Below are 57301 nucleotides of genomic sequence, written 5' to 3'. Positions count from 1 at the left end.
CCGAGGCGGACATGGTGCTGTGGTCCGGGCGCACGTCCACCTGGCCCATGGACCGAGGGCAGCTGGAGCGCTACCTGCAAAATGAGCAGCGGCGGTACCGGACCGGACCCGGATTCGGGGCCCCGGTCGGTCACGCCTCCCTGCTCGTGGATCCCGACACGTGCCTGATGCGGCTGGGCTGCGTCCTCCTCGACCCGGCGGCTCGAGGGCGCGGTCCGGGGCGGGAGCTGATCAGCACGGCGGTGCGCACGGGCTTCGCGATCACGGACCTGCCGGCCATGAGGCTGGGGGTGTATGCGCACAACGTCTCGACTCGCCGGGTGTACGAGAGCCTGAGGTTCCGACAGACCGGTCGGGTGCGCAGCACCGAGGTGGATGACCGGCCGTGGCATGCCGTGGGAATGGAGCGAGAACGTCCCCGCTGAGTTGGGCACTTCGCGGTGTCAGGATGTACCAAGCAGTAAGAACGGGTCAGGCCCTCGAAATGCTCTGAGAGCAATGAAGGAGTACCCATGGCACTCCTGGACATTGGCCTGGTCGCCATCATCGCCGTGTTTGTGCTGACCATCATCGTGAAGAGCTGGGCCAGGCCGGCACCACCGCGCGCTGGCCACAGCCGGGACCCTGAGGTGCCGGTGGAGCGGCCGGTCGAAGGTGCCCGGGTGATGATCTGGGGCCCGTCCCTGTTCGTGGCGGTCTTCGCCGTCATCATGCCGCCCCGGATGATGTATGACCGGGTGCAGGAGTTCCCCGACTTTCTCGCCTACGGTCTCCTGCTGGGCGCAGCGATGGAGCTCGTCCTGTATCTCTGCGTCACCCGTGTCTTCGTGGGCCCGGTCTTGGAGACGTTCGTTCTGCGCAACGAGGGCAGGTACAGCGAGGAGCTGGAGGACTTCTACGCCCGGGAGTACCGGAGGTTCTCCCGGATTCCCCTTGTTCTGGCCGGCATCCTGGCTGCGGCCGGTGCTCTGGCGCTGCTCTTCGGCCTGATCTGGTGAGTTCGCCCGGCGATGCCCGGAAACGAGAACTCCGTCGGCATGCTCGGACCCTACTCATCGCAATGCTGCAGGGGTTCCTGTGGCGCACACTCGCCGGTGCTCGAAAGGGCGCTACCGAGCGTGGAGATATCGGTGGGTGTATCGCGGCTGCATTAGATGGCTGATCGGCGCAAGGATGCGGGACCACCATGTGCCCGGCCGGGAGAAGGCGGTGAAGGTGAACACGACGGCGTCATCCTCCCGCCATTCCACGCAGAACCTCTCCTCACCCTGCTCCGGGTGGCCCTGCAGGGTCCCGTAGGCGAAGCCTCGCCGGCGTTCTTCCTCCACGACGTAGATAACTTGGCATCCGAAGGAGATCCGCAGCAGATGCCACCCCAGGCGCAGGCGAACACGGCTGTCCTGCTCGACGCGGGGTGTGGTGGCCTCGACGGTCAGGCCGGCTGCTCGGTGCATCTGCCAGCTCATCAGGCGTTCCGCGGCGCGGCGGAACGTCGACTCACCGTGGCCGATGACTCGATGGACCCTCATTCGGTTGTACTCGTCGGGCAACTGCCCGGCGGTCGCGCCGACCTGCGGGTACGACAGGGGACGGTCGAGCAGAGTCATGCGCTCACTATGCCGAGGGACGGCATCGGATATGGCCGGACAAGGGACAGGACGAGCAGACACAGAGGGGAGAACTCGTCCCACGCTGCCTACGGGCATCCACCCCGGCCACGACAGGGTGCACAGTGGATCAGGAACGAGATCCGGTCTTACTGGGCGTCACCCATGCCGCGGGGCTGGTGCCCGACCACCTCCCACTGGCCGTGGTGCTCCTCGAGATAAAGGGTGATCCGCCGACGGCAGGGGCCGTGAACGGTGGCCTCGTCGCGGGCCGCCCAGGTCCATTCCACGGTGAAGGCGCGGATGGCCTTGTCATGAGCGATGTCCAGATCGACGTCTCCATGGACCGGGGGGATGGTGGGGCGCTGCAACCCTGGTGCCGGGCGGTCGTGAGCCGCTGGGCGCCTGCCGCGTTGCGGTCGGTCGCGGTGTCACATTAGTCGAGTATTCCGGCGGTGACGTCGGCGGTGGCGTCGACATCGGTGCGGTTGGCGTCGTCCGGGGCGGCGACAGTGCTCTGGCCCGGCTGCGGCGGCTCGGCAGAGACGGTGGCTCCTGGGGCCTGCGCTGGGCCTCGCCGGGCGAGCCGCAGGCGGCGAGCGGCAACACGCACAGCAGGAGGGCTGCGGCGAGGTGGAGCGGGTGGCGCATCATCTCGGCCACGCACCCTTGTCCGTGAGGATGGGGTCGGGGCCGAGGTCGTGCCACTGGTGGGGGAGGACGGGGTCGGGGCGTCGGGCTCGTGGATCTCCCGGTGCAGATGGGGGGCCAGCGTGAGGCGACCGCGGTTGCCCTCGACGCCGAGGACGTCCAGGGCCTCGGTCACCGGATCATGGGCCCCGGCACCGGCGGGCAGGGATACCACGGCTGGTCCCAGCCCGTGGATGCGCAGCCGGGCCATGCATCCCTCGGAGCCGGCCGGGTCCGTCCCCGGGAGCGCTCGAAGCGGGGTGTTCCGCCGAGAACCACCACCAACCGTTCCCGGCACAGATCCGTGGGCCCGGTCCCCACCGCGGGGCCGAGCTAGCGAAAGCGGCGCCGGGTGCGGCGCTCGTGCACCCCGCCGGCGACCGCCAGCAGCTCCCGCGCCGAGTCCTCCCACGAGTGGGCCCGGGCGCGGTCGAGGCCGGCCAGCACCCGGGCACGGGCCCGGGCCGGGTCCTCGAGGGCGCGCACGGCGGCGGCGAACCCGGTGTCGTCGTCGGGCGCGGCGTAGGCGGCGGCCTCCCCGGCGACCTCCCGGAAGATCGGCAGGTCGCTGCACACCACGGGGGTGCCCGCTGCGAGCGCCTCCACGATCGGCAGCCCGTAGCCCTCGGCCCGTGAGGCGTGCACCAGGGCGGCGGCCTCGGCCAGCAGGGCGCTGTACTCGGCCTCGTCCACCCCGTCGTGGAAGATGACCCGCGCCCCGTCAGGGACGAGGGCCTCCAGCTGGGCCCGGCGGGCAGGGGAGATCCGGGAGAGCAGGTGCAGCTCGTGATCCGGGAGCCGCCCGGCCGCGCGCAGCAGGGTCTCCACGTTCTTGTAGGGCAGGAAGGAGCCCATGTAGAGCAGCTTCCGCCCGCGCCGGGGCAGCCGCTCCAGCGCCGCCCCGGCGGGGAGCACGGAGCCGGGCTGGGGGGCGTTGGGCACCACGTGCACGGGACGGCGGGTGAGCCGGTGGGCGGCGATGAGTTCTCGGGTGGTGTTCGAGACGGTCACCACGGCGTCGGCGCGGTCCAGCAGGACCCGCTGGGGCCACCAGGCCCGGTGGTAGAGCCGCCAGCCCGCGCGCACGGCGGCGGGCAGGTCCGCGGGCGGCTGCGGGTGGTCGTAGTAGATGAGGTCGTGCAGGGTGAGGATCAGCCCGTGCCGGCGGCCCGCGGAGCCCATGGTCTGCATGGGGGAGAACACGACGTCCGGCGCGTACCGGTTGAGCACGAGCGCCGTGGCGGCCTCGGCGGCGGACACGGGGGAGGGGCCGGTGACGTGCGGGACGTCCGGCAGCATGGTGAGCTGGCGGGGATCGCTGACGAGCACGGCCACGTCCAGCCCGGCGGTCCCGCCGGCGAGACCGGCCACGGCCTCGACCAGGCTTGCCCCGTAGCGGCTGATCCCGTCGTGGCGGCCCAGGCGGGTGTAGCGGGCGTCCAGGAGCAGTCTCACCGGCGGCGCCCTCGGTGCTCCCGGCGCTCGCGGTGTCCTCGGCGCACGACGCGCTGCAGCCCGGTGAACGGCGCGGTGTCGGGCGCCGCGTCGCCGGCGGGGGGCGCCTGGGCGTGCAGCGCGGGCGGCTCGCCGTCCGGGGCGGGGGACGGCTCGGGAGCGGGCGAGGACAGGAAGTCGTGGACCAGCTCGGCGGTGCGCCCGGGGGCCTCGTAGTGGACGAGGTGGCCCACTCCGTCGAGGACCTCGAGGCGGTGGCGGGGGATCCAGGACGCCATCGTCCGCTGCGCGGCGACCGAGCCCAGCTCGTCCTGCGCGCCCACGACCAGCAGGGTCGGCATGGACAGCTGCATCGCGACCTCCGCGACCGTGTGCGAGACCGAGGCCTCGTAGGCCTCCAGCAGCACGTCCCGGTCCGCGAAGGCCGAGAAGTACGCCCGGTGCTGGTGGCGCACGTAGCCGCGGACCCGGGGGTCCTGCGACTTGGTCATCACCGCGCTCATCGCGTCCGTGACGAGCCAGCTGGAGAGCAGTCGGCGGCCGAGCCGCCGGGGCAGGGCCCGCCCCAGCCGGTAGTAGCTCACCGTCAGACGGCTCAGCAGCGCCTGCCCGCCCTCCAGGGCTGGTTCGCAGATCGGGTTGACGAGCACCAGCCGCTCGACCATCGCGGGGTGGGCGGCGGCGAAGTGCGCGGCGACCACGGAGCCGAAGGAGTGGCCCAGGACGGCGACGCCGTGCGCGGCGCCGTCGTCCACTGCGCCGTCGGTGAGGGCCTCGACGAAGGCGCGCAGGAAGTCCGCGTACCCGGCGATGTCGTGGGGGCGGTCGGGGAAGGGCTCCGAGCGGCCGAAACCGGGCAGGTCGGGGACGACGACGTGGTAGCGCTCGCGCAGCCGGTCGGCGATCAGCTGCAGGCCGTGGTGGTCGCCGCGGAACCCGTGGACCAGCACGAGCAGCGGCTTGGGGGCCCGGTCGACGTCGTAGAACCAGTAGCGCACCTTGTGCCCGTCCAGGACCACGCTGCGCCGCTCGGCCCAGGGGTTCTGCACCGTGCTGCCCGGCACGTCGGCGCCGATCCCCGTGCCGGTGCGCTCGCCGCCCTCCGGTGCGCCGTGCCGCGCGCCGGTCGCTGCCGCCATGGTTCCTCCCTGCGGGCCCGCCGGACGCCCGGTGCGTCCCGGCCCGCTGTCGATGCTAGCGGCTGCGGGCCCGGACGCCGGGCGGCCCTGGGCTAGGATGGGACGGATTCCACCACCGTCGGCGCACCGCCGGGCATCCGTGATGCCCGGGTGCCGGCCACGCGACCGCGCGCCGCCCGTTCCGAAGGCCGGCGGCGGTCCACGACCGCGAAGGCGAGGACCGTGACCGAACAGCAGCACACGACCGAGAGCACCGGGTACGACTTCCGCGCCATCGAGGCGGCGTGGCCGTCGTTCTGGGCGGAGCAGCAGGTCTACGCGCCCGTCGACGACGGCTCGCGGGAGCGCCGCTACGTCCTGGACATGTTCCCGTACCCCTCGGGCGACCTGCACATGGGCCACGCCGAAGCCTTCGCGATGGGCGACGTGGTGGCCCGGTACTGGCGCCAGCGCGGCTACGACGTGCTGCACCCGATCGGCTGGGACTCCTTCGGGCTGCCCGCGGAGAACGCGGCGATCAAGCGCGACGCCCACCCGGCGGAGTGGACCTACGCCAACATCGCGACGCAGAAGGCCTCCTTCCAGCGCTACGCGATCAGCGCGGACTGGTCCCGGGAGATCCACACCTCCGACCCCGAGTACTACCGGTGGACGCAGTGGCTGTTCCTGCAGTTCCACGCCAAGGGCCTGGCCTACCGGAAGAACTCGCCGGTCAACTGGTGCCCCAAGGACCAGACGGTGCTCGCCAACGAGCAGGTCGTCAACGGGGCGTGCGAGCGCTGCCACACGCCGGTGACCAAGAAGGCCCTGAACCAGTGGTACTTCAAGATCACCGACTACGCCGACCGGCTGCTCGAGGACATGACCGCCCTCGAGGGGCACTGGCCCGAGCGCGTGCTGGCCATGCAGCGCAACTGGATCGGGCGCTCCGAGGGCGCCCACGTGCGCTTCGCCATCGAGGGCGCCGGCGCGGGCGGGACCGACCGCGAGGTCACCGTGTTCACGACCCGCCCCGACACCCTCTACGGCGCCACGTTCTTCGTGGTCGCCGCGGACGCGGAGCTGGCCGGGGAGATCGTCGCCCCCGAGCACGCCGAGGAGCTCGCCGCCTACCGCGAGCAGGTCAAGGCGCTGTCCGACATCGAGCGCCAGGCCACCGACAGGCAGAAGACCGGGGTGTTCCTGGGCCGTCACGCCGTCAACCCGCTCAACGGCGAGAAGCTGCCCGTGTGGGCCGCGGACTACGTGCTGGCCGACTACGGCACCGGCGCGATCATGGCGGTGCCCGCCCACGACCAGCGCGACCTCGACTTCGCCCGCACCTTCGGCCTGGACGTGCGCGCGGTCCTGGACACCGGCGAGGAGGACCCCGCCGCGACCGGGACCGCCACCACGGGCGAGGGCACCCTGATCAACTCGGGCGAGCTCTCCGGGCTGGACAAGGACGAGGCCATCGAGCGCGCCATCGGGCTGGTCGAGGTCGCCGGGACGGGCAACCGCCAGGTCAACTTCCGGCTGCGCGACTGGCTGCTGTCCCGCCAGCGCTTCTGGGGGGCGCCCATCCCGATCGTGCACTGCCCCGCGTGCGGCGAGGTGCCGGTGCCCGAGGAGCAGCTGCCCGTGCGGCTGCCCGACGACCTTCGCGGCGAGCAGCTCGCGCCCAAGGGCCGGTCCCCGCTCGCGGCGGCCGAGGACTGGGTCAACGTCGAGTGCCCCGCCTGCGGCGGCGCCGCCCAGCGCGACACCGACACCATGGACACCTTCGTGGACTCCTCCTGGTACTACCTGCGCTTCGCCTCCCCGAACGACGAGAACGCCGCGTTCGACCTCGAGGAGACCCGCAAGTGGCTGCCCGTGGACCAGTACGTGGGCGGCGTGGAGCACGCGATCCTGCACCTGCTCTACTCCCGTTTCTTCACCAAGGTGCTCTTCGACCTGGGTCTGGTGGACTTCACCGAGCCGTTCAAGGCGCTGCTGAACCAGGGCCAGGTGCTCAACGGCGGCCGGGCGATGTCCAAGTCCCTGGGCAACGGCGTGGACCTGGGCGAGCAGCTCGACCGGTTCGGCGTGGACGCCGTGCGCCTGACCATGGTCTTCGCCTCCCCGCCGGAGGACGACGTGGACTGGGCCGACGTCTCCCCGCAGGGCTCGCAGAAGTTCCTGGCCCGGGCCTGGCGCCTGGCCCAGGACGTGGCCTCCGCCCCGGGGGCCGACCCGGCCGCCGGGGACGTCTCCGTGCGGCGGGCGACCCACCGGGCCGTCGACGACGCCGCCCAGCTGCTGGACGCGGCGAAGTTCAACGTGGTGATCGCCAAGACCATGGAGCTCGTCAACGTGGTCCGCAAGGCCATCGACTCCGGCTGCGGGCCCGCCGACCCGGCCGTGCGCGAGGCCGCGGAAGCCGTCGCGGTCCTGCTGTCGCTGGTCGCCCCGTACACGGCCGAGGACATGTGGCACGCGCTGGGCCACGAGGGGTCCGTCGTCGTCGCCGGCTGGCCCGAGGTCGACCCGCAGCTGCTGGTGGACGACACCGTCACCGCCGTGGTGCAGATCAAGGGCAAGGTCCGGGACCGGCTCGAGGTGCCCGCCGACATCGGCGAGGACGCCCTGCGCGACCTGGCCCTGGGCTCGGAGACGATCCGCCGCCAGCTGGGCGACGCCGAGATCCGCAAGGTGATCGTGCGCGCGCCCAAGCTCGTCAACATCGTGGCCTGAGCCGGGGCTCCCGCGGCAGGGAGCACGACGACGGATCCCCTCGCCTCCGCGTGCGGGTGCTCCCGGTCGTGGCAGCGCCCCGGGCGACGAGGAGCGGCAGCGGCCGTGCCGCTGATGGGTCACGTCTCGCCGGGGCGGCCCGGCGTCCGGGCTGCACAGGCGCCCACCCGCCCCGCACGCGTCCCCAGCGGGGCCTAGACCGGGACGGGCACCCGCCCGGGCGGGGTGAGCTGGGGGGCATGACCGCTTCCGTGCCGCACGCCCGACGGCGGGCGACCACCTCCCCGCCCGCACCCGCCACGGCGCCCGGCACCGGGGGCCCGGCCGCGCCCGGTGCCGCCCCGGGCGCCGAACGGCTGGCGGCGCTGCTGGCCGAGACCGGTCCCGCGGCGCCCGGGCAGATCCGAGCGCCCGGAACCGCGCCGTCCGGGACGCCCCCCGCCCACCGCCGGCAGGTCGCCGCCCGGACCCGGGTCCCGGGAACGCTGCTGCTGATCGCCCTGGCCGCGCTCGCCTGGCTCGCCTGGACGGTGCTGGCGCCCGGCCGGGACGGCGGCGGCACCCCGGACACCGCCGGGCGGCCCGTCCTCGCCGAGGCGCAGCTGGGCGGCGGCACCGGGGAGGGCACCGAGCACAGCGGCGCAACCGGTGCGGACATCGCTGCCGGTGCCGAGCCCGGAACCGGCACGGTCCTGCCGGGACCGTCCGCCGCGCCGACGCCCTCGGCGGGGTCGACGCTGTACGTGCACGTGACCGGGGAGGTGGCCCGCCCCGGCGTCGTGACCCTCGAGGCCGGGGCCCGGGTCGTCGACGCGGTCGAGGCCGCCGGAGGACTCACGGACGCCGCTGTGACGGACACCGTGAACCTGGCCGCCCCCGTGACGGACGGCCAGCAGGTTCTCGTCCCCGACACGGACGCGGCCCCGGGAGTCCCACCCGCGCCCGGGGCCCCGGGGGCGCCGCCCGGGCCCGCGCCGCCGGACGGCGCGGCCCCGGCCGCGCCGCTGAACCTCAACACGGCCACCGCCGCGGAACTGGAGGCCCTCCCGCGGGTCGGCCCGGTGCTGGCCGGACGGATCGTGGAGTTCCGGCAGCAGCACGGCGGCTTCGCCGCCGTCGCCGACCTCGACGCCGTGCCGGGGATCGGCCCCACCCTGATGGAGGCGCTCGTCCCGCTGGTGACGGTGTGAGGCATCCCGTCGCCTGGTGGGCCCGCGCCCTGGAGCACCAGGAGCACCGCGACGCCCGCGCCCCGGGACGCACGTGGGACCTGCGGCTCGTCCCCGCCGCCCTGGGCGCCTGGCTCACGGGACTGCTCGCCGTCCGCCTGCCGCCGGAACGGGCCGCGGCCGGCGGGGTGCTCTACCTGGCGGCGCTGGTGCTCGGTACCGTCCTGGTCCTCGCCGCGGCCCGCGTCCTCCGGCGGGGGAGGTCCCATCCCGGTCGGTCCGGCGCTCCCGGGGCGTGGCGGGCCGTGCCGTGGTCGGCCGTGGCCCTGAGCGCCCTCGCCGTCACGGCCGTGCTGCTGAGCAGCACCGCCGCCCGGCACGAGACCACCCACGGCCCGCTCGGGGAGGCCCTCGCCGCGGGCGGGACGCTGGCCGTCACGGCCGAGGTGGCCGAGCCGCCCCGGCGGTGGGCGGCCCCCGCCCCCGGCACCGCCCACGAGGACCGCACCGGCGTGGTCCTCGAACTGCGCCTCGAACGGGTCACCCACCGGGGCCGCGGCGGACCCGTCGACGTCACGGCCACGGTCTTCGCCGACGGGCCCGGGTGGGCCGCACTGGTCCCCGGCCGGCGGATCACCGCGGTGCTCACTGCCGGCCCGCCGGCCCCCGGCCCTCCGGTGCTGCGCGCCGCCGCCCCGCCGGCGGACCTCCCGGCGGAGGAGCCCCGCCCGCGGGAGCAGGTCCGGGAGCGCTTCGTGCTCGCCACGGCCGGGCTCGGCCCCGACGCCGCCGGGCTGCTGCCCGGAATGACCTTCGGCGAGCGCGCCGGGATCGGCCCGGAGCTCGAGCAGGCCATGCGGGACACCGGCCTGACCCACCTGACGGCCGTCTCCGGCGCCAACTGCGCGCTCGTCACGGCCCTCGCCGGGCACGCGGCCCTGTCCCTCGGCGCCGGACGGCGCACCTGCCTGGCCGTCGGCCTCGGCGCCCTGGCGGCGTTCGTGCTCCTCGTCGGTCCCGACCCCTCGGTGCTGCGCGCCGCGGTGATGGGAGGACTCGCCGCCCTCAGTCTTCTCACCGGGCGCACGGCCGTGTCCCTGGCGACCCTCTCGGGCGCCGTGATCGCCCTCGTCGTCGTCCGGCCCGCGCTCGCCGCCGAGTACGGCTTCGTCCTGTCGGTGCTGGCGACCGCGGGGATCGTGGTCAGCGGCCGGCCCTTCACCCGGTGGCTGGGCACCCGGGTCCCGGACGTGCTCGCCGTGGCGGTCGCGATCCCGGCGACCGCCCAGCTGTGGTGCGCCCCGGTGCTCGTGCTGCTCCAGCCCGCCGTGCCCGTGTACGCCCTGCCGGCCAACGTGCTCGCCGCCCCGCTGGTGCCGGTGGTGACCGTGTGCGGCCTCGCGGGGCTGCTGCTGCTGAACCTCCCCGACGGGACGGGTGCCGCGGCGGCCGTGCTGCCCCTGGGCGTGGGCGCGGTGGGCGCGCGGCTGGTCGCGGGGACCGCCCGGGCACTCGCCGGGGCCCCCGGGGCGCTGGCCCCGTGGCCCGAGGGCCTGCCGGGCGTGCTCCTGATGACCCTGGCGAGCGCGGCGGCCCTGCTCGCCGTGCACGCCCTCGACGTGCGCCGCCGGCGCCCCGCACCGTCTGCCGGGACCCTGCGCGAGGGCCCCGCCCCGGCCCCGGTCCCGGAGGAGCACTGGCGGGTGCAGGCCCGCCGGCGCCGGAACCGACGCACGGCGGCCGCCGCGGCCGTGCTGCTCGTCGTCGTGCTGCTCGCCGTGCGCGCCGCCGTGGACGCCCACCGCCCGCCCCCGGCGTGGGAGGCCGTGCTGTGCGACGTGGGCCAGGGCGACGCCGTGCTCCTGCGCACCGCGCCCGGGCGGGCCGTCCTCGTGGACACCGGCCCCGACCCGCACGCCCTGGCACAGTGCCTCCGGCGCAGCGGGGTCGAGCACCTGGACCTCGTGGTCCTCAGCCACGCCCACGCCGACCACACCGGCGGCCTGCCCGCCCTCGCCCGGCACGGGCGGATCGGCGAGGTCTGGTACGCCACGGCGGCCGCCGCCCCGCCGGACGAGCTGACCCGTGCCCTGCCCGGTACCCCGGCCCGCCGCCCGTCCCCGGGCGAGACCCGGACGCTGGGCGGGCTGCGCCTGACCGTTCTCGCCCCCGAGCCGACCGCACCGGGGCGCTGGAGCGACCCGTCGTCCTCCGACGAGAACAACGCCTCCCTCGTGCTGCGCGCCGAGCTCACCGGGGCGGACGGCGGGACCACCTCCTGGCTGCTCGCCGGGGACCTCGAGGAGGAGGGTGCCCGAGCCCTCGTGCGCACCGCGGGCCCGCTCGTGGACGTCGACGTCCTCAAGGTCTCCCACCACGGCGCCCGCAACGGGGGCACCGGCATCATCGACGCCGCCGACCCGCGGCTGGCCGTCGTCTCCGTGGGCCGCGGCAACGACTACGGTCACCCGCACCCGTCCATCCTCGCCCACCTCGAGCGCAGCGGCGTTCCGTTGCTGCGCACCGACGAGCACGGCGGTGTGGCGCTCGTGCGCCGGGAGCAGCGCCTTCTCGCCGTGCCCCTGCGCTAGCCGCGTCCCGCCTGTCGGCGCCGGTGATCAGCGCCGTGCCCTCCTGATGAGCTTGCGCAGCTCCTCGGCCCACAGGACCGTCGAGCCGATCGTCACGGCCACGAGCCACTGGGCGCCGCTCAGGGCGGTGGTGTCGAACAGGTCCTGCAGGAACGGGGTCTGCACCACCGCGGCCTGGAGGACCACGACCGCGAACAGGGCCACCCAGACGGCCCGGTTGGTGAACGTGCGCCGGCTGAACACGGTGCGGGTCTCGGAGCGGACGTTGAGCAGGTTGAAGACCTGGAAGAAGACGAAGGTGGTGAACGCCAGTGCCGTGGCGCCGGCCGCGGAGATGCCGGGGAACCACGTGTCCACCAGCAGCAGCACCGACAGGGTGCCCGCGGTCATCACGGTGGCGGCCAGGAGGATGCGCCCCACCCGTCCCCTGCTCAGCAGTGCCTCCCCGGGCGGGTGCGGGGGCCGGCGCATCACCTCGGGATCGGTGGGGTCCACCCCCAGGGCCAGGGCGGGGGGACCGTCCATGATGATGTTCACCCACAGGATCTGCAGGGCCGTGAACGGCGCCCCGCCGGCGATCCCGGTCACCCCGCAGATCAGGAAGATCATGACGAACCCCCAGGTCGTGGAGAGCTGGAAGCGCACGAACTTGAGGATGTTGTCGTAGATGCCGCGTCCCCCCTCGACAGCGGCCACGATGGTGGCGAAGTTGTCGTCGGTGAGGATCATCCGGGCCGCGCCCTTGGCCACGTCGGTGCCGGTGATGCCCATCGCGATGCCGATGTCGGCCTGCTTCAGGGCCGGGGCGTCGTTGACCCCGTCACCGGTCATCGCCACCACCTCCCCGCCCGCCTGCAGGGCCTTCACGAAGCGGATCTTGTGCTCGGGGGCGACCCGGGCCAGCACCCCGTACCCCGAGGCACGGTCGGCCAGTTCGGTGTCGTCCATCGCGTCGAGGTCCGCTCCCGAGACGGCCTGTGCGGGGATCCCGAGGGACCGGGCGACGGCCGAGGCGGTGCGCAGGTGGTCCCCGGTGATCATGTGCACGGCGATGCCCGCGCCGTGGGCCGCGGCGATGGCATCGGCAGCCTCCGGCCGCGGGGGGTCCATGATGCCCACGAGGCCGTACAGGGTCAGGCTCGTCACGAGGCCCCGCAGCTGCGCTCCGTCCTCGGGCAGCGAACCCGCGCCCGGTCCACCGCTGTCGAGGCGGCCGCCGGCGATCAACAGGGTGCGCAGTCCCTGCCCGGCCAGCTCGTCGACGCCGGCGAGGATGCGGGCGGGGTCCTGGGCCGTGAGGGGCCGGGGGCCCTCGGCCGTGAGGACGGAGTCGGCCAGATCCAGCAGCACGCCCGGGGCGCCCTTGACGAACATCTGATAGCCGGCCGTCGCGGCGGACCCGGGGCCGGAGGTCTGTTCGTGGAAGGTGGCGTGGAACTTGTAGTCGGAGTCGAAGGGCACCTCCGCCACGCGCGGACGCTCCTGGCGTACCCCCTCCACGTCCACGCCGCCCTTGTGGGCCAGCACGACCAGCGCGCCCTCCGTGGGGTCGCCCATCATCCGCCCGTCGCGCACGGTGGCGTTGTTGCACAGCGCCATCGCGAGGTAGAGATCGGGAGACGGCCGGGCCCGGGCGTCGTCGGGACCGACGATGCGCCCCTCCGTGGAATACCCCTCACCGGTGACGCGGTACGCCGTGCCGTTCACCAGCAGCCTCCGCACCGTCATCTCGTTGAGGGTGAGGGTGCCGGTCTTGTCCGTGGCGATGTGCGTGGTGGACCCCAGGGTCTCCACCGCCGCCAGCTGCTTGATGATCACCCCGCGCCGGGCCAGACGGTGGGCACCCATCGCCAGGGTGAAGGCGACGACCGCGGGCAGTCCTTCGGGCATGGTGGCCACGGCCAGGGACACGGCCGTCAGCATCAGCTCGGTCCAGGGCCGCCCGCGCACCAGACCGAGGACGACGACGATGCCCACGACCACGAAGGCGATGAGCGTCAGCAGACGGGCCAGGCGGTCGATCCGGTGCTGCAGCGGGGTCCGTGTCTCGCCGGCGGTCTCGAGCATCCCGGCGATGGATCCCATCTGCGTGCCCGCTCCGGTGCCGGTGACCACGGCTTCGCCGCGCCCGCGGGTGACCTCGGTGCCCATGAAGACGAGGTTGGACCGGTCACCGAGAGGCACGTCCGGGTCAGGGACCACCGCGGAGTTCTTGTCCACCGGTTGGGACTCCCCGGTCAGCGCCGCCTCGGCGACCTGCAGCTGCGCCGCCTCGAGCACCCGGGCGTCGGCGGGGACGAGGTCCCCGGCTTCCAGCAGCACGATGTCCCCGGGCACCAGCTCGGCCTGGTCCACCTCCAGGTCGTGCCCGTCCCGGCGCACCCGCGCGGTGATCACGGACATCGTGCGCAACGCAGCCAGGGAGGACTCGGCCCGCGCCTGCTGGACGTAGTTGAGCACCGTGTTGAAGCCGACCACGAGCAGGATCACCACCGGTGTCTTCAACTCCTGGGACACGAGCGCGGAGACGAGCGCCGCGACCAGCAGCACGATCGTCATCCGGTCCGAGAGGAGGCTCAGGACCTTGCGCCAGACCGGCACCCCGGCGGCCTCGGCCAGCACGTTGGGGCCGTGGCGCCGGGCACGCTCGGCGACCTGCTCGCTCGACAGCCCCTGGACCGGATCCACGTCGAGATCTCCGGTGACGGCTGCGGCAGGGCGGGTGTGCCACGAAGAACTCACGGAGGCCTCGCTTGCTCGACAGTGCTCCCAGACTAGCGCCGTCGAACTCGACCGGTCGGAGTGCGTCAGCACTGCGCGGACGCCTGTGGCGACCGGCTCCCCGGCCCGTCCCGGCCCGGAAGCGGCCGGCACCGGCGGTGCTGCGGTACTGCGGCTCCGCGGCGCCGGAGACGGCGGTCCGCGCGCCCCGGCGTCGTGACCGGCCCGTCGACCGGCCTGCACGTCACCGGCGGCCGAGCCACGAGGACCCGCCGGTGCGGGGCGTCAGGGGATGCCGCCGCTGCGGCGCCGTGCCACGACGGCGGAGCCGACCACGGCCAGCACGCCCGCTCCGGCCACGGCGTAGCCCGGGGCGCTGGACGTGGCGGCGGGGGCGGTCTCGGTGACGGACACGGCGTCGGGGGCGGTTCCGCCGGCCGCCGCGGGGGAGGCGGCCATGCCCAGGACGCCCAGGGCGAGCGCCGGGACGGCGAGGCGGGGAAAAACGGTCATGGGTCGTCCTTCGAGGGGGTGACGGGGATCACACATGCCGCTCCCGACCGTACAGGAGCCCGGCGGTCGGTTCCACCGTCCGCCGGGCCCGCGCGCCCCGGCGCCGTCCCGCCGAGTCCACCGCGCCACCACATGTCGCCCGGACGTGGGAAGCTGGAGCCCACCCCAGTCCGCGGCCCGCACCGGCCGCCACCACAGGAGGACGCGGCCATGACCCCACCGAAGCGCCCCGCACCCACCGCCGGCCCCACCTGGCGCGACGTCGAGCCCACCCCGCTCATCCTGCTCACCGGTCCCGAGGACTACCTCGCCGCCCGCGCCCGCGACCGCGTCCGCACCGCCCTCAAGGACCAGCGCGGCCCCGTCGAGCTCTCCACCGTCGACGCCGCCGCCTACGCCCCCGGACAGCTCGCGGCGCTCGCCAGCCCCTCCCTGTTCGACGACGCCAAGCTCATCCACGTCACCAACCTCGCCGCCATGAACGACGACTGCCTCGCCGACGGCCTCGCCTACGTCCAGGCCCCCGACCCGGACGTCGTCGTGCTGTGGGAGCACAGCGGCGGCAACCGCGGCAAGAAGCTCCTCGACGCCCTCCGGACCGCCGGCGCCGCCGTCGTCGAGTGCAAGCCCCTCAAGAACGACCGCGACAAGACCGACTTCATCGTCACCGAGTTCCGCACCCACCGGCGCCGCATCGACCCCGACGCCGCCCGCGCGCTCGCGGCGGCCGTGGGCAGCAGCACGGCGGAGCTGGCCGCCGCGTGCGCCCAGCTGCTCTCCGACGGGCCCGAGAGCATCAGCTTCGACGACGTCGAGAAGTACTACGGCGGGCGCGTGGAGGCCACCGCGTTCAAGGTGGCGGACGCCGCGCTGGCCGGACGCGCCGAGATCGCCCTCAAGCTGTGGCGCCAGGCTCTCGACACCGGCGTGGACCCCGTCCCGATGGTCGGGGCACTGGCCGCCAAGCTGCGCACGATCGCGCAGGTGCACGGGACCCGCGGCGGCTCGGGACAGCTCGCCCAGCGCATCGGGGCGGCCCCGTGGCAGGTGGAGCGGGCGCAGGACGAGTCCCGGCGCTTCTCCGAGGAGGACCTCGTGCGGGCACTGCGGGCGCTGGCGGAGGCCGACGCGCAGGTCAAGGGCGAGGGCAGGGACCCGGCCTACGCGGTGGAGCGGGCCATCACGACGATCGCCCTGTCCGGCCGGCGCTGAGCCGGGGCGCGGCAGGCACGACGGAGGCCCCGTCCCTGAGCGGGACGGGGCCTCGGCGCGGCCCGCCGGTGCGGCGGGCGCGGTTCGCGGGGAACCGGGATCAGATCTTGGCGACCAGCTTGGCCAGGCCGGACTTCTTGTTGGCCGCGTTGTTCTTGTGCAGGACGCCCTTGCTGACGGCCTTGTCGAGCTTGCGGGAGACGACGCGCAGGGCGTCCTGGGCGGTCTCCTTGTCGGAGGCGCCGACGGCCTCGTCGACGCGGCGGACCAGCGTCTTCAGCTCGGACTTGTAGGCGTTGTTGCGCAGACGCGACTTCTCGTTGGTGAGGTTGCGCTTCTTCTGGGACTTGATGTTGGCCACGTATAACTCCTTGGCGATGGGTGCGGAATTCGGTCAGTGAGGGCAAACAGGACAGTCATGTGACTGAGTGAGAGTGGGGACGCCCGTGTGGCGACCGCCCTGCAGTGCCCGACGACCAGCGCGGACACACAGCAGAAAAGTCTAGCAGACCACGCCCCACCGCAGGGCGGCGCCGACACGCGGCGCCCGGCGGCGGCGTGCTCAGCCGCGCAGGCGGTGGAGGCGTCCGGCCACCCGGTCGAAGAGGTGCTCGGGCAGGACCGCGCCCTCCCGCCGGACGTCCGCGGGCAGCACCTGGACCACGCGGTCGAGCTTGACCTCGGACGGACGGCCCCGGGGGTCCCACGGTCCCGTCCCCACGTCCACGTAGGAGGGGTCCTGCTCCAGCCCGTTGTTGCGGTCCCGGGAGGTGAGCATGAGGCACAGCAGGTGGTCCCCGGCCCGGTCCACGACCAGCACCGGCCGGTCCTTGCCGCGGCGGTGGTCCTCCTCGAAGGGCACCCAGGTCCACACGATCTCACCCGGGTCGGCCTCGCCGTCGGACAGCGGGCGGTAGACCGGCCGGACCGGCCCGGTCCAGTCCCCGGGGTAGGGCCGGGAGAGCCCCCCGGGGCGGCCGTCGCCGGCCCGGGACGGCACGGTGGGCCGGGGCCGCGCGGAGGGGGAGGCGGTGCGTCCGTCCGGCCGACGGTGCTCCGGGCGACGCCGGCCGGAGCGCCGGTACACGTCCACGGCGCGGGCGGCGAGCCGGGCCAGGGTGCCGAAGTTCAGCTTCATGCGCCCACTCTAGCCAGCGTCCGGTCGGCCGCGTCGGGCCGGGGCGGCAGGGGTCCCCTCGGAGTTCCTGCCGCCGGGGCCGCGCTCCGCGCGGGCGGTGACGATGTGCCCCCGGGTGGGCAGCTCGAGGCTCCCGTCGGCGGCCCGGTGCGGGCCGAGGGCGTCCCGCGCGCCCTCGAGGATCCGGGTGTAGGCCTCGTCCGTGAGGCGGCTGCGCAGGGGAGTGCCGCCGACCTCGGTCGCGACGAACTCGTCGACCGACGGGAAGGCGGCGGTGTCCGTGCGGGTCAGCGTGTCGACGGGCCGCAGCCCGGCGGCGGCGAGGCTCTCGCGCAGCGCGACCAGGTCGCCCAGACGCCAGTAGGAGCTGATCAGGTCGACCGCGTCCGGGCCCGCGTGGCGCTCGACGACGTCGTAGAACGGCACCCAGGCCGTCTGCGCGCGCAGCTCGTCCCAGACCTGCACGGCGACCGTCCCGTCCGGGGCGGCCACGCGCGCCATCTCCCGCAGCGCGTGCACCGGGTCCGGGACGAACATCAGCCCGGCCTGGCACAGCACCACGTCGAAGGAGCCGTCCGGGAACGGCAGGGCGAGGGCGTCCGCCTCGACCCACTCGAGCCCGGGGGAGACGCGGCGGGCCACGGCGAGCATCCCGGCGTTGATGTCGAGCCCCACGACACGGCCGCGTCCCTGCAGGAGGCGCGCCGCCTCCCGGGCGACCACGCCGGTCCCGCAGGCGACGTCGAGGACCGACTGCCCGGGCCGGACGCCGGCGGCCCGCACGAGGTGCGGGGCCCAGCGGCCGAACAGGGCCGGCACGAACTGTGCCTCGTAGACCTCCGCGGCGTCCACGGAGAGCTGGAAGTCCTCGCGGCCCATGACCCTGCCTCCTCGGCGCGGCGGCTACGCCCGGTGCGGCTCCGCGCAGCATCCATTCTCCCACCGGAGCGCTCCGCGGACCAGCGCGATCGCGGGCCCGCGCTCCGGGCGGCGCCGCCCGGGCCGCGGCGCCGGGGCCGGTGCGTCCGGTCAAATGGCCCCGCATGCCCAAACGTGGGAAACTGGACAGTTGAATGCCCGGCGCGGTCCACCCGCCGGTAGCCCCAGGACCTGCCGGAAGCGACGTTCTCCCGGAGAAAGGACCGCCCGTGTCACCGCTGGCCGTCAATGCCCCGGTTCCCGCCTCGACCGACCCGTCGATCCTCCGCAACTTCTGCATCATCGCCCACATCGACCACGGGAAGTCCACGCTCGCGGACCGGATGCTGCAGGCCACCGGCGTGGTGACCACGCGGGAGATGAAGGCCCAGTACCTGGACCGGATGGACATCGAGCGCGAGCGCGGGATCACCATCAAGTCCCAGGCGGTGCGCATGCCCTGGAACGTGGCGGGCACGGACTACGCCCTGAACATGATCGACACCCCGGGCCACGTGGACTTCACCTACGAGGTCTCCCGCTCCCTGGCCGCGTGCGAGGGGGCCCTGCTCCTGGTGGACGCCGCGCAGGGCATCGAGGCGCAGACCCTGGCCAATCTCTACCTGGCCATGGAGAACGACCTCACGATCATCCCGGTGCTGAACAAGATCGACCTGCCCGCGGCCCAGCCGGAGAAGTACGCCCAGGAGCTGGGCAACCTCATCGGCGTGGACCCCGACGACGTGCTGCGGGTCTCGGGCAAGACCGGCGAGGGCGTGGAGGCGCTGCTGGACCGGCTCGTCCAGGAGGTCCCGCCCCCGGTGGGGCGGGCCGACGCTCCGTCGCGGGCCATGATTTTCGACTCCGTCTACGACACCTACCGCGGCGTGGTCACCTACATCCGCGTGGTCGACGGCAAGCTGACCCCGCGCGAGCGGATCCGGATGATGTCCACCGGCGCGCAGCACGAGCTGCTGGAGATCGGGGTCATCTCGCCCGAGCCGAAGCCCACGGAGGGCCTGGGCGTGGGCGAGGTGGGCTATCTCATCACCGGGGTGAAGGACGTGCGCCAGTCCCGGGTGGGCGACACCGTGACCAACCACCAGCGGCCGGCGGCCGAGAACCTGGGCGGCTACGAGGACCCCAAGCCCATGGTCTTCTCCGGGCTGTTCCCCATCGACGGCTCCGACTACCCGGTCCTGCGCGACGCCCTGGACAAGCTCCAGCTCAACGACGCCGCGCTGGTCTACGAGCCCGAGAACTCCGCGGCCCTGGGCTTCGGCTTCCGCTGCGGGTTCCTGGGCCTGCTCCACCTCGAGATCGTCCGGGAGCGCCTCGAGCGCGAGTTCAACCTCGACCTGATCTCCACGGCGCCCTCCGTGAGCTACAACGTCACCCTCGAGGACCGCTCCGAGCGCGCGGTCACGAACCCGTCCGAGTTCCCCGAGGGGAAGATCGCCGAGATCCGCGAGCCCATGGTCGCCGCGACGGTGCTGGCGCCGTCCGAGTTCATCGGCGCGATCATGGAGCTGTGCCAGTCCAAGCGCGGTCAGCTCAAGGGCATGGACTACCTCTCCGAGGACCGGGTGGAGCTGCGCTACCGGCTGCCCCTGGCCGAGATCGTCTTCGACTTCTTCGACCAGCTGAAGTCCCGCACCAAGGGCTACGCGTCCCTGGACTGGAAGGCGGAGGGCGAGGAGGCGGCCGACCTCGTCAAGGTCGACATCCTCCTGCAGGGCGAGCCGGTGGACGCCTTCAGCGCGATCACCCACCGGGACAAGGCGTACGCCTACGGGGTGATGATGACCGGCAAGCTGCGCGAGCTCATCCCGCGCCAGCAGTTCGAGGTCCCCATCCAGGCGGCCATCGGCTCCCGGGTGATCGCCCGCGAGAACATCCGGGCGATCCGCAAGGACGTGCTCTCCAAGTGCTACGGCGGCGACATCTCGCGCAAGCGGAAGCTGCTCGAGAAGCAGAAGGAGGGCAAGAAGCGGATGAAGATGGTGGGCCGCGTGGAGGTCCCCCAGGAGGCGTTCGTCGCGGCGCTGTCCTCTGACGAGTCCGGGGCGAAGGACAAGAAGAAGTAGTGGCCCCCGCCCAGCCGGAGGGCCTGCCCGGCCCGCTCGACGGCCTGCTGCCGCCCTCCGCCGCCGAGGGCTCCGCGGACCGTACGCTCAGCCTCTACGTGCACGTGCCGTTCTGCGCGGTCCGGTGCGGATACTGCGACTTCAACACCTACACGGCCGTGGAGCTCGGCCCCGGGGTGTCCCAGGACGCCTACGCCGGGGACGCCGCGGCGGAGGTCCGCTGGGCGCGCCGGGTGCTCGAGGACTCCGGGGCGGCCCCCCGCCCGCTGCACAGCGTGTTCTTCGGCGGCGGCACCCCCACCCTGCTGCCCGCCGAGGACCTCGCCGCGGTCCTGGCTCAGGCCCGGGAGAGCTTCGGGCTCGCCGAGGACGCGGAGGTCACCACCGAGGCCAATCCGGACTCCGTGACGCCCGAGTCCCTGGCCGTGCTCGCAGCGGCCGGGGTGACCCGGGTGTCCTTCGGGATGCAGTCCGCCGTTCCGCACGTGCTCGCCGTCCTGGACCGCACGCACGACCCGGACAACGTGCCGCGCGCCGTCCGGTGGGCGCGCGAGGCGGGCCTGGGCGTCAGCGTGGACCTCATCTACGGCACCCCCGGGGAGTCCCTGGCCGACTGGGAGCACTCGGTGGGCACGGCCGTGGGCTACGAGCCCGACCACGTCTCCGCGTACTCGCTGATCATCGAGGACGGCACGAGGCTCGCGGCACGGATGCGCCGCGGGGAGGTCCCGCCGATCGACGAGGACGACCAGGCCGACAAGTACGAGCTCGCGGACCGGGTCCTCGGGGAGGCCGGCTTCGAGTGGTACGAGGTGAGCAACTGGGCCCGGCCCGCCGGCGGCGCGGACGCCGGGGCCCACCGCAGCCGGCACAACCTCGCGTACTGGCACAACCAGGACTGGTGGGGGATCGGCCCCGGTGCGCACTCGCACGTGGGCGGGACCCGCTGGTGGAACCTCAAGCACCCCGTGCCCTACACGAACCGGGTGCGGGCGCGGCAGTCGCCCGCGGCCGGGCGCGAGATCCTCGACGCGGACACCCGGCACCTCGAGCGCGTGATGCTGGAGGCCCGGATCCGGGAGGGGCTGCCCACGGCCGCCCTGGCCGACGGCGGGCGTACCGCGGTGGCCGGGCTGATCGCGGACGGCCTGGTGGACCCCGCGGCGGCGCTGCGCGGCTCGGTGGTGCTGACCCTGCGGGGGCGGCTGCTGGGCGACGCCGTGGTGCGGCGGCTGCTCACCTGAGCCGGGCGCCCCGGCACGCAGTCGCCCGGCTGTCGGGTGCCACGACGGGGGAACGACCCGGCCAGGGACGATCCGGCGAGGAACGGCGTCAGCCGCGCCGGGCGCGCTCCCGGGACCGCTCGCGGAGCTTCTCGGCGAGCCGGTCGTAGAGCCGGGTGTTGAAGCGGTACTGGTGCGGTTCCCCGCGGTTGACGCGGACCCCGCCGATCAGGGAGCCGACGGCGAGCAGCAGCCACGCGCCGGCCGCGGCGAGCGCGAAGAACCAGCCGATGAACGGCACGGGTGCGAGCAGGATCCCCGCCACGACCACGAGGGTGGGCAGCAGGGTGAAGTTCATGGCCTCCATCGACTCCTGCTCGGTGAACGGCCCCCGCCCGCGGAAGACGCGGTGGACGAGGAAGGACGGGACGAAACCGATGACTCCGCCGAAGTGCGCCAGGGTCGCCCACTGGTGGTCCTCGGTGACGGTCAGCGGCTGGGCCACGGGGGAGAGGCCCTCGAACGGGGCCCCGGCGTTCTCGCGGCTCGATCGGGGGTCGGTCTGCACGGGCACGGAAGTCCTTCGGCGGTGGGACCGCGGCGGGGCCGCGGCCGGTGGGTGGGACACGACCATCCTACCGACCGGTCCCGACGGCGGGGGATCGCGGCCGCCCACGTGTGCCTTTGTGACGCCGCGCTGGGCGGACCCTGGAGGCCGGGACGGCGCCGGATCACTCCCCGGGAGCGGTGAGGAAGTCGATGAGCTCCTCGACCCGGCCCAGCAGGGAGGGCTCCAGATCGGCGTAGCTGTCCACGCGGGCGAGGATGTGCTGCCAGGCCCGTCCCAGGTCGCCAGGGGTGCGGTGCGGCCACCCGAGGGCGGCGGCGGTGCCGGTCTTCCAGTCGGTGCCCCGCGGGACCACGGGCCAGGCGTCGAAGCCGAGCGTGCGCGGCTTGACCGCCTGCCAGATGTCGACGTACGGGTGGCCCAGCACCAGGACGTTGCCCGCGGCGCCGGGCAGGCGCATGGTCTCGGCGGCGATCCGGGACTCCTTCGAGCCGGCCACGAGGTGGTCCACGAGGATCCCGAGCCGCCGCCCGGGGCCCGGCCCGAACTCCCGCACGGCGGCGGACAGGTCGTCGATGCCGTGCAGCGGCTCCACGACGATGCCCTCGACGGCCAGGTCGTGGCCCCACACCTTGGCCACCAGCTCGGCGTCGTGGTAGCCCTCGACCCACACGCGGGAGGCCTTCGCGGTGCTCGCGCGGAGCCCTTCGACGGCCACGGACCCGGACCGCGTGCGGGAGGGCCGCTTCGCCGCCGGGGCCCGACGGGGTTCGACGACGACCACGGGCTCGCCCTCGAGCAGGAAGCCCGGGCCCAGGGGGAACGCCTTGACCCGTCCCCTGTGGTCCTCCAGGCCCATCACGCGCATGCCGCCGATCGTCTCCAGGGACACGACGGCGCCGACCCAGCCGGTCGTGACGTCCTCCAGGAGCATCCCCGGGGCGACCGGGACCTCCGCGGAGACCGGCCGGCGGCGGGCGAGGGCGTCGTCGTCGAGGCTGCGCGGCCCCCAGCCGTGCTCGCTCATGGTCGTCCTCCCGGGTCGCGGTGCCGCGCGTCCGGCGCGGATCAGCCGGAAGCGTACCAAACCGCGGGCGGCGGTCCGGCCGTCGGACACGGGGGCTACACTGGACGGCGTTAGCACTGTGGCCGCCCGAGTGCCAGGGAGGCCGGGTGGCGAGAACGGACCGGGGAGGAGCGACGTGAGCGAGCCGAGACGACTGCAGATCCTGCAGGCCATCGTGGAGGACTACGTGCACTACCGCGAGCCCGTGGGCTCCAAGGCCCTCGTGGACCGGCACCGGCTCGGCGTCTCCTCGGCCACCGTGCGCAACGACATGGCCGCACTCGAGGAGGAGGGCCTGATCACGGCCCCCCACACGAGCTCGGGCCGGATCCCCACCGACAAGGGCTACCGCACGTTCGTCGACCAGATCGCGGCCGTCAAGCCGTTGTCGGGACCGGAGCGGCGGGCCATCCAGCGGCTGCTCGACGACGCCGCCGACATCGACGACGTCATGGAGCGCACCGTGCGGCTGCTCGCGCAGCTCACCCAGCAGGTCGCGGTCGTGCAGTATCCGCACGCCTCCGGCGTCACCGTGCGCCACGTCGAGGTCGTGGACCTCGGGGCCGGCCGGGTGCTCGTGGTGCTCATCCCGACCAACGGCCGGGTGGCCCAGCGCGTGGCCGTGCTGCGGGCGCCCCTCGAGGAGTCCCAGCTGTTCGAGCTGCGCGCCCGGGTGCTGGCCGCCGTGGTCGGGCGCTCCCTGACCGCGGTGCCGGACGCCCTCGCCGTGATGGCGGCGGGCACCGCCCCGCCGCTCCAGCCGGCCGCCGCGGCCGTGGGAGAGGCCGTCGGCGCCCTCGCGGCGGGCGGGGCCGAGCACCGCATGGTCATGGCCGGCACCGCCAACCTCGCCCGCGCCACGGGGGACTTCCACCTGAGCATCGGCCCGGTCCTCGAGGCCCTCGAGGAGCAGGTGGTGATGCTCCGGCTGCTGTCCGAGATGGAGCAGGACGCCCGCGGGGTCGCCGTGCGGATCGGCACGGAGAACGCCGAGGGACCGCTGTCCGAGGCCGCCGTCGTCGCCACCGGCTACGGGCCGCAGTCGAAGGTGGGGGTCGTCGGACCCATGCGCATGGACTACCCGTCCACGATGGCCGCCGTGCGCGCCGTCGCCCGCTACCTCTCCCGTATCCTCGGGGGCTGAGCCCCCGAGGGCCCCGCCCCCGGGGCCCTCCAGCGAAACCCACCACAGACCTCTCGACAGAACGGACCACGGTGAGCGATCACTACGAGACCCTGGGCGTGTCCCGGGACGCCAGCCAGGAAGAGATCAAGAAGGCCTACCGCAAGAAGGCCCGCCGGCTGCACCCCGACGTCAACTCCGGCCCCGAGGCCGCCGAGGACTTCAAGCGCCTCTCCCACGCCAACGACGTCCTCTCCGACCCCGAGAAGCGGCGGGTCTACGACGCGACGGGCAACGAGAACGGCACCGACACCGGCTTCGGCGGGGGCTTCCCCGGCTCGGGCTTCGGCTTCGCCGACATCTTCGACACCTTCTTCCAGGGTGCCGGCGGCGCCGGCGCCGGCCGGCGCGGTCCGGCGTCCCGCACGCGGCAGGGCCAGGACGCCCTGATCAACGTCCGGGTCTCCCTCAAGGACGCGGTCTTCGGGACCGAGAAGAAGATCACCGTGGACACCGCCGTGGTCTGCCCCACGTGCAACGGCAGCTGCTGCCAGGCGGGCACCCAGCCCGAGACCTGTGACGTCTGCCACGGGTCCGGCCAGGTCCAGCGCCAGGTCCAGTCCATCCTCGGCACCGTGGTCACGGCGGCGCCGTGCGCCACCTGCCAGGGCTTCGGCACCGTCATCAAGCACCCCTGCCACGAGTGCTACGGCGAGGGCCGTGTGCGCGACCGCCGCCCGCTGACCGTCAAGATCCCCGCCGGCGTCTCGACCGGCAACCGGATCCGCCTCTCGGGGCAGGGCGAGGCCGGCACCGCCGGTGGGCCGAACGGCGACCTCTACGTCGAGCTGAAGGTCGATCCCGACCCCACGTTCGAGCGCCAGGGCGACGACCTGCACGCCCGCGTCCGGGTGCCCATGACCTCGGCAGCCCTCGGCACCACCGTGACCCTCGAGACCTTCGACGGCGAGCGCGAGGTGCCCGTGTCCCCCGGCACGCAGACCGGCCACACCGTGACCCTGCACGAGCTCGGGGCCACCCGGCTGCGCGGCGGCGGCCGCGGCGAGCTGTTCGTCCACCTCGAGGTCGAGACGCCCACGGCGCTCGACGACGAGCAGCGCGAGCTGCTCGAGCAGCTGTCCCGGCTGCGCGGCGAGGACCAGTCCACCGGCACGACCCTGAACTCCCCGGCCGGCGCCGGCGGCTTCTTCTCCCGGCTCAAGGACAGGTTCTCCGACTTGTGAGCCTGCCGGTCTTCAAGGTCGAAGCGGGCCGGCTCGCCGGCCTCGGCCCCGGAGCGGCACTCACCGTCACCGGCCCGGAGGCCCGGCACGCCGTCACCGTGCGCCGCCTCGCGCCCGGCGAGCACCTCGAGCTCGTCGACGGCGCGGGGACCCGGGCCACCGGGGAGCTGCGCACGGGGGACCGGGACAGCATGGAGGTCGGCGTGGTCTCGGTGACCACCGAGCCCGTCCGCACGCCCAGTCTCGTCCTCGCCCAGGCCCTCGCGAAGGGCGACCGGGACCTGCTGGCCGTGGAGACGGCCACCGAGCTGGGCGTCGACGCCGTGGTGCCCTGGCAGGCCGACCGCTCGATAGTGCGGTGGAAGAAGGAGCGCGCCGCCAAGAGCCACGAGAAGTGGGTGCACACCGTGGCGGCCGCCGCGAAGCAGTCCCGCCGGGCGGCCTGGCCGGAGGTGCTGCCCCTGTGCGCCACCCGCGAGCTCGCCCGCCTGCTGGGGGAGCCGGGGACCCGGGGCCTCGTCCTGCACGAGGAGGCGCGCTGCTCCCTCGCCGAGCTGACCGACGCCCCCGGAACGCCGTGGGAGGACTCCGGGCGGATCGTCCTGGTCGTGGGCCCCGAGGGTGGCATCGCCCCCGCGGAGCTCGACGTCCTGACCGGTGCGGGGGCCCTCGCGGTCCGGCTCGGTCCGGAGGTGCTGCGCAGCTCGACCGCCGGGCCCGCCGCGCTGGCGGTGCTCAGCGCCGCCCTCGGCCGCTGGGCGTCCGGACCCCGCTGAGCCCGGCCGTGCCGGTTCGGCCGGTTCAGCCCGGGCGGACCTCCACGTCCTTGTCGTCGCGCACGGTCCCGCCCTCGGCGTCCCGGCCGACGACCGTCACCACGTAGTCGCCCGGCTCCAGCTCGAGCTCCGTCCGGAAGCCGGCGGTCCCGTCGCTCCGCGGCACGACGGCCGCCGCGCCGCTCGACACCCGCTTCCCGTCCGGGCCGGCCACGGTCCACCGGCCGCCCCGGACGCCGTCCAGCGCCCGGCCCGAGAGGGTCAGCGATCCCTCGGTCCGCGCGTCCTGCTGCGGTTCGTCGAGCCAGATCGGCGCCTCCACCCGTTCGTCGGGCCGGAGGGGGGTGTCGAGGCGCACGGATTCGAAGACCTCTTCGTTGGGACGGCCGTCCACGAGCACCACGACCTCGGCCTCGGAGCCCTCGGGCAGCAGGCCCGCAGTCCCCGCGGTCGCGGTCACCGTGTGCGCGAGCTGCTGGAGGGCCAGCCGGGCCTCGCGCCGGTCCAGGCCCGGGCGGAAGGCCTCGGACGGCAGGTCCACCGTGATGGTCCCGTCCGGGGACGTCGAGGCGCCCACCCGGTCCACGGGGGACCACAGCGTCCGGTAGTCCGGGTCCTCCGGGGTCGCCCCGGTCATCAGCTCCGCCGCCGCGGCGATGGGGTCCACGGCCGCGGCGGCCTCGGACGCGTCCCGGAACTCCCGGAACAGCCGCTCCCCGCCGTTCGCTCGGCCCACCCAGTAGACCGGCAGCTTCGTGGTGGCCACCCCGCCGTCAGCGGTGCTCGTCCCGGTGGACGTGGCCGGCACCTTGCCCGTCGCGGGGACCGCGGCGTCGGGGGAGCCCTCCGGGCCGCTCGCGCACGCGCCGAGGACGAGGACGCCCACGGCGGACAGCGCGAGCACGGGGAGCGGGCGGCGGGCGGGCGTGGGCCGGCTACGAGCAGGGCACATGGGGGGAGGCGCACCTCGGCTTTCCGGGATCTGCTGGGGGGCGGTGCCGGCACCGGGGGGAAGCCGCACCCGTCCCCCTGCCGGAGGACCGGACCATTCCAGCACAGCGGCCGGGGGCGCCCCCAGCCGAGGAGGCCCGGCGGCCGTGACCGATACCAAATCGGAATGTGCGCCCGCGCGCCCTCCGGCGCCGGACCCGCGCGGTACCCTGGAGGTGAGGACGAGAACCGTCCGCCGTTCCTTCCACGGCAACCCACTTGAGAGCGAGAGCACGGCCCGCGCGGCCGGACCCATGACTGAGACGCTGCCCGGCACCACGCACCCACTGACGGCCCGCACCGTCATCACCTTCCCTGACCGCGAGACGATGGTCCGCTGTCTGGGGTCCGGGGACGACACCCTGCGCCAGGTGGAGGCGGCGTTCCCGGGCCTCGCCACCAGTCCGCGCGGCCTCGAGCTCGGCATCGAGGGCCCGAGCGGACCCGTGCAGATCGTCACGACCCTCTTCGAGGAGCTGAAGGTCCTGGCCGGGCGCGAGACCGGGATCACCCCCCAGGTCATCACCCAGCTGCTCGAGCTGATCGGCCGGGACCTCACCGCCCGGCCCAGCGGCGCCCTGACCCAGAACATCCTGTCCAGCCGCGGCCGCAAGATCCGCCCCAAGACGCTCCACCAGAAGGCCTACGTCGACGCCATCGACGAGCACACCGTGGTCTTCGGCATCGGCCCCGCCGGCACGGGCAAGACCTATCTGGCCATGGCCAAGGCGGTCCAGGCGCTGCAGGCCAAGGAGGTGTCCCGGATCATCCTCACCCGCCCGGCCGTGGAGGCGGGGGAGCGGCTCGGCTTCCTGCCCGGGACGCTCAGCGAGAAGATCGACCCGTACCTGCGCCCGCTCTACGACGCGCTGCACGACATGATGGACCCGGACTCGATCCCGCGCCTCATGGAGGCCGGCACCATCGAGGTCGCTCCGCTCGCCTACATGCGCGGGCGCACGCTCAACGACGCGTTCATCATCCTCGACGAGGCGCAGAACACCACGCCCGAGCAGATGAAGATGTTCCTCACCCGGCTGGGCTTCGGCTCCAGGATGGTCGTCACCGGGGACGTCACCCAGGTGGACCTGCCGGGGAGCGCGTCTTCCGGACTGCGCCAGGTCCAGCACGTGCTGGGCGGCGTCGAGGACGTCGCGTTCACGGAGATGACCGCGGAGGACGTGGTGCGCCACGAGCTGGTGAGCCGGATCGTCAGCGCCTACGACGCCTTCGACACGACCAACCGGCACCGCAACGAGCGGCGCCGGCGCAAGGACGACGCCCGTGCCGCCCGCGACGCCGGGCCGGCCGGTCCGGACGAGGACGGGGCGGAGGCCTGATGGCCGTCGAGTTCGACCTGCAGGTCGACCCGCAGGACGTCCCCGCCGGGGAGCGCCCGGCCTACGACGCAGTCGACGTCGAGCTGCTCGGCCGGCTCGCCGACCACGTCCTGGCGCGGCTGCACGTCCACCCCGACGCGGAGCTGTCGATCGCGGTCGTCGACGAGGAGGAGATGGCGCGCCTGCACGTCGAGTGGATGGACCTGCCCGGCCCCACGGACGTGCTCTCCTTCCCCATGGACGAGCTGCGCCCGGGGAGCCCGGAGGAGCCCGCGGAGGGGACGCTGGGCGACATCGTGCTCTGCCCCCCGGTGGCCCGCCGGCAGGCCGAGGCCGCCGGTCACTCCGTCGCGGACGAGCTGTGCCTGCTCACCACCCACGGCATCCTGCACCTGCTGGGGCACGACCACGCCGAGCCCGAGGAGCGGCGCGTCATGTTCGCCCTCCAGCGGGACCTGCTCACCGACTTCCTCGGGCGGCCCGCGCCGGTCGAGACCATGGAGTAGCGCCCGATGATGACCACTGCCGTCCTGGTCGTCGCGGCGATCGTGTTCCTGGGCACGGCCTTCGTCCTCACGGCCGCCGAGACCGGACTCACCTATCTGCCCCGCGCGGACGCCGAGGCCATCGTGCGGGAGGCCCCCGACTCCTCCGCGGCCAGGATCCTCGCCACCCCCACCGCGCACCTGCAGGCCCTGCGCTTCTGGAGCGTGTGGTTCGAGACGGCCTCCGCCGTGGCGGTCGCCCTGGCCATGTTCGACGGCCTCGACGACGTCTGGCTCGCCGGCCTGCTGGCCACCGTGGTCATGGCCGCCGTCGGCTTCGTCCTCACCGGGGTCTCTCCCCGTCAGGTCGGGCGCAGCCACGCCGCGGGCACCGTCCGGGCCACCGCCGGCCTGGTGCGCGTGCTGCGCACGGTGCTCGGCCCGGTCCCGGGGATGCTCGTGCGCCTGGGCTCGTCCGTCGCCCGGGACCCGGAGCGCACCGCCCCCGGCTATCTGACCGAGGAGGAGCTGCTCGAGTTCGTGGACCGCTCCACGGGCCAGGACCTCATCGAGGACAACGAGGCGGAGCTGCTGCACTCGGTCTTCGACCTCGACGACACCAACGTCCGGGCCGTCATGGTGCCCCGCACCGACATGGTCTCCGTCGACGACGACGACACCGTGGACAACGCCCTGAACCTGTTCTTCCGCTCCGGCTACTCCCGCATTCCGGTGATCGGCGAGAGCGCCGACGACGTCCTCGGCATCCTGTACCAGAAGGACCTCGCCGAGCGGGTGCACCGCCTGGGCACCGGCCTGCGGCTCGGGGGGCTCTCCGAGCTCGCCCGGGACGTGCGCTACGTGCCCGAGTCGAAGAAGGTCAACGAGCTGCTGCGCGAGATGCAGCTCGAGTCGATCCACGTGGCGATCGTCGTCGACGAGTACGGCGGCACCGCCGGGCTCGTGACCCTGGAGGACCTCATCGAGGAGCTGCTCGGGGAGATCGTCGACGAGTACGACCGGGAGAAGCCCGAGGTCGCCGAGCTCGGCGACGGCCGCTACCGCGTCTCCGCCCGGCTCGGCGTCGAGGACCTGGGCGACCTCTTCGGCGTCGACCTCGAGGACGACGAGGTCGACACGGCCGGAGGGCTGCTCGCCAAGTCCATCGGCCGGGTGCCCATCGTCGGCTCCCGCGCCACCGTCGAGGGCATCGTCCTCGAGGCCGTCACCCTGGAGGGCCGCCGCAACCGGGTGGGCCAGCTCGAGGTCCGGCGCGACCCCGAGTGGGTCCCCCCGGGTTCCACGGCCGTGGAACCCGCCCAGGAGTCCGAGGAGGAGACCCACCACCATGTCTGAGCCCACACCCGCTGTTCCCACCGGCGCCGGCGAGCCCTCCGCCGCCGGGGAGCACACCCCATTCCGCGCCGGGTTCGCCGTGCTGGTCGGCCGTCCCAACGCCGGGAAGTCCACGCTCACCAACGCCCTGGTCGGGCAGAAGGTCGCGATCACCTCGAGCCGGCCGCAGACCACGCGGCACACCATCCGGGGCATCGTGCACCGGCCCGAGGGCCAGCTCGTGCTCGTGGACACCCCGGGTCTGCACCGGCCGCGGACGCTGCTCGGCGAGCGGCTCAACGACCTCGTGGCCGACACCCTCGCCGAGGTCGACGTCATCGGCTTCTGCGTGCCCGCCAACGAGAAGATCGGTCCCGGGGACCGGTACATCGCCCAGCAGCTCGCGGCCTCCGGGAACAAGCCGGTCGTGGCGATCGTGACCAAGACGGACACCGTCTCCCGCGCCGAGCTCGCCGAGCAGCTGCTGGCGGTCACCGAGCTGGGCCGCTCCGTCATGGAGGCCGAGCACCGGGTGCGCGCCGAGCGTGCCGAGCGGGCCGCCCGCAAGCCCCGCCACCGTGCCGGGGCCGCCCATGCGCCCCGCCCCGACGCCGACGACCCGGGCTGGGCCGACGTCATCCCCGTCTCCGCCGTGGACGGGTTCCAGGTCGAGGCCCTCGCGGGACTGCTCATCGACAGGATGCCGGAGTCCCCGGCCCTGTACCCCGACGGCGAGCTGACCGACGAGCCCGAGATGACGATGGTCGCCGAGCTCGTCCGGGAGGCCGCCCTGGAAGGGGTGCGGGACGAGCTGCCGCACTCCCTCGCGGTCGTGGTCGAGGAGATGGTGCCCCGTGAGGGCCGCCCCGCGGACCGGCCGCTGCTGGACGTGCGGGTCAACGTCTACGTCGAGCGGTCGTCGCAGAAGGCCATCATCATCGGCAAGGGCGGCGCACGGCTGCGCGAGATCGGCACCCGGTCTCGCACCGCCATCGAGGCCCTGCTGGGCACGAGGGTCTACCTGGACCTGCACGTGAAGATCGCCAAGGAGTGGCAGCGCGACCCCAAGCAGCTCTCGCGCCTGGGCTTCTGAGCCCCGGGCGCGCGCCGATCGCGTCCGCACCCCGCCGCGGCGCCCGCCCGGGTCCCGGGGCGGGCGACTACCATGACACCCGGCGCCCCGGCCGGGCGCCGTCCCCCCGACCCCGGGTCCCGTGCCCCGGGGCCCGCCAGGAGAGAGTCACCGTGTCCTCAACGCCCCCCGACGCCCACGGACGCCACCGCGCCCGCCGATGGTCCCGGAAGCGCTGGGCCGCCGTCGCGCTGGTCGTCGTGCTGCTCGCGGTCCTCGGGGCCGGCGTGGCCGCGACCTGGCGGCTGCAGTCCAACCTGGACACCTCCCCGCTCGACCTGGGCGAAGGGACCGGACCCGAGTCCGGTCCGCTCGACATCCTCGTCATGGGCACGGACACCCGGGACGGCGAGGGCAACGAACGGTACGGCGACGACGAGGACAGCTCGGGGTCCGGTCTGACCGACGTCATGATGCTGGTGCACGTGAACGAGGACCGCAGCGGCGTCACCGTGGTCTCCCTGCCGCGCGACCTGGTCGCCGACATCCCCCGCTGCACGGACCCCGGGACCGGCGAGGTGCACCCGGCCGAGGAGGACGCGATGCTGAACTCCGCGATCGCCAACGGCGGTCCCGGGTGCACGGTCGCGACCGTCAACGAGATGACCGGCCTCAAGATCGACCACTTCATGCTCGCCGACTTCAACGCGGTGAAGGAGCTCTCCTCGACCGTGGGAGGGGTCGAGGTGTGCGTCAACGAAGCCGTCGACGACCCGAAGTCGGGTCTCGAGCTGCCCGCCGGCGTGTCCTCCGTGGAGGGGGAGCAGGCCCTGGCGTTCCTGCGCAGCCGCGCCGCCTTCGGCGACGGCGGGGACACCAGCCGGATCCGGTCCCAGCAGTCCTTCCTCGCGTCCCTGGCGCGCAAGATCAAGGACGAGGGCACGCTCAGGGACCTGCCCCGGCTCTACGAGATCGCCGACGTCGCCACGCGCAACCTGCACGTCGACGATGGCCTGGGGTCCGTGCCGACGGTCGTCGGCCTCGCCACGGCGGTCCGGGGCATCGACCTCGGCTCCATGGTCTTCGTCACCGTGCCCACGGAGCCCTACGAGCCCGACCCCAACCGGCTCCAGCTCAAGGAGGAGCCGGCCGAGCACCTCTTCGAGGCCCTGCGCGAGGACCGGCCGCTCACGTCGCCGTCCGCGCAGCCCTCCGACGCCCCGTCCTCGTCTGCGAGCCCGGCCCCGTCCCCGTCCCCGGACGACGCCACCCCGGCGCCGGCGGTCGACCCGGCCACGGTCCCGCTCACGGTCGCCAACGTCTCCGGCGTCGACGGCCGGGACGAGGAGATCGCCGACGTGCTCGAGGCCGAAGGGTACAACGCCGTCGAGTCCGGCCCGCAGGCCACCGAGCTGCCGGGCACGCAGGTCTTCTTCGGCGCGGGCTGGTACGAGGCGGCCGTCGAGGTTGCCGAGCTGCTGGGCGTGCCCTCCTCGCAGATCGTGCCCACCACCGACGTCGTGGGGGTGTTCGTCTCGGTGGGCCAGGACTTCCAGGAGGGGGACCGGCTCGACCTCGGACCGGTGCTGCCCGGTGAGTTCAACGGGCAGACCGCCGAGCAGTACACCTGCCAGCAGGCGGCCGGGGACTGGTGAGCGCGACCCGGCACGCCGGGCACCCCGTGATAGGTTGGACACATGCGGACTGGGACGTTCCTCCTCCTTACGTGCCGCAACGGGGCCTGACCCGTCGAAAGAATGGCCGGCCTCCCGTTGCGGAGTTTCTGATGCCCGGCCACCCGCAGACGTCCCGAGCAGAACAGGCCCACCCCATGCGCAATTACCAGCAGTCCTCCGGCATGCCGATCCACAAGTACGTCCCGTACCAGCAGCAGTTCCCCTTCGACCTGTCCGACCGCACCTGGCCGGACCAGGTCATCACCCAGGCCCCCCGCTGGTGCGCCGTGGACCTGCGTGACGGCAACCAGGCGCTGATCGACCCCATGAACTCCGACCGCAAGCTCAAGATGTTCGAGCTGCTGGTGCGGATGGGCTACAAGGAGATCGAGGTCGGGTTCCCCTCGGCCTCCCAGACCGACTTCGACTTCGTGCGCCGGCTCGTCGAGGAGGACCGGATCCCCGACGACGTCACGATCCAGGTCCTGACGCAGTCCCGCGAGCACCTCATCGAGCGCACCTTCGAGGCCATCGACGGCGCCGACAAGGCGATCGTCCACCTCTACAACGCGACCTCCACGCTGCAGCGGCGCGTGGTGTTCGAGCAGGACATGGACGGGATCGTGGACATCGCCCTCACCGGGGCGCGGCTGTGCATGAAGAACGAGGAGCAGCTGAAGAACACGTCCGTGACCTACGAGTACTCCCCGGAGTCCTACACCGGCACGGAGCTCGAGTTCGCCGCACGCATCTCCAACGCCGTGGCCGAGACCTTCGAGATCGGCGGGGACCGGGAGATGATCCTCAACCTGCCCGCCACCGTCGAGATGGCCACCCCCAACGTCTACGCGGACTCCATCGAGTGGATGTGCCGCAACCTCTACAGCCGTGACGCCACCGTGGTCTCCCTGCACCCGCACAACGACCGCGGCACCGGGGTGGCCGCGGCCGAGCTGGGCTACCTCGCCGGCGCCGACCGCATCGAGGGCTGCCTGTTCGGCAACGGTGAGCGCACCGGCAACGTGGACCTCATCACCCTGGGCCTGAACCTGCTGACCCAGGGCGTGGACCCGCAGATCGACTTCTCCGACATCGACGAGATCCGCCGGACCGTGGAGTACTGCAACCAGCTGCCCGTCCCCGAGCGGGCCCCCTACGGCGGCGACCTCGTGTTCACGGCCTTCTCCGGCTCCCACCAGGACGCCATCAAGAAGGGCTTCGACCGGATGGCCCGCGACGCACAGGAGCAGGGGAGGAGCGTCGACGAGCTGGTGTGGGCCGTCCCCTACCTGCCCATCGACCCCAAGGACCTGGGCCGGACCTACGAGGCCGTCATCCGCGTCAACTCGCAGTCCGGCAAGGGCGGCGTGGCCTACCTGCTCGCCAACGAGCACGGCCTGGACCTGCCGCGGCGTGCGCAGATCGAGTTCTCCCGCGTGGTGCAGGAGCACACCGACACCTCCGGCGGCGAGGTCTCCGGCGCGGAGCTGTGGAAGGTCTTCGCGGACGAGTACCTGCCCACCGCCCAGGACGGGGACGCCGGGCGCTGGGGCCGGTACCGGATCACCAACATCACCACGACCTCCGAGGAGGACGGGGAGTCCACCCTCGAGATCGGCCTGGACGTCGACGGCGTCCAGCACCACCGAACCGCGCAGGGCAACGGTCCCATCGAGGCGCTGCTGACGGTCTTCGCGTCCGAGGGCGTGGACGTGCGCGTGCTCGACTACAGCGAGCACGCCCTCTCGGCCGGCGGCGACGCCCAGGCCGCGAGCTACGTCGAGGCCGCCGTGGGGGACCGGGTCCTGTGGGGCGTCGGCATCGACGCGAACACCACCCGTGCCTCCCTGAAGGCCGTCGTCTCGGCGGTGAACCGGGCCGTGCGGGACGCCCAGGCCTGAGCGCGCCGACCGGCGCGGCGCGGCGGCGGGCCACCCCGGACGGGGGAGGCCCGCCGCCGTCGTCCCGGCGGGCACGCCCGCCTGCGCCGTCCGCCCGGCGTGGGAGAATGGGCCCGTGGCCAGGACGACGTTCGCATCACGCACCTACCGGGACGACGCCGTCGTGCTGCGCACCTACAAGCTCGGCGAGGCCGACCGGATCGTCGTGCTGCTCACCCGGGACCACGGACAGGTCCGGGCCGTCGCCAAGGGCGTGCGGCGCACCACCTCCCGCTTCGGCTCCCGGCTCGAGCCGTTCAACGTCGCCGAGCTGCAGCTGGTCACCGGCCGCAACCTCGACATCGTCTCCCAGGCGCTGGGCAAGCGCGGCTACGGGTCGGTCATCGCCGCCGACTACCCCAAGTACACCGCCGCCGCGGCCATGACCGAGGCCGCGGAGAAGTTCACGGAGAACGACGACGAGTCGGCCGCCCAGCAGTACCGGCTGCTCGTCGGCGCCCTGTCGGCCCTGGCCCGCGGACTGCACGAGCCGGGGGCCGTCCTGGACTCCTACCTGCTGCGCGCCGTGTCCACGGCCGGATGGGCCCCGAGCTTCACCGACTGCGCCCGGTGCGGAGCCCCCGGACCGCACGAGGCGTTCTCGGCCCAGCTCGGCGGCGCCGTCTGCCCCGCCTGCCGCCCGCCCGGAGCCGCCGCGCCCGATCCCGCCACCGTCGAGCACCTCTCCGCGCTGCTCACCGGCGCCTGGGAGCGGATCGACGCCGTGGAGCCCCGCACGGCACGGGCCGCCGCCGGCATCGTCGCCACCTACGTACAGTGGCACCTGGAGAGGGCCGTCCGGTCCCTGAACCTCGTGGAACGGAGCTGACCATGCCCGGCTTTGCCGCCCCGCCCGCCCATCCCAGCGGTGCCTGCGCCCCGCCGATCCCGCAGCAGTTCGTGCCCCGGCACGTGGCCGTGGTCATGGACGGGAACGGGCGCTGGGCGAACCAGCGCGGCCTGCCGCGCAACGAGGGCCACAAGGCGGGGGAGGCGGCCCTGATCGAGGTGATGGCCGGGGCCATCGAGATGGGCATCCCGTACGTCAGCGCCTACGCCTTCTCCACCGAGAACTGGAAGCGCTCCCTGGACGAGGTGACGTTCCTGATGAACTACACCGCCGACGTCATGGAGCGCCAGCTGCCCACCTTCCAGGAGTGGGGCATCCGGATCCGGTGGGCCGGGCGCAAGCCACGCCTGTGGCGCTCGGTCATCAACCGCCTGGAGGAGGCGGAGCGGGCGACCCGCGACAACGACGTCGTCACCCTCACGATGTGCGTGAACTACGGAGGACGGGCGGAGATCGCCGACGCCGCTGCGGCCATGGCCGCCGACGCCAGGGCGGGCACCCTGAACCCGCGCAGCATCGACGAGAAGACCGTCCAGCGCTATCTGGACGAGCCGGACCTGCCGGACGTCGACCTCTTCCTCCGCTCCTCCGGGGAGCAGCGGATCTCGAACTTCCTCCTGTGGCAGTCCGCCTACGCGGAGCTCGTCTTCCAGGACGTGCTCTGGCCGGACGTCGACCGCCGCACCCTGTGGGAGGCCGTCGAGGTCTACGCCCGGCGGGACCGGCGCTACGGCGGAGCCGTCGACCGCGTGGCCGGGCCCGGCGCCTCCGCCTGAGGCCGGCGCCTCCGCAGACCGCGCAGCCAGGCCGCGAGATCGCGCTGCGCGGCCCGCCGCACGGCCTTCCGGGAGAGATGGACGTCGTGGACGGCGCCCTCGTAGGAGCGCAGCGTCACGTCGGTGCCCAGATCGGAGGCGTGCCGGCGGATCTGCCGGACGTCCAGCACGGTGTCGGCCGAGCGCATCTGCTCGGTCCACCACGGGCGGATGCAGGACCGGGCGGAGGTCTGCACCAGTACTGGAAGGTGAAGGTCAAGACCCTTCGCAACTTCACCCTGAGCCTGAAGGACAGCATTGAGCCAGCCCGGGGTGATGTCGAAGCTGGTCTCGGGACGCCAGCGCGAGTCGATGGGCCACTCGCCCTCGGCGTGCTCGCTGATCACCCGGTAGTAGTGGCTGCGCAGCCGGGCCCGCACGGGGTGGTCCGGGCGCTGCTCGGCGAGCCTGGCCACCAGGGGCCGCAGGGCGGCGCCCACGGCGTCGGAGCCGTGGCTGCCGATCCAGGGGGCGTTGAGGGCCAGTCCGTCGAGCCGGCCGGGGTGCCGTGAGGCCCACATCGCCGCGGTGAGACCTCCGGTGGAGTGGCCCATGAGCACGAGCCGCCCGTCCGGGCCGGGAAGACCGTCCTCGGCCATCAGCTCGAGCGCGGCGGCGATGTCGTCGTCGTAGTCCGCGAGGTCCGTGGTGTGCCCCGGGCGGCCGTCCTCCACGGCGAGCACCTCGTCGGTGAGGTTGCGGCCGTAGCCGTGCAGGTCCAGGGCGTAGAACGCGTATCCCGCGGCCGCGCACGTGCGGGCCAGCTCGGCGTTGAAGAAGTAGTCGGACCAGCCGTGCAGGTACAGCACGGCTCCGCGCAGGCTGCCCGGCGCGGGTGCGACGTCCCCGGGCCGGTAGCGGACCACCGTGGCGGTGGAGTGGGGGGCGGAGTCGGGGGCCAGGTCGACGGTCCGCGCGCGGAAGCCCGGTCCCAGCACGTCGGGGACCCACGGGTCCGGGGGAGCGCTCATGCCCTCACCTCGCGAGGACGGTCCGTCGGGGCGCCGGCCCGGAAGCCCCTCCGCGACCGCCCGGTCGGAGGGGTGCCCTGTGGAAGACTGGGACCATGCGCTTCTACCCTACGTTCTTCACGGCCGTCTTCTCCCGGATGGACCCCGAGACGGCCCACCGGGTCGGCTTCGTCGGGATCCGGGCGGCGCGGGCCGCGCGGATCAGCACGGCCCTGCGGGTGTACACCCGCCCCGATCCCGCGCTCGAGGTGGAGGCGCTGGGCCTGCGGTTCCCGTCCCCGTTCGGGCTGGCGGCGGGCTTCGACAAGGGCGCGGAGGGGATCGGCGCCCTCACCGATCTCGGCTTCGGCCACGTGGAGATCGGCACCGTGACCGCCCAGGCGCAGCCTGGCAATCCGCGCCCCCGCCTCTTCCGGCTCGTCCGGGACCGCGCGGTGGTCAACCGGATGGGGTTCAACAACGAGGGGGCGGAGACGGTGGCACCGCGTCTCGCGCGGGCACGCCGCGAGCTCGAGGCGGACCACCGCGGGCGCGCCCGCCCCGTGCTCGGTGTCAACATCGGCAAGACCAAGACGGTGCCGCTGGAGGACGCGGTGGACGACTACCTGCAGAGCGCCCGGACCCTCGCCCCCCTGGCGGACTACCTGGTGGTCAACGTGTCCTCGCCCAACACCCCGGGACTGCGGCAGCTGCAGGAGATCGAGAGCCTGCGGCCGCTCCTGAGCGCGGTGGGCCGCGCCGCCGACGAGTCCGCGGACCGGCACGTCCCCCTGCTCGTGAAGATCGCCCCCGACCTGTCGGACGAGGACGTGCTGGCCGTCGCGGACCTGGCCCTCGACCTGGGCCTGGACGGCATCGTGGCCACCAACACGACGATCGCCCGGGACGGGCTGGGGCTGGTCTCCGACCCGGCCGAGATCGAGGCCCACGGCGCCGGGGGGCTCTCCGGGGCCCCGCTGCGGCGGCGCTCCCTCGAGGTGCTGCGGCTGCTGCGCGAGCGCGTGGGGGACCGGCTGGCCCTGGTCTCCGTGGGCGGTGTGACCACGGCCGAGGACGTCCGGGAGCGCCTCGACGCCGGTGCCGCGCTCGTGCAGGGCTACACGGCCTTCCTCTACGAGGGTCCCTTCTGGGCGCGCCGCATCAACCAGGGTCTCGTCCGGGCGGGGCGGTCCCTGCGCTGACGGGCCGGCCCGGAGCGGGAACAGCGCTGCCCCCGGACCGTCCGGTCCGGGGGCAGCGCAACCGGGGCCGTCGCCGGCATCCGTGGCGGACGCGGGTCACGGCCCGGCGGGGTCAGGAGGGCCGCTCACCGCGCGCGACCTGGGGCTTGGGCAGGCGGAGGCGTCGCATCGTGAAGGAGCGCATGGCCGCGTACCAGCGCACGCCGCGCTCCACGGTCCCGAACTTCGCCTGCATCGCCTTCTTCATCCGGGCCGTCGACAGGACGGCGTCCACGATGCCCAGGATCATCAGGGCCCAGATGAGGTAGACGCCGTAGGTGGCCACATCCTGGACGGGGAAGAACAGGATGACGAGCGCGAGCAGCGCCACCACCATGAGGTACTCGCCGACGTTGAACCGGGAGTCGACCCAGTCCCGCGCGAACCGGCGCTGCGGGCCACGGTCCCGCGGGCCGAGGAACCGCTCGTCCCCGGCGGCCATGCCGGCCTGCGCCCGCATCCGCTGCTCGCGTGCGGCGTCACGGGACTGCGCCTTCGCGGCCTTGCGGTCCTCCGGGACCAGGGGCCGGCGCCGGGCCGCCTCCTGCTGCCGGCGGCTGGGCGTGGGCCGGCCCTTGCCCGGCGTCTGCCGCGGGGCGGTCACCGGCTCGGCGGGGGCGGGGGCAGCGGTCACCGACGTGGACCCCGCGCGATCTGCATCCTTCTTGCGTCCAAACACCCGTCAAGGATAGCCGACGGACCTGCCGGTCCCCGCCGGACCCCCGGCATAGGGTGGTCACCATGAACGAACCCTGCGCCCCGACCGATCCCTCGCCCGTCGACGCCGTGCGCACGGTCGTGCACGCGGGGATGCCGCGCATCCTCGAGCAACTCGTCGAGCTGGTCGCGATCCCCGGCATCGCCTGGGAGTCCTTCGACCCCGCGCAGCTCGAGCGCAGCGCGGAGGCCGTGGCCGGCGTCCTCTCGGACGCCGGGCTGGACGAGGTGGAGATCCTCCGGGTGCCCCTGGGGGACGGCCCGGGCCACCCCGCCGTCGTCGCCCACCGCCGCCCGGCGCCCGGTCACCCCACCGTGCTGCTCTACGCCCACCACGACGTCCAGCCCCCGGGTCGGCGCGAACTGTGGGACTCGGAGCCCTTCGCCGCCGAGGAGCGCGGGGGCCGCCTCTACGGCCGCGGCGCGGCCGACGACAAGGCCGGGATCATGGCCCACGTCGGAGCGCTGCGCGCCGCGACCGCCCACCGCGGGGACGGCTTCGGCCTCGGCGTGACCGTCTTCGTGGAGGGGGAGGAGGAGGCCGGCTCCCCGTCCTTCCGGGACTTCCTGGAGGCCCACCGGGACCGGCTGGCCGCCGACGTCATCGTGATCGCCGACTCCGCGAACTGGGAGGTCGGCGTGCCCGCCCTGACCACGAGCCTGCGGGGCATGGTCGGCGCCGTCGTGGAGCTGTCCGTGCTCGAGCACGCCGTCCACTCGGGCATGTACGGCGGACCGGTCCTGGACGCCCCCACGCTGCTGGCCCGCCTCATCGCCACCCTGCACGACGACGACGGCGCCGTCGCCGTCGAGGGGCTGCTCGCCGAGGACCGCACCGACCTGGTCTACGACGAGGAGCGGTTCCGGGCCGACGCCGCGGTCAAGGACGGTGTCCGGCTCGCCGGCCGCGGCTCGATCGCCTCGCGCCTCTGGACCCAGCCGGCCCTGTCCGTCACCGGCATGGACGTCACGCCCGTGGACGTCGCCTCCAACACCATCGCCCCCTCCGCCCGGGCGAAGCTGAGCCTGCGCACGGCACCGGGGCAGGACCCCGCCGAGGCCGCGGAGGCGCTCCGGCGCCACGTCGAGGCCCACGCGCCGCTCGGGGCGCACGTGCACTTCCAGCTCGAGGAGACGGGACAGTCCCTCCGGACCGACACGGACTCCGAGGCCGCCCGGATCGCGCGGTGGGCGCTGGGGGAGTCGTGGGGCCGGCCCGCCGTGGAGACGGGGATCGGCGGCTCCATCCCCTTCACCGCGGACCTGACGGAGGTCTATCCGGAGGCGGCCATCCTCATCACGGGCGTAGAGGACCCCGACTCCCGCGCGCACAGCGCCAACGAGTCCCTGCACCTCGCGGAGTTCGAGCGCGCCGTGGTCGCGGAGACGCTCATGCTGCTCGCCCTCGACGACACCGCCCGTCACGCGGTGCAGTCCCGGGAATGAACCGGAACGCGCATCCGTTGTGCCCCTGACAGACCCGCCGCCGGCCCGACTCCGCGCGGCACCCCTGCACAGAAAGTGAGCATCATGAGCGTCACGACCGACAACGGCGCCGCAGTGGACGGCCTCCCCACCCACGGCGTCGACCTGACCGACGTCGCGTCCCAGAAGGTCCGCGCCCTGCTCGAGCAGGAGGGCCGCACCGATCTCCGGTTGCGCGTGGCGGTGCAGCCCGGCGGCTGCTCCGGCCTCATCTACCAGCTGTACTTCGACGAGCGCATCCTGGACGGGGACTCCGTGCGCGACTTCGGCGGCGTCGAGGTCGTCGTGGACAAGATGAGCGTGCCCTACCTCGAGGGCTCGACCATCGACTTCGAGGACACGATCTCCAAGCAGGGGTTCTCGATCGACAACCCCAACGCGGGAGGGTCCTGCGCCTGCGGCGACTCCTTCCACTGAGTCCGCCCGCTCGTCCCGAGAGGCCCGCCGTCCGTCCGGACGGCCGGCGGGCCTCTCGGCGTTCCGCAGAAGCCTCCGGAAACGGCTCTCGGAGGCCTCGCCGAGCGCCGCGCGGAAGCTGACACTGTGTCACCAGATGTCAGCGACACGGGGTAAGCTCGGAGGGAAACATTCCACCTGACTGTGTCCGGGCTCTCGGAATCGGGGCCTGCGGCGCGCAGATGACGAGCACGAGAAGAAGAGGAAGGGCCGTCTGTGAGTTCGCACACACGAACCGACAGCCTCCGGCGCCGCACGGCAAAGGTGTCTGCGGTAGCAGTCCTGGCAGCAACCGCGCTGACGGGCTGCTCGGAAGAGGCGAAGCTCGGCTGGATGCCCACGGAGCGTGGCATCACCGACAACGCCGACATGATCCTCGACCTGTGGATCGGGTCCTGGATCGCAGCCCTCGCCGTGGGACTGGTGACCTGGGGCCTCATGCTCTGGTGCATGATCGCCTACCGCCGTCGCAAGTACGAGACCGGCTACCCGCGCCAGGTCGCGTACCACGCCCCCCTCGAGGTCTTCTACACCGTCGTCCCGATCGCCCTGATCATGTCCCTCTTCTTCTTCACCGTGCGGACCCAGGCCGAGATCCTCGATCCGCACGAGAACCCCGACGTGGTCGTCCAGGTGTACGGCAAGCAGTGGGCCTGGGACTTCAACTACCTCACCGACGACGTCTGGGACACCGGCATCCAGGGCCACCTGGACGGCGAGGAGGGCGTCCCCGAGCGGGTGCCCACCCTGTACCTGCCCGTCGACAGCGACGTCGAGCTGCAGGTCACCTCCCGCGACGTCATCCACTCCTTCTGGGTCCCCGCGTTCCTCGAGAAGGCGGACATGTTCCCGGGGCGGACCAACAACATCAACATCACCACGGGGCAGGAGGGGTCGTACTTCGGCAAGTGCGCCGAGTTCTGCGGCGAGTACCACTCGGAGATGCTGTTCAACGTCAACGTGGTGAGCCAGGCCGAGTACGACGCCCACATCCAGTCCCTGCGGGACGCCGGTCAGACCGGGGCCCTCGGCGAGGAGTACAGCCGCGACTCCTACCCGGGCGCCGACGACGTCCTGCCCGTAGAATCCTTCGACAACTAAGGAGTACCGGTGTCCACACTCGAGTATTCACGGGACGAGGCAGCCACTGTCGCTCCGCGCGTGGTGCCCCGGTCCAAGGGACGGATGGTCGTCAACTGGATCACGTCCACCGACCACAAGACCATCGGGTACATGTACCTGATCTCCTCCTTCGCCTTCTTCTGCATCGCCGGTGTGATGGCGCTGCTGATCCGCGCCGAGCTCTTCGAGCCGGGCATGCAGATCCTGGAGACCAAGGAGCAGTACAACCAGCTGTTCACCATGCACGGCACGCTGATGCTGCTCATGTTCGGCACCCCGCTGTTCGTAGGCTTCGCCAACGTCATCGTCCCCCTGCAGATCGGCGCCCCGGACGTCGCGTTCCCGCGACTGAACGCCCTGGCGTTCTGGTTCTTCCTGTTCGGCTCCCTCATCGCGACCGCCGGCTTCCTCACCCCGCAGGGGGCGGCCTCCTTCGGCTGGTTCGCGTACACGCCCCTGAGCAACTCCTCGTTCTCGCCGGGCGCCGGCGGTGACCTCTGGGTCTTCGGCCTTGCCCTGTCCGGCTTCGGCACGATCATGGGCGGCGTCAACTTCATCACCACGATCATCGCGATGCGCGCCCCCGGCATGACCGTGTGGCGGATGGGCCTGTTCACCTGGAACACGCTGATCACCTCGCTGCTCGTGATCATGGTCTTCCCGCCGCTGGCGGCGGCGCTGTTCGCACTGGGCATGGACCGCACCCTGGGCGGGCACATCTTCGACCCGGCCAACGGGGGAGCGGTGCTGTGGCAGCACCTGTTCTGGTTCTTCGGCCACCCCGAGGTCTACGTGCTGGCGCTGCCGTTCTTCGGCATCGTCTCCGAGATCATCCCGGTGTTCTCCCGCAAGCCGCTGTTCGGCTACAAGGGCCTGGTGTTCGCGACCATCGCCATCGCGGCGCTGTCGGTGACCGTGTGGGCCCACCACATGTACGTCACCGGTGCTGTGATGCTGAGCTTCTTCGCGTTCATGACGATGATGATCGCGGTGCCCACCGGCGTGAAGTTCTTCAACTGGATCGGCACCATGTGGCAGGGCTCGATCACCTTCGAGACCCCGATGCTGTGGGTCCTGGGCTTCCTGTTCACGTTCCTGTTCGGCGGACTGACCGGTGTCATCCTGGCCACCCCGCCGCTGGACTTCCACGTCTCGGACTCCTATTTCGTGGTGGCCCACTTCCACTACGTGATCTTCGGCACCGTGGTGTTCGGCATGTTCGCCGGGTTCTACTTCTGGTGGCCCAAGTTCACCGGGAAGATGCTCAACGAGCGGATCGGCAAGATCCACTTCTGGCTGCTGTTCCTGGGCTTCCACATGACCTTCCTGATCCAGCACTGGCTGGGTGTGGAAGGCATGCCGCGCCGCTACGCGGACTACCTGCCGGAGGACGACTTCACCTGGATGAACCAGATCTCCACGGTCGGCGCGATGCTCCTGGGCGTGTCCATGATCCCGTGGTTCTGGAACGTCTACACCACCTGGCGCAACGGCACGAAGGTCGAGGTCGACGACCCCTGGGGCTTCGGCGGATCGCTGGAGTGGGCTACGTCCTGCCCGCCGCCGCGGCACAACTTCACCTCGCTGCCGCGGATCCGCTCCGAGCGGCCTGCGCTGGACCTGCACCACCCGGAGCTGGCCGCGGAGTCCCCGCAGCAGTCCCCGGTCGACGACGGCGCCATCGCCACGCGGAAGGGCTGAGCATGAAACTCTCCATCAAACTGTTCATTCTCCTCGGCGTCTTCAGCCTCGTGGTGGCCGTTGTCTACGGCTTCCTCACGCGGTTCGACGAGCTCGTCGGCTTCCCGGGGCTGCTGGCCGTGGCCGCCATGTCCTTCATGCTGGCGGTCTACCTGTGGCTCGTCGAACGCAACGCAGGTGGCGTCCTCCCGGAGGACAAGCTCGACGGCGAGATCGTCGAGTCCGCCGGCGAGTACGGGCACTTCTCCCCATGGAGCTGGTGGCCGCTCCTGCTGGGCACCGGTTGCGCCCTGGCGTTCACCGCCCTGGCCATGGGCTGGTGGATCCTTGGCCTGGCCGCCCCCCTGGCGGTCCTCGGCCTGGTCGGTCTGATCTTCGAGTACTCCCGCGGCGACCACGCCCACTGACCCGGACGGCTGAACGCCGACCGTCGGAGAGGCCCCGGACACCCCTCGGTGTCCGGGGCCTCTCCCGTACCCGGGGGCCGCGGGCAGCCTTCGGCCGGCGCCGGAGGCCTGCACCGGGACCCGCACAGGGGCCACGATTCGGGGTGAGCGCTGGCCGGGACGCCGGCGTCGCCGGCGCATCGGCCGTCCGGTGCGCGCCCGGGCGGCCGACCGCCGGGGCAGTCCGCGGCCCCGGCCCTGGTGGTGCGCCGGGTGGATCATCGCCTGGCACGTGTGCCACTGAGGGTGCCGCGCGTTCTCCCTCTGCCACCCCGCGGCGGTCTGCTGCGGAGACGGGTCCCGCTCGAGCTCGGACCGGACCACTCGGCGCAGCTCATCGTCCATGGCGCGGACGCCCGATTGGTGCCGTCCGGCGGCCGAGCGAGCCCGGGCATGAGTCAGGGGCGGGACGTAGAGCCCACGGTCAGGCTCGGCCGTGTTCCGACGCAATCCCGGGATGCCGTGGAGGGCGTCCGCTCCCGACTGCCGGTAATCGCCCGGGCGACAGACCCTGCCGGGACAGCACCGTGATCCGTTCTCGCGCCCGAGCACCGACAGATGCCGGGTCGGCTGTTGGGCTTCAGGTGTCCTGGAGCCCGGAACCGCGGCGTTCAGCCCGCCACCGTTAGCCCGTCCTGGGCCCGATGCCGAGGATCCGGGAGGCCCCGAGCGTGCCGACGCCGGCCAGCACCACCGGACGCNTGCTGGCCGGCGTCCGGTGGTCGTCCTCCGGAACGAGTCGCCGCTCGCGCCCTCCGCTGACCGTATCCCTCCCTCCACCCGTCAGCGACGCCGCGACGGCCCTTGGGATCCACCGTTGAGCCCACCTGCCGGACGGGGGTCGGTCCTCACATGCCGTTGACGGGCGCGCAGTGGACAGGACTGCGGAGCCTGGCTGGGCGAAGGCGAGAGGGCCGTCTGCCGTCCCGTGGGCCGGGACATGCCGGTGGGATCCCCTGGGAGCGTGTCTGCGGACCTTCCGGGACAGGACTCCGGAGGGAGGGACCCCGGGGCTTGCGGGTGCCGCAGAACAGCCCGCGAGCCACGGCGGAGACCAGGGATCCGCCGCCGCCACCGGGTGGCGGCGGTTCGGTTCCCGGACACGACAGGGCCCCGGGAGGAACGATCCTCCCGGGGCCCTGTCTCAGGCACCTTCGCCGCTCAGCGCACGAGCTCCCGGTCCTGGGAACCCGTGGTCAGGGCGTCGGCCTCGTGGTGGTGGTGCGCCGCCTCGAGCTCGGCGGGTGTCACGGGCGCGACACGGTCCTCGAAGAAGAACCGGCTGACCCGCTCGCGCGTCTTCTCGGTGCGCGTGATCTTGCCCTTGGCGTTGGGCTGCGCCGGCTCCACCTGGTAGTCGGGCATGTTGACCAGACGGTAGCGCTTGTACTCGTCGAGGGGCTCGTGCACCTCGATGAACTCTCCGTGCGGGAGCTGCTGCACCCGTCCGGTCTCACGGCCGTGGAGGACGATCTCCCGGTCCTTGCGCTGCAGGGCCAGGCAGATCCGCCGGGTGATCGCGAAGGCAAGGATCGGGCCGAGGAAGTACAGGGCACGCAACCAGTACAGGACGTCGTTGACCGCCAGCTGGAAGTGCGTGGCGATGAGGTCGCCACTGGCCGCGACCAGCTGGACCGTGTAGAACGTCACGCCCGCCGCACCCATGGCGGTGCGGAAGGGGGCGTTCCGGGGACGGTCGAGGATGTGGTGCTCCCGGTCGTCCTTCGTGACCCAGCGCTCGATCCACGGCCACGCGGCCATCAGTCCGAAGAGCACCGCGAGCGGCGCCATCGGCAGGAGCACGTTCATCGGGATGGTCATGCCCCAGAACGTCCACTCCCAGTTGATCGGCCAGGTGCCGGGCATGAGGCGCACCGCACCGTCCGTGAAGCCCATGTACCAGTCGGGCTGAGAACCGGCCTGGACCGGGGAGGGATCGTACGGTCCGTAGTTCCAGATCGCGTTGATGGTGGTGGTGCCCGCCATCAGGGCCATGATCCCGAACACGATGAAGAAGAACCCGCCGGCCTTCGCAGCGTAGATCGGCCCCACGGGGAAGCCGACCACGTTGTTCTCGGTGCGGCCCGGGCCGGGGAACTGGGTGTGCTTGTGCACCACGACCATGAACAAGTGGATCACGATCAGCATCAGGATGATGGCCGGGATCACGAGCACGTGGAGGATGTAGAGGCGCGCGATGATGTCGTGCCCGGGGAACTCGCCGCCGAACAGGAACATCGACATGTACGCGCCCACGATGGGCATCGCCTTCAGGATCGCGTCGGCGATGCGCAGGCCGTTTCCGGAGAGCACGTCGTCGGGAAGGGAGTAGCCGGTGAAGCCGGCGACGATCGCGAGCAGGAAGAGCGCGACGCCGACGAGCCAGTTGAGCTCGCGCGGCCGCCGGAAGGCGCCCGTGAAGAACACGCGGAGCATGTGCACGGACACGGCCGCGGCGAAGACCAGCGCCGACCAGTGGTGGATCTGGCGCAGGAAGAGACCGCCGCGGATGTCGAACGAGATGTCGAGGGAGGACGCGTAGGCCGCGGACATCTCGACGCCCTGCATCGGGACGTAGGAGCCCTCGTACTCCAGGGCCGCCATCGAGGGCTCGAACCACAGGGCGAGGAACGTGCCGGAGAGCAGCAGGATGACGAAGGTGTACAGCGCCACCTCGCCGAACATGAAGGACCAGTGGTCGGGGAAGATCTTCCGTCCGAACTCCTTGACCATCGGCGACATGCCCATGCGGGTGTCGACGAAATTGGCGATCCGGCCGGTGCCCGTCTGGGGCTTGTACTCGAAATCAGTGGACGTGGACATCAGTTCGCCTCACCCTGCATCTCTTCGACATGGGTACCGCGCTGCGAGTAGGTCGGACCGACCGGCTCCTGGAAATCGCTGCGGGCCACGAGGTAGCCCTCGTCGTCCACAGTGATCGGCAGCTGGGGAAGGGGCCGTGCGGCCGGCCCGAAGATGACCTCGCAATCGTTGGCGAGGTCGAACGTGGACTGGTGGCACGGGCACAGCAGGTGGTGCGTCTGCTGCTCGTAGAGCGCGACCGGGCAGCCGACGTGCGTGCAGACCTTCGAGTAGGCGAAGATGCCGTCGACGTTCCAGTCGGTCTTCTCCGGGGGCACGTTGACGATCTCCGGATCCAGGCGCATGAGCAGGACCACGGCCTTGGCCTTCTCGTCGAGGTAACCCTCGTTGTGCCCGATGGTGTTCAGGTTCTCGGGGACCACGTGGAACGTGGAGCCCAGCGTGACGTCCGAGGCCTTGATGGGGGTGCCGGAGGGATCGCGCACCAGACGGATCCCTTCGTCCCAGAGGGTCTCCTTGAGGACGTCCAGGTTCGTCGGGCCGAGGTCCCGGAGGAGGCCGACGAACGGCAGGGGAGCGAGCACCGCCGCACCGATGAGGGTGTTGCGCAGCAGGGGCCGGCGCTTGATCCCGGACTCGTCGTAGATCGTGGTCAGGATGCTCTGCGCCTCGGCGCGCTGCTCCTCCGTGCGCACCGCGTGCCGGCTCTCGACCAGCTCGTGGTCCGGCATGAGGGTGCGGGCCCAGTGCACGACGCCGAGTCCGATGCCGAACATGCCCAGGGCGACGCCCAGGCCGAGCAGCAGGTTCTGCAGCTGCAGGGCCCGCGTGGGCTCGGTGTTCGTGACGTCGTAGATGGGGCCGTCGACGCGGATGCCGAAGTATCCGACGAAGAACAGGATCGATCCGGCGATCGAGAGCAGGAACAGCAGGACGACCTGCCGTTCTGCGCGCTTGGCGGCCGCGGAGTCGATGTCCGTCAGGCGCGGGCTGTGCGGGGGCAGTCCGGGGTCGGGGAAACGCTCCATTGCCGTGGTGCCCGTGGTGGCAACGGTTCCCGACTGGTGGGGAGTGCCGTCACTGTGGCTTCCCATGTGGTCCCTCATTCTTCTCTTGGTGCAGTTGATCGTAGCTTCGGGGTCCGACATCCGCTGCCGGCACGCGGCGTCAGGCGGAACGCGAGGTGAGCCATACGGTGAACCCGATGATGACGGCGAGTCCGATGGTCCAGACGAACAGTCCCTCCGAGACCGGGCCGAGGGCGCCGAGGCCGAATCCACCGGGGTTCGGGTTGTCCTCGAGGGTCTTCAGGTAGGTGATGACGTCGAGCTTCTCCTCGGGGGTGATGTTCGCGTCGTTGAACACCGGCATGTTCTGCGGGCCGGTCTGCATGGCCTCGTAGATGTGCTTCTCCTCGACGTTCATCACGGAAGGGGCGTACTTGCCGCGGGTCAGAGCGCCACCGGCACCGGCGGCGTTGTGGCACATGGCGCAGTTCGCGAGGAAGACCTTCGCACCGTTGGCGGCGTTGCCCTGGGCGACGTCCAGGTACTGCTCCTCGGGGACGGCGGGGCCGGGACCGAGGGTCGCCACGTACGCGGCGAACTGACGGACCTGCTCGTCGTTGAACTGGACCGCCTTGTCCATGGCCTGCGGGCCGTTGGCCTGCATGGGCATGCGCCCGGTGCCGACCTGGAAGTCGACGGCGGCGGCACCGACGCCGACGAGCGACGGACCGGACGGGGTGCCGGCGCCTTCGAGGCCGTGGCAGGTCGAGCAGTTCGCGACGAAGAGCTTCTCGCCTTCCTCGATGTCCTGTGCCGTGTAGGACTCGGTCTGGGCCTTGGCCTCGTTGGTGGTGGTGGCGACTGCGTAGAGCCCACCGCTGAGGAGCAGGGCCAGGACCATCAGTACGAGGACTGCGAGCGGGTGGCGCCGCTGCTGCGAAAGTGCCTTCACGTCAAACGTTCCTTCATTTCGGTGTTGGTTTGCTTGGTGCGTCCTCGGACGGCGCGGCCTATCGGAGGAAGTAGACCACGAGGAACAGCACGATCCAGACGACGTCCACGAAGTGCCAGTAGTAGGACACGACGATCGCCGAGGTGGCCTCGAAGTGGCCGAAGCGCTTGGCGATGAAGGCACGGCCCATGATGAACAGGAACGCGATGAGGCCGCCGGTCACGTGCAGCGCGTGGAAGCCCGTGGTGATGTAGAAGGCCGAGCCGTAGGAGTTGGCCGGGATGCTGATGCCGTGGGCGACCAGCTCGGCGTACTCGAAGGACTGCACCGCCACGAAGATCGCGCCCATGATGAAGGTCAGGGCGAACCACTCGATCATTCCCCACCGGGTGAACTGGAGGATCCCGCCGGCCCGGCGGGGCTGGAGCCGCTCGGCCGCGAAGACGCCGAACTGGCAGGTCACCGAGCTCAGCACCAGGACGATGGTGTTGGCGAGGGCCAGTGGGATGTTCAGCTTGGCGGACTCCTCGGCCCAGAGCTCCGGTGCGGTGGAGCGCAGGGTGAAGTACATGGCAAAGAGGCCGGCGAAGAACATCACCTCGGAGGAGAGCCACACGATGGTGCCCACTGAGGTGAGGTTGGGCCGATTGATCGACCCGCCTACCGGCTTGGCTGGGGTATGGGTTGCAGTCGTCACAGAGACATTATGTCGCCAAAACTCCCGGTGGACCAACCAGGAGGGGGTCGGGCGGTTCGCGTGTCCGGGTGCCCGCCGCCGTCCGCGACCAGGCCGTGCGGCGTCTCCGCGCTCCCGGAGCCCGCGCGGCCGCGGATGTGGACGCCCGGCCGGGCCGGATGTGATCCCTGTCACATCCCCGTCGGGAGGCGGCGCCGGACCGGCCGGCGGCCCGTTCCGGCCGGTCCGGCGGCGAGCGATACGATCAGGGGCGTGAACACGACGACACCGACGACCGCACCGAACCTCGAGTGGCCGGACCTGATCACGGCGCTGATCTCCGGGACCGACCTGACCCGCGACCAGGCCTACTGGGCCATGGACACGATCATGTCGGGCGAGGTGTCCGACGTCGTCATCGCCGGCTTCCTCGTGGCCCTGCGCGCGAAGGGGGAGACGGTCGAGGAGCTGACCGGACTGGCCGACGCCATGGTGGGCAACGCGCGGCCCGTCGACATCTCCGGCCCCGCCCTGGACATCGTCGGGACCGGGGGCGACCGGCTCTCCAGCGTGAACATCTCGACCATGTCGGCCCTCGTGTGCGCTGGCGCCGGGGCCAAGGTCGTGAAGCACGGCAACCGCGCGTCGTCGTCGAAGTCGGGCTCGGCCGACGTCCTGGAGGCGCTCGGGGTCCGGCTGGACCAGCCGGTCGAGATGGTCGAGTCCGCGGCCCGGCACGTGGGCATGACGTTCCTCTTCGCCCAGACCTTCCACCCGTCGATGCGCTTCGCCGCCGCCGCCCGTGCGCAGCTGCGCGTGGCCACCGCCTTCAACTTCCTCGGACCCATGACCAACCCGGCACGGGTCGAGGCCTCGGCCGTCGGCGTGGCCGACCCCGCGCTGGCGCCGCTGATCGCGGGCGTCTTCGCGGCCCGCGGCGACCGCGCCCTCGTCTTCCGGGGCGCCGACGGCCTCGACGAGCTCACCGTGACGGCACCCTCCCAGGTGTGGGAGGTGCGCGACGGACGGGTCGACCGGCACGACCTCGAGCCGCTCGACCTCGGCATGCCCCGGGCCACCATCGAGGACCTGCGGGGCCAGGACGCCCGGTACAACGCGGGCGTCGTCGAACGCGTCCTGGCGGGGGAGAAGGGGCACGTGCGCAACGCCGTGCTGCTCAACTCGGCCGCCGGGCTCGTCGCCTTCGACCCCACCGCGGATGGGCCCTTCCAGGACCGGATGGCCGCGGCGGTCCGGCGCGCGGAGGAGTCCGTGGACAGCGGCGCCGCTCGCGCCGTCCTGGACCGCTGGATCGCCCACACCGCGCGCTGAGTCCCCGCGCCGGCGGAAGGCCGACGACGAAGACCGGTGGGAGAGCATCTCACCGGCCTTCGTCGTCCGTGCGCACGGCCGCGGCACGGGCGCCGGCCTGTCAGTCGATGCCGAGGGAGAAGGCCGCCTCCAGGTCGTGCTTGCTGTAGGTCCGGAAGGCGATGTTGGTGTTCGTGCCCACGACGCCGTCGACCTTGGAGAGGCGGTCCGCGATGACGTCCGCGAGGTCCTCGTGCCGGTGCACGCGCACCATCGCGATCAGGTCCCAGTCACCCGTCACGGAGTACACCTCGCTGATGCCGGGGATGTCGGAGATCTGCTCGGCGACCTCGGGGATCCGGTCGGCGGAGGTCTTGATGAGGACGATGGCGGTGAGCATGGAGCACCTTTCTCGGGAACGGGGCCGGCGGGACCGGCGGGACGGGGAGGATCAGTCCGGACGGCGGGAACGGGCCGTGCGCAGCGCCAGGACCAGGGCTCGAGGGCCCAGGAGGAAGGCGCCGAGCACCCCGAGCGTGACGAGGACGAAGCTCGGTGCCGCACCCTCGCCGACGGTCAGCCGCAGGCCCATGCCCACGGCCACGGTCGTCGCCCACAGCGCGACACCCCGGGGCCAGATGCCGAACGGGGTCCGGTGCACCCGCCACACGAGCCAGCCCAGCAGGAGCCCGGCCAGGAACGGCCACGCCGTGCTCAGGAGGCCGGCGGCGTCCAGGGCGTGCGTCCGGCGGCCGAGCCCCGCGAACAGCAGGACGAGCAGCACGTCCACGGTCAGCGCCGCGGCCCACGGGCCGGAGCCCGCGGTGCGCTGCTCGGGGAGGGCGGTGAGGGGGGCCGACGTGTGCATGCTGGCAGTCTAGTGCGGCGTCGCACGACCGCGATCCGGACCCGTCGAAGCCTCAGCTGCACCTTGAGAGTTGAGGCTTCCGAGAGGAAAAAGTCTCAACCTTCGACCGCGGGTCGATGGGGCCGGCCGCGCCGGCCCGGGGGCCCGCCCGAAGCCGTGGCGCTCCGGGGTCATGGGAAAGGCGGGAGTGCCGGGTGAGGCGCGCAGGAGGAGAAGCCGGCCGGACGGTGGCTTCCGGGACGATCGGGTGGGGGCGTCGACCCGGTGTCCGCAGTGCGGAGCGCAAACGGTGGTGGTACAAAGCGGACGGAGGGCGCCGGAGGGGAGCTCCGTTCGCCACTACTTTACATAATGTCGATTATCGGCGTTACGGGAAGGAGCGTCGGGACGGCGCCGTCCCGCGCTCCACCCCGTTGTTCCTGGACCCCTCGACGGTCCGTGTCGCCGGGCACCCGGCACCGTGCTCGGGCGCACTGGCCATCCTCGCCGCTCGCCGACGGAGCCCAGCCGTTCGGCCACGTCGTCGGCGACGGCACCCGCCGAGCCGGGCCGCATCGACACGCGGCCGGCGGCGTCCGTTCCCCGCGTCCTGGCGGACCCGGGCGTTGATCTCCGTATGTTGCGCCTGCTCGTGCCCGTCTTGTGGCCACTTGTGGGGAGATTCCCCTGCCGTCCAGGTCCGGGCCGCCGCTCGCCGGTACGCTCGCCGTGGCCGACCTGGATTCACGTCGGCAAATACATGCTCGAGGGAAGGACATCCGTGGGACGACAGAACTGTGTGATCGCGCCGGACCGCCGGGGACGCCGGCTGGTCACGTCGGTGCTGACCCTGTCGGTGCTGGCCCTGGCGGGTTGCGCGCAGGACGCCGGCTCGGACGCACCCCCGGCGACCGCCTCCGGTTCGGTCGCGCTCTCCCCCTCTCACGGCGGGCTGCAGGGCGGGAACCTGGTTCTGGCGGACACCGGCGGGGACACCGACGGCCCGGTCACGGTCCGCTTCGGCGAGACGGAGGTCGAGTGCGAGTTCGACGACCGCTCGTCCCGGCACGCCTGCGTGGCCCCGGCACGCGGGACGCCGGGCACGGTCGAGGTCTCCTTCGCCTCCGGCGGCAGCGACGTCGGGGAGAAGACGGCCTACACCTACACGACACAGGGCACGCAGGACATCCCCCTCCTGACGGTGGACACGGAGACCGTGCGGCGCAACGCCGAGGAGATCCGGGCGGACTTCCCGTCGGACGTCCAGCTGGGCGCGGTGCTCAAGAACGGCGAGCCCGTGGACGTGTTCGGGAAGGTCATCGAGGACGCGGCCGACGTCGACTACGTGTTCGTGCCCAAGCTGGACGACGCCATCGCCCTGCGCGAGGCCGGCGTCGAGGCGAAGATCGCCGTGCTCTACGTCGCCCAGGTCGAGGACATCCCGCTGCTGATGCACTACGACGTCGAGGTCGCCGCCACGGACCCCGCGTGGGTCGAGGAGGCGGAGAAGGTGCTGTCGACCACGGGCGGGTCGTTGAAGGTCCACCTGTGGGTGGACACCGGCATGGGGCGCGAGGGCGTGGTGCCCGAGGAGGCGCTCCCCCTGGCCCGGGCCGTCGAGGACGCCCCGCACCTGGAGCTCGCGGGCATCGCCACGCACTTCTCCACCATCACCGAGGGCGACGAGGAGGCCATCGAGCGCAACGACACGGCCAACACCACGGTCGCGCAGAAGAACCGCTTCGACGGTGCGGTGGCCGCGATCCGGGACGCCGGCCTCGGGAAGGACGCCCTGATCCACGCCGGGGCCAGCGACGTCCTGGCCAACGACATCGACTCGCTGTACTACGACCTGCTCCGGGTCGGCGGGATGTTCTTCGCCAGCAGCCCGCCGGAGCAGCGTCTCTACTCCTGGACCACGGAGCTGGCCCAGGTCAAGACGCTCCCGGAGGGCTGGTGCATCGACTACGGGTGCACCGAGCCCACCACGTCCGCCAAGAAGGTGGGCCTGATCAACCACATCCCGTCCCGGGAGAACGAGCTGACGTACACGGTCGGCGGCAAGCGGGTCCCGGTGCTGCTCGACCACGGCACGGTGCTGACCCTGGACCTGTCCGACGTCCCGGACGCGGCCGCCGGCGACGAGGTCACCATCGACTTCAGTGCGGAGGCCTTCCACATCCTCGATGCCACGGCGCCGCTGCCGGTGACGACCAGCGGCGGGTGACCGGCGCCGGTCAGGGGCGGCCGGCCACGGACCCGGTGTCGTGGTCCAGCACGAGATCGGCGTGGAAGTTCCGCGCCAGCGCTCTGGTGCGGGTGGCCTGACGCGCGGAGGCGCCCGGGCGGACGGTGAGGTCCACGTAGACGACGGGCCGGCCGTGGGCGGACTCGAGCCGGGCCCGCAGCGCCTCCGCGCGGTCGTCGTCGGGCGCGCAGCGCCCGGTGCCGAGCAGGACGAAGGCACGTTCGAAGTCGGGCTCGGCGGGGATGCCCCGGGCGATCACGGCGGGCAGCCGCGACTGCAGCGCGGAGAGGCCGACCACGGCGGTCGCCGTGCCCGCGAGCCAGGCGCCGGCTGCGGAGACCGCCACCGAGGTGATGAGCTTCATGGTTCTCCTCCTCCCGCAGGCCGCGGCTGGGTGGGTTGTGGCCCGGCGCCGGGCGCCGGGTCGGATCGAGGGTCGGTGGCGTCGGGTCCCGAGGACACCGGTGCGACCACCGTAGAGATCTCAACGCCGCCGGGACATCGCCTATTCCGGGGACGCCCGCCGGAGCGCTGCCGCCACGCTGTTCCGGCGTGGTGTCGGGGCCGTGAGGCACAATGGAGGGACGCGGGGACGCCCTCGCGGAGGCGGACGAGAGGCCGGTGACCGTCATGTGGGAGTGGCTCGTCGAGAACGCGTGGGTCATGTGGTTGATCGCCATGATCGGACTCGCCGCCATCGAGATGCTCACGCTGGACTTCCTGTTCCTGATGATGTCCGCCGCCGCGCTGCTGGCGTTCGCGGTGAGCTGGGTGACCGACAACGTGGTGATCCAGGTGGTCACGTTCGCCCTGGCCTCGGTGCTGCTCATCTTCGTGGTGAGACCGGTCGCCCTGCGCCGCCTCAACCGCTCCACGCCCGGGACCGTGTCCAACGCCGCCCGGCTCATCGGGCTGCCCTGCCAGGTGCTGGATCCCGTGACCGGTCGCAGCGGGCTGGTGCGCCTGGAGGGCGACACCTGGAGCGCCCGCTCGGTCACCGGCGAGCAGCTGACCCCCGGAACCGACGTCTTCGTCCACGACATCGAGGGCGCCACCGTCCTCGTGGCCCCGTACCCCGCGCCGGCCGCCGACGGCGGGCCGGCGCCGCGCCCGTCCTTCTGACCCCACCGACCGCACCGGCGTCGCCGCCGTCCGGGTCGGCCCCGTCGAGACCCCATTGAGAGAGGCACCCGTGGACCTAGCCGTCATCGTCCTGCTCGCCGTCCTGGTCGTCCTGGTCTTCATCATCCTGCTGAGGTCGGTGCGGATCATCCCGCAGGCGCGGGCCGGCATCGTCGAGCGCCTCGGCAAGTACCAGAGCACCCTCACGCCGGGGCTGCACTTCCTCATCCCGTTCGTGGACCGCCTGCTGCCCCTGATCGACCTGCGCGAGCAGGTGCAGTCCTTCCCGGCACAGTCCGTGATCACCGAGGACAACCTCGTGGTCGGCATCGACACCGTCGTCTACTTCCAGGTCATGGACCCGCGGGCCGCGACCTACGAGATCGTCGACTACATCCAGGCCGCCGACCAGCTGACGTCGGCGACCCTGCGCAACGTCGTGGGCGGTCTGAACCTCGAGGAGGCACTGACCTCCCGCGACAAGATCAACGCCGAGCTGCGCGGGGTGCTGGACTCCACCACGGGGCGCTGGGGCATCCGGGTGTCGCGGGTGGACATCAAGGAGATCACTCCCCCGCCGTCCATCCAGGACTCGATGGAGAAGCAGATGCGCGCCGAGCGGGAGCGCCGCGCGGTGATCCTCACGGCCGAGGGCGACAAGCAGTCGAGGATCCTCATGGCCGAGGGCCAGCGGCAGGCCGCCATCCTGTCCGCGGAGGGCGAGGCGAAGGCCGCGATCCTGCGCGCGGACGGTGAGGCCCAGGCCATCCGGAAGGTCTTCGACTCGATCCACCGGGCCCGGCCGACGCAGAAGCTGCTGGCCTACCAGTACATCCAGACGCTGCCCAAGGTCGCCGAGGGCAGCGCCAACAAGGTGTGGATGATCCCCGCCGAGCTCGGCGACGCCCTGCGCGGCGTGGGCGAGTTCCTCTCCCGGTCGGACGAGGACGGCCGGGGCCCCCAGCGGACCTGGTCGGAGGACGACGAGCAGGAGCCCGGGCCCGAGCCCGCGGACGAGCCGCTCGTCACTCCCGACGCGGTCCGGGTGACGGAGGAGGACCTCCAGCCCAACCTGGAGCGCACCACGGTCGACCCGGACGAGTTCACCATCCCCCGGCCCTCGAGCATCGACCCGGAGGCCCCCGTGCGCGTCGACGACCCGATGCCCCCGCAGGAGGGGCCGGCCTCCCGCTGAACCGAGTTCCCACGCGGGCCCGGCGTGCCTTCCCGAGAACGCTCCGGGGAACACTTCCCGGAGCGTTCCGGGGAACATCCCGGGGGGCCCGTGCGTTGCACCCAACGGATCCCGGGTCCCGGACCCGCCGTCAGCCCGAGCGTGCGCCACTGCCGTGGCCACCGTCAGTTATGGAGGAACCACCACAATGAGCGACCGCAGCCTCAGGGGAATGCGTCTGGGCTCCCAGTCCATGGAGACGGAGGCCGGTGTCGAGCCGGCCCCGCGACAGCGCGTCGAGTACCGCACCGCGGACGGCGAGAAGGTCACGGTCACGTTCGCGGCGGAGGCCGAGATCCCGCCGGTGTGGGTGTCGAAGACCGGCAAGGAAGCAATCATCGTCAACGGCGAGAAGCCGGTGAACCCCAACGAGAAGCACCAGCGCACGCACTGGGACATGCTCCTGGAGCGGCGCAGCGTGGACGAGCTGGAGGAGATCCTCGCCCAGCGCGTCGAGTTCTACCGGGAGAAGCACGCGATCTGAGTCCCGTGCCCGGACGCGCGG

Annotated in this window: 50 protein-coding genes (1 of these 50 cut by a window edge); 30 read left to right on the top strand and 20 right to left on the bottom strand. The window is 72.6% G+C overall.

The genetic code is table 11. The annotated features are described in order from the left end of the window. On the top strand, positions 1–425 hold the 3' portion of the coding sequence (locus tag ACH9D2_RS16860; protein WP_396363978.1) for a GNAT family N-acetyltransferase. Its footprint begins 58 nt before the window's first position; the window shows 425 of its 483 coding nt (coding positions 59–483); its start codon lies off the left edge, out of view; the stop codon is at positions 423–425. An 87-nt stretch (positions 426–512) separates the two neighbouring features. Next, complete coding sequence (locus tag ACH9D2_RS16855) at positions 513–998, top strand: hypothetical protein (RefSeq protein WP_396363977.1); 486 nt, start codon at positions 513–515, stop codon at positions 996–998. 111 nt (positions 999–1109) lie between these two features. On the opposite strand, the gene ACH9D2_RS16850 is transcribed toward ACH9D2_RS16855, so the two are convergent. The 3 genes from ACH9D2_RS16850 to ACH9D2_RS16840 form a co-directional block, all read right to left on the bottom strand. Beyond that, positions 1110–1607, bottom strand: coding sequence for a DUF1990 family protein (locus ACH9D2_RS16850; protein ID WP_396363976.1), 498 nt, complete (start codon positions 1605–1607; stop codon positions 1110–1112). A 1023-nt stretch (positions 1608–2630) separates the two neighbouring features. Then, positions 2631–3752 carry a glycosyltransferase gene (locus tag ACH9D2_RS16845; protein WP_396363975.1) on the bottom strand — a complete coding sequence of 374 codons (1122 nt, stop codon included), beginning with the start codon at positions 3750–3752 and terminating at the stop codon, positions 2631–2633. Further along, positions 3749–4891 carry an alpha/beta fold hydrolase gene (locus ACH9D2_RS16840; protein ID WP_396363974.1) on the bottom strand — a complete coding sequence of 381 codons (1143 nt, stop codon included), beginning with the start codon at positions 4889–4891 and terminating at the stop codon, positions 3749–3751. Before ACH9D2_RS16840 ends, ACH9D2_RS16845 begins: the two co-directional genes overlap by 4 nt. Before the next feature lie 222 nt (positions 4892–5113). Between ACH9D2_RS16840 and leuS the strand changes: the two genes are divergently transcribed. The 3 genes from leuS (at position 5114) to ACH9D2_RS16825 (ending at position 11366) form a co-directional block, all read left to right on the top strand. Then, complete coding sequence (gene leuS / locus ACH9D2_RS16835; RefSeq protein ID WP_396363973.1) at positions 5114–7606, top strand: leucine--tRNA ligase; 2493 nt, start codon at positions 5114–5116, stop codon at positions 7604–7606. Positions 7607–7845: 239 nt separating this feature from the next. After that, positions 7846–8796 (top strand): helix-hairpin-helix domain-containing protein, encoded by a 951-nt coding sequence (locus tag ACH9D2_RS16830; protein ID WP_396363972.1) that lies wholly within the window; start codon positions 7846–7848, stop codon positions 8794–8796. Then, complete coding sequence (locus ACH9D2_RS16825; protein ID WP_396363971.1) at positions 8793–11366, top strand: ComEC/Rec2 family competence protein; 2574 nt, start codon at positions 8793–8795, stop codon at positions 11364–11366. Before ACH9D2_RS16830 ends, ACH9D2_RS16825 begins: the two co-directional genes overlap by 4 nt. Positions 11367–11393: 27 nt before the next feature. Here the strand turns inward: ACH9D2_RS16825 and ACH9D2_RS16820 are convergent, their stop codons facing one another. Both ACH9D2_RS16820 and ACH9D2_RS16815 read right to left on the bottom strand, forming a co-directional pair. After that, positions 11394–14108 (bottom strand): HAD-IC family P-type ATPase, encoded by a 2715-nt coding sequence (locus tag ACH9D2_RS16820; protein WP_396363970.1) that lies wholly within the window; start codon positions 14106–14108, stop codon positions 11394–11396. A gap of 264 nt (positions 14109–14372) precedes the next feature. Then, the gene (locus ACH9D2_RS16815) at positions 14373–14600 is read right to left on the bottom strand and encodes a hypothetical protein (protein WP_396363969.1); all 228 of its coding nucleotides are present in this window, start codon (positions 14598–14600) and stop codon (positions 14373–14375) included. A 210-nt stretch (positions 14601–14810) separates the two neighbouring features. Between ACH9D2_RS16815 and holA the strand changes: the two genes are divergently transcribed. After that, positions 14811–15812, top strand: coding sequence for a DNA polymerase III subunit delta (gene holA / locus ACH9D2_RS16810; RefSeq protein WP_396363968.1), 1002 nt, complete (start codon positions 14811–14813; stop codon positions 15810–15812). A gap of 100 nt (positions 15813–15912) precedes the next feature. Here holA and rpsT read toward each other — a convergent pair whose 3' ends face one another. The 3 genes from rpsT to ACH9D2_RS16795 all read right to left on the bottom strand — a co-directional run bounded on the left by rpsT (position 15913) and on the right by ACH9D2_RS16795 (position 17829). Next, on the bottom strand, positions 15913–16173 hold the full coding sequence (gene rpsT / locus ACH9D2_RS16805; protein ID WP_017833968.1) for a 30S ribosomal protein S20: 261 nt from the start codon (positions 16171–16173) through the stop codon (positions 15913–15915). Between the two features lie 201 nt (positions 16174–16374). Continuing rightward, positions 16375–16950, bottom strand: a complete 576-nt coding sequence (locus ACH9D2_RS16800) for a type II toxin-antitoxin system PemK/MazF family toxin (protein WP_396363967.1) — start codon at positions 16948–16950, stop codon at positions 16375–16377. Between the two features lie 9 nt (positions 16951–16959). Beyond that, on the bottom strand, positions 16960–17829 hold the full coding sequence (locus ACH9D2_RS16795; RefSeq protein ID WP_396363966.1) for a methyltransferase domain-containing protein: 870 nt from the start codon (positions 17827–17829) through the stop codon (positions 16960–16962). 269 nt (positions 17830–18098) lie between these two features. On the opposite strand from ACH9D2_RS16795, the gene lepA reads away from it, so the two are divergent. Both lepA and hemW read left to right on the top strand, forming a co-directional pair. Continuing rightward, positions 18099–19955 (top strand): translation elongation factor 4, encoded by a 1857-nt coding sequence (gene lepA / locus ACH9D2_RS16790; protein ID WP_396363965.1) that lies wholly within the window; start codon positions 18099–18101, stop codon positions 19953–19955. Then, positions 19955–21199 (top strand): radical SAM family heme chaperone HemW, encoded by a 1245-nt coding sequence (gene hemW, locus ACH9D2_RS16785; protein WP_396363963.1) that lies wholly within the window; start codon positions 19955–19957, stop codon positions 21197–21199. Before lepA ends, hemW begins: the two co-directional genes overlap by 1 nt. A gap of 88 nt (positions 21200–21287) precedes the next feature. On the opposite strand, the gene ACH9D2_RS16780 is transcribed toward hemW, so the two are convergent. Both ACH9D2_RS16780 and ACH9D2_RS16775 read right to left on the bottom strand, forming a co-directional pair. Next, positions 21288–21752 (bottom strand): DUF4870 domain-containing protein, encoded by a 465-nt coding sequence (locus tag ACH9D2_RS16780; protein WP_396363962.1) that lies wholly within the window; start codon positions 21750–21752, stop codon positions 21288–21290. Between the two features lie 157 nt (positions 21753–21909). Then, positions 21910–22773 carry a DUF3097 domain-containing protein gene (locus tag ACH9D2_RS16775; protein WP_396363961.1) on the bottom strand — a complete coding sequence of 288 codons (864 nt, stop codon included), beginning with the start codon at positions 22771–22773 and terminating at the stop codon, positions 21910–21912. A gap of 175 nt (positions 22774–22948) precedes the next feature. On the opposite strand from ACH9D2_RS16775, the gene hrcA reads away from it, so the two are divergent. From hrcA to ACH9D2_RS16760, 3 genes are all read left to right on the top strand, one after another. Then, positions 22949–23956 (top strand): heat-inducible transcriptional repressor HrcA, encoded by a 1008-nt coding sequence (gene hrcA / locus ACH9D2_RS16770; protein WP_396363960.1) that lies wholly within the window; start codon positions 22949–22951, stop codon positions 23954–23956. A gap of 71 nt (positions 23957–24027) precedes the next feature. Further along, positions 24028–25179 (top strand): molecular chaperone DnaJ, encoded by a 1152-nt coding sequence (dnaJ, locus tag ACH9D2_RS16765; RefSeq protein WP_396363959.1) that lies wholly within the window; start codon positions 24028–24030, stop codon positions 25177–25179. Further along, positions 25176–25955: a 16S rRNA (uracil(1498)-N(3))-methyltransferase gene (locus ACH9D2_RS16760; RefSeq protein ID WP_396363958.1), complete on the top strand. Its 780-nt coding sequence runs from the start codon at positions 25176–25178 to the stop codon at positions 25953–25955. Before dnaJ ends, ACH9D2_RS16760 begins: the two co-directional genes overlap by 4 nt. Positions 25956–25980: 25 nt before the next feature. Here ACH9D2_RS16760 and ACH9D2_RS16755 read toward each other — a convergent pair whose 3' ends face one another. Beyond that, positions 25981–26907: a GerMN domain-containing protein gene (locus tag ACH9D2_RS16755; protein ID WP_396363957.1), complete on the bottom strand. Its 927-nt coding sequence runs from the start codon at positions 26905–26907 to the stop codon at positions 25981–25983. 292 nt (positions 26908–27199) lie between these two features. Here ACH9D2_RS16755 and ACH9D2_RS16750 point away from each other — a divergent pair, with 292 nt between their 5' ends. From ACH9D2_RS16750 to ACH9D2_RS16715, 8 genes are all read left to right on the top strand, one after another. Then, on the top strand, positions 27200–28285 hold the full coding sequence (locus ACH9D2_RS16750; protein WP_396363956.1) for a PhoH family protein: 1086 nt from the start codon (positions 27200–27202) through the stop codon (positions 28283–28285). Then, the gene (gene ybeY / locus ACH9D2_RS16745; RefSeq protein WP_396363955.1) at positions 28285–28791 is read left to right on the top strand and encodes an rRNA maturation RNase YbeY; all 507 of its coding nucleotides are present in this window, start codon (positions 28285–28287) and stop codon (positions 28789–28791) included. The genes ACH9D2_RS16750 and ybeY overlap by 1 nt, the downstream gene beginning before the upstream one ends. Before the next feature lie 9 nt (positions 28792–28800). Then, positions 28801–30126: a CBS domain-containing protein gene (locus ACH9D2_RS16740; RefSeq protein WP_396363991.1), complete on the top strand. Its 1326-nt coding sequence runs from the start codon at positions 28801–28803 to the stop codon at positions 30124–30126. Next, positions 30119–31198: a GTPase Era gene (locus ACH9D2_RS16735; protein ID WP_396363954.1), complete on the top strand. Its 1080-nt coding sequence runs from the start codon at positions 30119–30121 to the stop codon at positions 31196–31198. The genes ACH9D2_RS16740 and ACH9D2_RS16735 overlap by 8 nt, the downstream gene beginning before the upstream one ends. Positions 31199–31350: 152 nt before the next feature. After that, on the top strand, positions 31351–32832 hold the full coding sequence (locus ACH9D2_RS16730) for an LCP family protein (protein WP_396363953.1): 1482 nt from the start codon (positions 31351–31353) through the stop codon (positions 32830–32832). Positions 32833–33008: 176 nt separating this feature from the next. After that, positions 33009–34754: a 2-isopropylmalate synthase gene (gene leuA, locus ACH9D2_RS16725; protein WP_396363990.1), complete on the top strand. Its 1746-nt coding sequence runs from the start codon at positions 33009–33011 to the stop codon at positions 34752–34754. A gap of 115 nt (positions 34755–34869) precedes the next feature. After that, the gene (gene recO / locus ACH9D2_RS16720; RefSeq protein WP_396363952.1) at positions 34870–35622 is read left to right on the top strand and encodes a DNA repair protein RecO; all 753 of its coding nucleotides are present in this window, start codon (positions 34870–34872) and stop codon (positions 35620–35622) included. Between the two features lie 2 nt (positions 35623–35624). Continuing rightward, entirely contained in the window at positions 35625–36419 is a 795-nt protein-coding gene (locus tag ACH9D2_RS16715; RefSeq protein ID WP_368831031.1) for an isoprenyl transferase, read from the top strand. Here the strand turns inward: ACH9D2_RS16715 and ACH9D2_RS16710 are convergent. Further along, complete coding sequence (locus ACH9D2_RS16710; RefSeq protein ID WP_396363951.1) at positions 36371–37429, bottom strand: alpha/beta hydrolase; 1059 nt, start codon at positions 37427–37429, stop codon at positions 36371–36373. The two genes, ACH9D2_RS16715 and ACH9D2_RS16710, sit on opposite strands and share 49 nt — an antisense overlap. A gap of 95 nt (positions 37430–37524) precedes the next feature. Between ACH9D2_RS16710 and ACH9D2_RS16705 the strand changes: the two genes are divergently transcribed. Beyond that, entirely contained in the window at positions 37525–38610 is a 1086-nt protein-coding gene (locus ACH9D2_RS16705; RefSeq protein WP_396363950.1) for a quinone-dependent dihydroorotate dehydrogenase, read from the top strand. Between the two features lie 112 nt (positions 38611–38722). On the opposite strand, the gene ACH9D2_RS16700 is transcribed toward ACH9D2_RS16705, so the two are convergent. Next, on the bottom strand, positions 38723–39283 hold the full coding sequence (locus tag ACH9D2_RS16700; protein WP_396363948.1) for a DUF3043 domain-containing protein: 561 nt from the start codon (positions 39281–39283) through the stop codon (positions 38723–38725). Between the two features lie 107 nt (positions 39284–39390). On the opposite strand from ACH9D2_RS16700, the gene ACH9D2_RS16695 reads away from it, so the two are divergent. The 5 genes from ACH9D2_RS16695 (at position 39391) to ACH9D2_RS16675 (ending at position 44537) form a co-directional block, all read left to right on the top strand. Further along, positions 39391–40812, top strand: coding sequence for a dipeptidase (locus ACH9D2_RS16695; protein WP_396363947.1), 1422 nt, complete (start codon positions 39391–39393; stop codon positions 40810–40812). Positions 40813–40896: 84 nt separating this feature from the next. Beyond that, on the top strand, positions 40897–41268 hold the full coding sequence (locus ACH9D2_RS16690; protein WP_058873612.1) for a HesB/IscA family protein: 372 nt from the start codon (positions 40897–40899) through the stop codon (positions 41266–41268). Positions 41269–41523: 255 nt separating this feature from the next. Beyond that, a complete protein-coding gene (ctaC, locus tag ACH9D2_RS16685; protein ID WP_396363946.1) occupies positions 41524–42408 on the top strand; it encodes an aa3-type cytochrome oxidase subunit II in 885 nt (294 codons plus the stop codon). Between the two features lie 9 nt (positions 42409–42417). Then, positions 42418–44130, top strand: a complete 1713-nt coding sequence (gene ctaD, locus ACH9D2_RS16680; RefSeq protein ID WP_396363945.1) for an aa3-type cytochrome oxidase subunit I — start codon at positions 42418–42420, stop codon at positions 44128–44130. Between the two features lie 2 nt (positions 44131–44132). Then, positions 44133–44537, top strand: a complete 405-nt coding sequence (locus tag ACH9D2_RS16675; protein ID WP_396363944.1) for a cytochrome c oxidase subunit 4 — start codon at positions 44133–44135, stop codon at positions 44535–44537. Positions 44538–45737: 1200 nt separating this feature from the next. On the opposite strand, the gene qcrB is transcribed toward ACH9D2_RS16675, so the two are convergent. The 4 genes from qcrB to ctaE form a co-directional block, all read right to left on the bottom strand. Further along, on the bottom strand, positions 45738–47399 hold the full coding sequence (qcrB, locus tag ACH9D2_RS16670) for a cytochrome bc1 complex cytochrome b subunit (RefSeq protein WP_396363943.1): 1662 nt from the start codon (positions 47397–47399) through the stop codon (positions 45738–45740). Then, on the bottom strand, positions 47399–48493 hold the full coding sequence (gene qcrA / locus ACH9D2_RS16665; RefSeq protein ID WP_396363942.1) for a cytochrome bc1 complex Rieske iron-sulfur subunit: 1095 nt from the start codon (positions 48491–48493) through the stop codon (positions 47399–47401). The genes qcrB and qcrA overlap by 1 nt, the downstream gene beginning before the upstream one ends. Before the next feature lie 73 nt (positions 48494–48566). Beyond that, positions 48567–49358 carry a cytochrome bc1 complex diheme cytochrome c subunit gene (qcrC, locus tag ACH9D2_RS16660; RefSeq protein ID WP_396363941.1) on the bottom strand — a complete coding sequence of 264 codons (792 nt, stop codon included), beginning with the start codon at positions 49356–49358 and terminating at the stop codon, positions 48567–48569. Between the two features lie 58 nt (positions 49359–49416). Then, positions 49417–50055 carry an aa3-type cytochrome oxidase subunit III gene (gene ctaE, locus ACH9D2_RS16655; RefSeq protein WP_396363940.1) on the bottom strand — a complete coding sequence of 213 codons (639 nt, stop codon included), beginning with the start codon at positions 50053–50055 and terminating at the stop codon, positions 49417–49419. Between the two features lie 252 nt (positions 50056–50307). Between ctaE and trpD the strand changes: the two genes are divergently transcribed. Beyond that, positions 50308–51366 (top strand): anthranilate phosphoribosyltransferase, encoded by a 1059-nt coding sequence (gene trpD, locus ACH9D2_RS16650; protein WP_396363939.1) that lies wholly within the window; start codon positions 50308–50310, stop codon positions 51364–51366. A gap of 100 nt (positions 51367–51466) precedes the next feature. On the opposite strand, the gene ACH9D2_RS16645 is transcribed toward trpD, so the two are convergent. Both ACH9D2_RS16645 and ACH9D2_RS16640 read right to left on the bottom strand, forming a co-directional pair. Continuing rightward, entirely contained in the window at positions 51467–51745 is a 279-nt protein-coding gene (locus tag ACH9D2_RS16645; protein ID WP_298592074.1) for an Lrp/AsnC family transcriptional regulator, read from the bottom strand. Positions 51746–51796: 51 nt separating this feature from the next. Next, a complete protein-coding gene (locus tag ACH9D2_RS16640) occupies positions 51797–52213 on the bottom strand; it encodes a DUF3054 domain-containing protein (protein ID WP_396363938.1) in 417 nt (138 codons plus the stop codon). A gap of 760 nt (positions 52214–52973) precedes the next feature. Between ACH9D2_RS16640 and ACH9D2_RS16635 the strand changes: the two genes are divergently transcribed. Beyond that, positions 52974–54419, top strand: coding sequence for an alanine racemase (locus ACH9D2_RS16635; protein WP_396363937.1), 1446 nt, complete (start codon positions 52974–52976; stop codon positions 54417–54419). A 10-nt stretch (positions 54420–54429) separates the two neighbouring features. Here ACH9D2_RS16635 and ACH9D2_RS16630 read toward each other — a convergent pair whose 3' ends face one another. Further along, on the bottom strand, positions 54430–54804 hold the full coding sequence (locus tag ACH9D2_RS16630) for a hypothetical protein (protein ID WP_396363936.1): 375 nt from the start codon (positions 54802–54804) through the stop codon (positions 54430–54432). A gap of 212 nt (positions 54805–55016) precedes the next feature. Here ACH9D2_RS16630 and ACH9D2_RS16625 point away from each other — a divergent pair, with 212 nt between their 5' ends. From ACH9D2_RS16625 to ACH9D2_RS16615, 3 genes are all read left to right on the top strand, one after another. Beyond that, a complete protein-coding gene (locus tag ACH9D2_RS16625) occupies positions 55017–55562 on the top strand; it encodes an NfeD family protein (protein WP_396363935.1) in 546 nt (181 codons plus the stop codon). Between the two features lie 70 nt (positions 55563–55632). Beyond that, complete coding sequence (locus ACH9D2_RS16620) at positions 55633–56757, top strand: SPFH domain-containing protein (RefSeq protein ID WP_396363934.1); 1125 nt, start codon at positions 55633–55635, stop codon at positions 56755–56757. Between the two features lie 187 nt (positions 56758–56944). Then, on the top strand, positions 56945–57280 hold the full coding sequence (locus ACH9D2_RS16615) for an RNA polymerase-binding protein RbpA (RefSeq protein ID WP_396363933.1): 336 nt from the start codon (positions 56945–56947) through the stop codon (positions 57278–57280). Positions 57281–57301 lie beyond the last annotated feature (21 nt).

It is taken from the genome of Kocuria rhizosphaericola, from assembly GCF_044462205.1.
Lineage (GTDB): Bacteria > Actinomycetota > Actinomycetes > Actinomycetales > Micrococcaceae > Kocuria > Kocuria rhizosphaericola.
Note: the sequence above shows the minus strand (reverse complement) of the source record. Positions and strands in the feature narration are given on the sequence as shown.

Excerpts from the sequence above, each read along its gene's own strand:
- ACH9D2_RS16855 (WP_396363977.1), top strand. The coding sequence starts at position 513 with ATGGCACTCCTGGACATTGGCCTGGTCGCCATCATCGCCGTGTTTGTG.
- ACH9D2_RS16850 (WP_396363976.1), bottom strand. The coding sequence starts at position 1,607 with ATGACTCTGCTCGACCGTCCCCTGTCGTACCCGCAGGTCGGCGCGACC.
- ACH9D2_RS16840 (WP_396363974.1), bottom strand. The coding sequence starts at position 4,891 with ATGGCGGCAGCGACCGGCGCGCGGCACGGCGCACCGGAGGGCGGCGAG.
- ACH9D2_RS16830 (WP_396363972.1), top strand. The coding sequence starts at position 7,846 with ATGACCGCTTCCGTGCCGCACGCCCGACGGCGGGCGACCACCTCCCCG.
- ACH9D2_RS16815 (WP_396363969.1), bottom strand. The coding sequence starts at position 14,600 with ATGACCGTTTTTCCCCGCCTCGCCGTCCCGGCGCTCGCCCTGGGCGTC.
- holA (WP_396363968.1), top strand. The coding sequence starts at position 14,811 with ATGACCCCACCGAAGCGCCCCGCACCCACCGCCGGCCCCACCTGGCGC.
- ACH9D2_RS16800 (WP_396363967.1), bottom strand. The coding sequence starts at position 16,950 with ATGAAGCTGAACTTCGGCACCCTGGCCCGGCTCGCCGCCCGCGCCGTG.
- ACH9D2_RS16795 (WP_396363966.1), bottom strand. The coding sequence starts at position 17,829 with ATGGGCCGCGAGGACTTCCAGCTCTCCGTGGACGCCGCGGAGGTCTAC.
- ACH9D2_RS16775 (WP_396363961.1), bottom strand. The coding sequence starts at position 22,773 with ATGAGCGAGCACGGCTGGGGGCCGCGCAGCCTCGACGACGACGCCCTC.
- ACH9D2_RS16755 (WP_396363957.1), bottom strand. The coding sequence starts at position 26,907 with ATGTGCCCTGCTCGTAGCCGGCCCACGCCCGCCCGCCGCCCGCTCCCC.
- ACH9D2_RS16750 (WP_396363956.1), top strand. The coding sequence starts at position 27,200 with ATGACTGAGACGCTGCCCGGCACCACGCACCCACTGACGGCCCGCACC.
- ybeY (WP_396363955.1), top strand. The coding sequence starts at position 28,285 with ATGGCCGTCGAGTTCGACCTGCAGGTCGACCCGCAGGACGTCCCCGCC.
- ACH9D2_RS16740 (WP_396363991.1), top strand. The coding sequence starts at position 28,801 with ATGACCACTGCCGTCCTGGTCGTCGCGGCGATCGTGTTCCTGGGCACG.
- ACH9D2_RS16735 (WP_396363954.1), top strand. The coding sequence starts at position 30,119 with ATGTCTGAGCCCACACCCGCTGTTCCCACCGGCGCCGGCGAGCCCTCC.
- leuA (WP_396363990.1), top strand. The coding sequence starts at position 33,009 with ATGCGCAATTACCAGCAGTCCTCCGGCATGCCGATCCACAAGTACGTC.
- ACH9D2_RS16715 (WP_368831031.1), top strand. The coding sequence starts at position 35,625 with ATGCCCGGCTTTGCCGCCCCGCCCGCCCATCCCAGCGGTGCCTGCGCC.
- ACH9D2_RS16710 (WP_396363951.1), bottom strand. The coding sequence starts at position 37,429 with ATGAGCGCTCCCCCGGACCCGTGGGTCCCCGACGTGCTGGGACCGGGC.
- ACH9D2_RS16705 (WP_396363950.1), top strand. The coding sequence starts at position 37,525 with ATGCGCTTCTACCCTACGTTCTTCACGGCCGTCTTCTCCCGGATGGAC.
- ACH9D2_RS16695 (WP_396363947.1), top strand. The coding sequence starts at position 39,391 with ATGAACGAACCCTGCGCCCCGACCGATCCCTCGCCCGTCGACGCCGTG.
- ACH9D2_RS16690 (WP_058873612.1), top strand. The coding sequence starts at position 40,897 with ATGAGCGTCACGACCGACAACGGCGCCGCAGTGGACGGCCTCCCCACC.
- ACH9D2_RS16675 (WP_396363944.1), top strand. The coding sequence starts at position 44,133 with ATGAAACTCTCCATCAAACTGTTCATTCTCCTCGGCGTCTTCAGCCTC.
- qcrB (WP_396363943.1), bottom strand. The coding sequence starts at position 47,399 with ATGTCCACGTCCACTGATTTCGAGTACAAGCCCCAGACGGGCACCGGC.
- qcrA (WP_396363942.1), bottom strand. The coding sequence starts at position 48,493 with ATGGGAAGCCACAGTGACGGCACTCCCCACCAGTCGGGAACCGTTGCC.
- ACH9D2_RS16645 (WP_298592074.1), bottom strand. The coding sequence starts at position 51,745 with ATGCTCACCGCCATCGTCCTCATCAAGACCTCCGCCGACCGGATCCCC.
- ACH9D2_RS16640 (WP_396363938.1), bottom strand. The coding sequence starts at position 52,213 with ATGCACACGTCGGCCCCCCTCACCGCCCTCCCCGAGCAGCGCACCGCG.
- ACH9D2_RS16630 (WP_396363936.1), bottom strand. The coding sequence starts at position 54,804 with ATGAAGCTCATCACCTCGGTGGCGGTCTCCGCAGCCGGCGCCTGGCTC.
- ACH9D2_RS16625 (WP_396363935.1), top strand. The coding sequence starts at position 55,017 with ATGGAGGGACGCGGGGACGCCCTCGCGGAGGCGGACGAGAGGCCGGTG.
- ACH9D2_RS16615 (WP_396363933.1), top strand. The coding sequence starts at position 56,945 with ATGAGCGACCGCAGCCTCAGGGGAATGCGTCTGGGCTCCCAGTCCATG.